This window comes from Gammaproteobacteria bacterium (assembly GCA_009838035.1).
Lineage (GTDB): Bacteria > Pseudomonadota > Gammaproteobacteria > Steroidobacterales > Foliamicaceae > Foliamicus.
The window spans coordinates 1-53,222 of record VXSK01000023.1 but is presented as its reverse complement, the minus strand read 5'-3'; the positions used below and the strand labels follow the sequence as shown (position 1 = coordinate 53,222).

The 53,222-nt window shown below is 66.2% G+C and carries 43 protein-coding genes, 1 tRNA gene and 1 pseudogene; 29 read left to right on the top strand and 16 right to left on the bottom strand.

All coding sequences use genetic code 11. The features are described 5' to 3' along the window. Nucleotides 1-18 precede the first annotated feature (18 nt). Nucleotides 19-1,449, bottom strand: a complete 1,431-nt coding sequence (locus F4Y72_09725; GenBank protein ID MXZ28567.1) for an FAD-binding oxidoreductase — start codon at nucleotides 1,447-1,449, stop codon at nucleotides 19-21. On the opposite strand from F4Y72_09725, the gene F4Y72_09720 reads away from it, so the two are divergent. Then, nucleotides 1,382-3,814 carry a TonB-dependent receptor gene (locus F4Y72_09720; protein ID MXZ28566.1) on the top strand — a complete coding sequence of 811 codons (2,433 nt, stop codon included), beginning with the start codon at nucleotides 1,382-1,384 and terminating at the stop codon, nucleotides 3,812-3,814. The genes F4Y72_09725 and F4Y72_09720 overlap by 68 nt on opposite strands. Nucleotides 3,815-3,892: 78 nt before the next feature. Here F4Y72_09720 and F4Y72_09715 read toward each other — a convergent pair whose 3' ends face one another. The 11 genes from F4Y72_09715 to F4Y72_09665 all read right to left on the bottom strand — a co-directional run bounded on the left by F4Y72_09715 (nucleotide 3,893) and on the right by F4Y72_09665 (nucleotide 17,832). Continuing rightward, entirely contained in the window at nucleotides 3,893-5,113 is a 1,221-nt protein-coding gene (locus tag F4Y72_09715) for a M20 family metallo-hydrolase (GenBank protein MXZ28565.1), read from the bottom strand. Nucleotides 5,114-5,144: 31 nt separating this feature from the next. After that, on the bottom strand, nucleotides 5,145-5,666 hold the full coding sequence (locus F4Y72_09710) for a hypothetical protein (protein ID MXZ28564.1): 522 nt from the start codon (nucleotides 5,664-5,666) through the stop codon (nucleotides 5,145-5,147). A gap of 30 nt (nucleotides 5,667-5,696) precedes the next feature. Continuing rightward, a complete protein-coding gene (locus F4Y72_09705; GenBank protein ID MXZ28563.1) occupies nucleotides 5,697-6,428 on the bottom strand; it encodes an SDR family oxidoreductase in 732 nt (243 codons plus the stop codon). A 10-nt stretch (nucleotides 6,429-6,438) separates the two neighbouring features. After that, entirely contained in the window at nucleotides 6,439-7,146 is a 708-nt protein-coding gene (locus tag F4Y72_09700) for a hypothetical protein (GenBank protein ID MXZ28562.1), read from the bottom strand. Between the two features lie 14 nt (nucleotides 7,147-7,160). Then, entirely contained in the window at nucleotides 7,161-8,000 is an 840-nt protein-coding gene (locus tag F4Y72_09695; protein MXZ28561.1) for an SDR family oxidoreductase, read from the bottom strand. Nucleotides 8,001-8,048: 48 nt separating this feature from the next. Continuing rightward, nucleotides 8,049-9,041, bottom strand: coding sequence for an oxidoreductase (locus F4Y72_09690; protein ID MXZ28560.1), 993 nt, complete (start codon nucleotides 9,039-9,041; stop codon nucleotides 8,049-8,051). 65 nt (nucleotides 9,042-9,106) lie between these two features. After that, on the bottom strand, nucleotides 9,107-9,622 hold the full coding sequence (locus F4Y72_09685) for a disulfide bond formation protein B (protein MXZ28559.1): 516 nt from the start codon (nucleotides 9,620-9,622) through the stop codon (nucleotides 9,107-9,109). A gap of 59 nt (nucleotides 9,623-9,681) precedes the next feature. Next, complete coding sequence (locus tag F4Y72_09680; protein MXZ28558.1) at nucleotides 9,682-11,205, bottom strand: indolepyruvate oxidoreductase subunit beta family protein; 1,524 nt, start codon at nucleotides 11,203-11,205, stop codon at nucleotides 9,682-9,684. Continuing rightward, a complete protein-coding gene (locus F4Y72_09675; protein MXZ28557.1) occupies nucleotides 11,199-13,325 on the bottom strand; it encodes an indolepyruvate ferredoxin oxidoreductase subunit alpha in 2,127 nt (708 codons plus the stop codon). The genes F4Y72_09680 and F4Y72_09675 overlap by 7 nt, the downstream gene beginning before the upstream one ends. 70 nt (nucleotides 13,326-13,395) lie before the next feature. Beyond that, complete coding sequence (locus F4Y72_09670; GenBank protein ID MXZ28556.1) at nucleotides 13,396-16,176, bottom strand: valine--tRNA ligase; 2,781 nt, start codon at nucleotides 16,174-16,176, stop codon at nucleotides 13,396-13,398. A gap of 171 nt (nucleotides 16,177-16,347) precedes the next feature. Continuing rightward, the gene (locus F4Y72_09665) at nucleotides 16,348-17,832 is read right to left on the bottom strand and encodes a leucyl aminopeptidase (GenBank protein MXZ28555.1); all 1,485 of its coding nucleotides are present in this window, start codon (nucleotides 17,830-17,832) and stop codon (nucleotides 16,348-16,350) included. A gap of 90 nt (nucleotides 17,833-17,922) precedes the next feature. Here F4Y72_09665 and lptF point away from each other — a divergent pair, with 90 nt between their 5' ends. From lptF to F4Y72_09650, 3 genes are read left to right on the top strand one after another with little or no spacing between them, the layout of a single operon-like run. Beyond that, nucleotides 17,923-19,026, top strand: a complete 1,104-nt coding sequence (gene lptF, locus F4Y72_09660; protein ID MXZ28554.1) for an LPS export ABC transporter permease LptF — start codon at nucleotides 17,923-17,925, stop codon at nucleotides 19,024-19,026. After that, nucleotides 19,023-20,114 (top strand): LPS export ABC transporter permease LptG, encoded by a 1,092-nt coding sequence (lptG, locus tag F4Y72_09655; protein MXZ28553.1) that lies wholly within the window; start codon nucleotides 19,023-19,025, stop codon nucleotides 20,112-20,114. Before lptF ends, lptG begins: the two co-directional genes overlap by 4 nt. Then, nucleotides 20,114-21,412 carry an MFS transporter gene (locus tag F4Y72_09650; GenBank protein ID MXZ28552.1) on the top strand — a complete coding sequence of 433 codons (1,299 nt, stop codon included), beginning with the start codon at nucleotides 20,114-20,116 and terminating at the stop codon, nucleotides 21,410-21,412. Before lptG ends, F4Y72_09650 begins: the two co-directional genes overlap by 1 nt. 6 nt (nucleotides 21,413-21,418) lie before the next feature. Here the strand turns inward: F4Y72_09650 and F4Y72_09645 are convergent. Beyond that, nucleotides 21,419-21,493: transfer RNA gene (locus tag F4Y72_09645), tRNA-Glu, on the bottom strand. 22 nt (nucleotides 21,494-21,515) lie between these two features. On the opposite strand from F4Y72_09645, the gene pcnB reads away from it, so the two are divergent. The 4 genes from pcnB to F4Y72_09625 all read left to right on the top strand — a co-directional run bounded on the left by pcnB (nucleotide 21,516) and on the right by F4Y72_09625 (nucleotide 25,257). Then, nucleotides 21,516-22,883: a polynucleotide adenylyltransferase PcnB gene (gene pcnB / locus F4Y72_09640; GenBank protein MXZ28551.1), complete on the top strand. Its 1,368-nt coding sequence runs from the start codon at nucleotides 21,516-21,518 to the stop codon at nucleotides 22,881-22,883. After that, on the top strand, nucleotides 22,864-23,520 hold the full coding sequence (locus F4Y72_09635) for a deoxynucleoside kinase (GenBank protein MXZ28550.1): 657 nt from the start codon (nucleotides 22,864-22,866) through the stop codon (nucleotides 23,518-23,520). The genes pcnB and F4Y72_09635 overlap by 20 nt, the downstream gene beginning before the upstream one ends. Before the next feature lie 63 nt (nucleotides 23,521-23,583). Continuing rightward, complete coding sequence (panB, locus tag F4Y72_09630) at nucleotides 23,584-24,387, top strand: 3-methyl-2-oxobutanoate hydroxymethyltransferase (protein ID MXZ28549.1); 804 nt, start codon at nucleotides 23,584-23,586, stop codon at nucleotides 24,385-24,387. Between the two features lie 15 nt (nucleotides 24,388-24,402). Next, entirely contained in the window at nucleotides 24,403-25,257 is an 855-nt protein-coding gene (locus F4Y72_09625; GenBank protein MXZ28548.1) for a pantoate--beta-alanine ligase, read from the top strand. Here the strand turns inward: F4Y72_09625 and queG are convergent. Further along, a pseudogene (gene queG / locus F4Y72_09620) lies at nucleotides 25,158-26,315 on the bottom strand (tRNA epoxyqueuosine(34) reductase QueG). The gene F4Y72_09625 and the pseudogene queG overlap by 100 nt on opposite strands. Here queG and F4Y72_09615 point away from each other — a divergent pair. The 4 genes from F4Y72_09615 (at nucleotide 26,314) to F4Y72_09600 (ending at nucleotide 31,170) form a co-directional block, all read left to right on the top strand. Then, nucleotides 26,314-27,864 carry an NAD(P)H-hydrate dehydratase gene (locus tag F4Y72_09615; protein ID MXZ28547.1) on the top strand — a complete coding sequence of 517 codons (1,551 nt, stop codon included), beginning with the start codon at nucleotides 26,314-26,316 and terminating at the stop codon, nucleotides 27,862-27,864. The pseudogene queG and the gene F4Y72_09615 sit on opposite strands and share 2 nt — an antisense overlap. Nucleotides 27,865-28,033: 169 nt before the next feature. After that, nucleotides 28,034-29,182: an ATP-binding protein gene (locus F4Y72_09610; protein MXZ28546.1), complete on the top strand. Its 1,149-nt coding sequence runs from the start codon at nucleotides 28,034-28,036 to the stop codon at nucleotides 29,180-29,182. 3 nt (nucleotides 29,183-29,185) lie between these two features. Then, the gene (tsaE, locus tag F4Y72_09605; GenBank protein MXZ28545.1) at nucleotides 29,186-29,746 is read left to right on the top strand and encodes a tRNA (adenosine(37)-N6)-threonylcarbamoyltransferase complex ATPase subunit type 1 TsaE; all 561 of its coding nucleotides are present in this window, start codon (nucleotides 29,186-29,188) and stop codon (nucleotides 29,744-29,746) included. Between the two features lie 155 nt (nucleotides 29,747-29,901). Beyond that, nucleotides 29,902-31,170, top strand: coding sequence for a LysM peptidoglycan-binding domain-containing protein (locus tag F4Y72_09600; protein ID MXZ28544.1), 1,269 nt, complete (start codon nucleotides 29,902-29,904; stop codon nucleotides 31,168-31,170). A gap of 87 nt (nucleotides 31,171-31,257) precedes the next feature. Here F4Y72_09600 and F4Y72_09595 read toward each other — a convergent pair whose 3' ends face one another. After that, nucleotides 31,258-32,076 (bottom strand): extradiol ring-cleavage dioxygenase, encoded by an 819-nt coding sequence (locus F4Y72_09595; GenBank protein MXZ28543.1) that lies wholly within the window; start codon nucleotides 32,074-32,076, stop codon nucleotides 31,258-31,260. Further along, a complete protein-coding gene (locus F4Y72_09590; protein MXZ28542.1) occupies nucleotides 32,073-32,375 on the bottom strand; it encodes an aromatic ring-opening dioxygenase subunit LigA in 303 nt (100 codons plus the stop codon). The genes F4Y72_09595 and F4Y72_09590 overlap by 4 nt, the downstream gene beginning before the upstream one ends. Before the next feature lie 160 nt (nucleotides 32,376-32,535). Here F4Y72_09590 and F4Y72_09585 point away from each other — a divergent pair, with 160 nt between their 5' ends. The 17 genes from F4Y72_09585 to F4Y72_09505 all read left to right on the top strand — a co-directional run bounded on the left by F4Y72_09585 (nucleotide 32,536) and on the right by F4Y72_09505 (nucleotide 53,054). Further along, nucleotides 32,536-32,964, top strand: a complete 429-nt coding sequence (locus tag F4Y72_09585) for a division/cell wall cluster transcriptional repressor MraZ (protein MXZ28541.1) — start codon at nucleotides 32,536-32,538, stop codon at nucleotides 32,962-32,964. Beyond that, nucleotides 32,961-33,896, top strand: a complete 936-nt coding sequence (gene rsmH, locus F4Y72_09580) for a 16S rRNA (cytosine(1402)-N(4))-methyltransferase RsmH (GenBank protein MXZ28540.1) — start codon at nucleotides 32,961-32,963, stop codon at nucleotides 33,894-33,896. The genes F4Y72_09585 and rsmH overlap by 4 nt, the downstream gene beginning before the upstream one ends. A gap of 8 nt (nucleotides 33,897-33,904) precedes the next feature. Next, on the top strand, nucleotides 33,905-34,228 hold the full coding sequence (ftsL, locus tag F4Y72_09575; GenBank protein ID MXZ28539.1) for a cell division protein FtsL: 324 nt from the start codon (nucleotides 33,905-33,907) through the stop codon (nucleotides 34,226-34,228). Between the two features lie 24 nt (nucleotides 34,229-34,252). Beyond that, nucleotides 34,253-35,941 (top strand): penicillin-binding protein 2, encoded by a 1,689-nt coding sequence (locus F4Y72_09570; GenBank protein ID MXZ28538.1) that lies wholly within the window; start codon nucleotides 34,253-34,255, stop codon nucleotides 35,939-35,941. Next, nucleotides 35,938-37,431 (top strand): UDP-N-acetylmuramoyl-L-alanyl-D-glutamate--2,6-diaminopimelate ligase, encoded by a 1,494-nt coding sequence (locus tag F4Y72_09565; GenBank protein MXZ28537.1) that lies wholly within the window; start codon nucleotides 35,938-35,940, stop codon nucleotides 37,429-37,431. Before F4Y72_09570 ends, F4Y72_09565 begins: the two co-directional genes overlap by 4 nt. Next, on the top strand, nucleotides 37,428-38,810 hold the full coding sequence (gene murF, locus F4Y72_09560; protein MXZ28536.1) for a UDP-N-acetylmuramoyl-tripeptide--D-alanyl-D-alanine ligase: 1,383 nt from the start codon (nucleotides 37,428-37,430) through the stop codon (nucleotides 38,808-38,810). Before F4Y72_09565 ends, murF begins: the two co-directional genes overlap by 4 nt. Continuing rightward, on the top strand, nucleotides 38,803-39,879 hold the full coding sequence (locus F4Y72_09555) for a phospho-N-acetylmuramoyl-pentapeptide-transferase (GenBank protein MXZ28535.1): 1,077 nt from the start codon (nucleotides 38,803-38,805) through the stop codon (nucleotides 39,877-39,879). The genes murF and F4Y72_09555 overlap by 8 nt, the downstream gene beginning before the upstream one ends. Before the next feature lie 17 nt (nucleotides 39,880-39,896). Continuing rightward, the gene (gene murD, locus F4Y72_09550) at nucleotides 39,897-41,219 is read left to right on the top strand and encodes a UDP-N-acetylmuramoyl-L-alanine--D-glutamate ligase (protein ID MXZ28534.1); all 1,323 of its coding nucleotides are present in this window, start codon (nucleotides 39,897-39,899) and stop codon (nucleotides 41,217-41,219) included. A gap of 4 nt (nucleotides 41,220-41,223) precedes the next feature. Further along, nucleotides 41,224-42,393 (top strand): putative lipid II flippase FtsW, encoded by a 1,170-nt coding sequence (gene ftsW, locus F4Y72_09545; GenBank protein ID MXZ28533.1) that lies wholly within the window; start codon nucleotides 41,224-41,226, stop codon nucleotides 42,391-42,393. A 38-nt stretch (nucleotides 42,394-42,431) separates the two neighbouring features. After that, complete coding sequence (gene murG, locus F4Y72_09540; protein MXZ28532.1) at nucleotides 42,432-43,493, top strand: undecaprenyldiphospho-muramoylpentapeptide beta-N-acetylglucosaminyltransferase; 1,062 nt, start codon at nucleotides 42,432-42,434, stop codon at nucleotides 43,491-43,493. Further along, the gene (locus F4Y72_09535) at nucleotides 43,490-44,929 is read left to right on the top strand and encodes a UDP-N-acetylmuramate--L-alanine ligase (protein ID MXZ28531.1); all 1,440 of its coding nucleotides are present in this window, start codon (nucleotides 43,490-43,492) and stop codon (nucleotides 44,927-44,929) included. The genes murG and F4Y72_09535 overlap by 4 nt, the downstream gene beginning before the upstream one ends. Beyond that, on the top strand, nucleotides 44,926-45,843 hold the full coding sequence (murB, locus tag F4Y72_09530) for a UDP-N-acetylmuramate dehydrogenase (protein MXZ28530.1): 918 nt from the start codon (nucleotides 44,926-44,928) through the stop codon (nucleotides 45,841-45,843). Before F4Y72_09535 ends, murB begins: the two co-directional genes overlap by 4 nt. Continuing rightward, entirely contained in the window at nucleotides 45,840-46,811 is a 972-nt protein-coding gene (locus F4Y72_09525) for a D-alanine--D-alanine ligase (protein ID MXZ28529.1), read from the top strand. The genes murB and F4Y72_09525 overlap by 4 nt, the downstream gene beginning before the upstream one ends. A 1-nt stretch (nucleotide 46,812) precedes the next feature. Continuing rightward, nucleotides 46,813-47,547 carry an FtsQ-type POTRA domain-containing protein gene (locus F4Y72_09520; protein MXZ28528.1) on the top strand — a complete coding sequence of 245 codons (735 nt, stop codon included), beginning with the start codon at nucleotides 46,813-46,815 and terminating at the stop codon, nucleotides 47,545-47,547. Beyond that, the gene (gene ftsA / locus F4Y72_09515; protein MXZ28527.1) at nucleotides 47,544-48,776 is read left to right on the top strand and encodes a cell division protein FtsA; all 1,233 of its coding nucleotides are present in this window, start codon (nucleotides 47,544-47,546) and stop codon (nucleotides 48,774-48,776) included. Before F4Y72_09520 ends, ftsA begins: the two co-directional genes overlap by 4 nt. 38 nt (nucleotides 48,777-48,814) lie before the next feature. Next, nucleotides 48,815-50,065, top strand: a complete 1,251-nt coding sequence (gene ftsZ / locus F4Y72_09510; protein ID MXZ28526.1) for a cell division protein FtsZ — start codon at nucleotides 48,815-48,817, stop codon at nucleotides 50,063-50,065. Between the two features lie 157 nt (nucleotides 50,066-50,222). Next, nucleotides 50,223-53,054: a TonB-dependent receptor gene (locus F4Y72_09505; protein MXZ28525.1), complete on the top strand. Its 2,832-nt coding sequence runs from the start codon at nucleotides 50,223-50,225 to the stop codon at nucleotides 53,052-53,054. Nucleotides 53,055-53,222 lie beyond the last annotated feature (168 nt).

Below are 53,222 nucleotides of genomic sequence, written 5' to 3'. Positions count from 1 at the left end.
TGCCGCCCAGAGTGCCGGTTAGGCGGAGATTACGCGGCCGGGGTTGAGGATGCTCTTGGGGTCGAGTGCCTGCTTCAGGCGCCGCATCAGTTCGAGTTCTTCCGGGCTCCGTGACAGGTGCAGGTAGTCGCGCTTGAGCACGCCGATGCCGTGCTCCGCCGAAACCGAGCCGCCGTGCGCGCCGGTGAGCCGGTAGCCGATATCGAAGATGGTCTCCAGATCTCCCTCGCGGCGCGTACTCACGAACAGGTGCAGGTTGTTGTCGCCGATGTGCCCGAACACGAGATTGATGGCGTCCGGCAGCGCTTCCTTGAGCTCCGTGTCGAACTCATCCAGGAATTCCGCCATCTCGGCGATATCCATGCTGACGTCCAGGCTGGCGTAAGGCAACAGGTCGGCGGTGATTTCCGCCACGCCGTCGCGGATGTTCCAGAAAGCCTGCCGGTCCTTTTCCGATTGCGCTATCGCCGCATCATCGATCAGTCCGGCCTCCAGCGCGCCGGCGAGGACTTCCTCGAATCGCCGGCTGTCCGTTTCCTGGTCCGAGCCTTCCGCTTCCACCAGCGCGTAAATCGGGTAGTCCTGGTCGAAAGGCGAGCGCAGGCTGTCGCTGTGCCTGATCACACGGTCGAAGTAAGGCGACCACATGACTTCATAGGCGCTGACCGAGCCGCCGAGTTTGCCCTGCAGCTCACGTAGCAGTCTGACGGCAGGATCGAACGAGCGCACGGCGCACAGGGCGGTGCAAGTGCTCTCCAGCTTCGGATAGAGACGCAATACCGCGCGCGTAATGACACCGAGCGTTCCCTCGGTGCCCACGAACAACTGCTTCAGGTCGTACCCGGCGTTGTTCTTGAGCATCTTGTTTAGCGAACTGATGACCGTGCCGTCCGCCAGCACCGCTTCCAGCCCCAGCACCAGGTTGCGGGTCATGCCAAATCGGATTACCTGGTTGCCGCCCGCATTGGTGGCGATCGCCCCGCCGATATGACAGGAACCGCGCGCGCCGAAATCCAGCGGCAAATGAAATCCCGCATCCCGCGCCGCTTCCTGGATGACCTGCAGCGGAGTGCCCGCCCAGGCGGTAACGGTCATGGCGGCTGTGTCCAGCTCTTCTATGCCGTTGAGCCGCTCGAGCGAAAGCGCCAACTCGCCCGCCTGCGGGGTGGCGCCGCCGGCCAGGCCCGTCATGCCGCCCTGCACGACAACCGGCTGCCCGAGTTCGTGGCAAGTGCTCAGCACGTGGGACACCTCCTCCGTGGAGCCGGGGCGCACCACCGCCGACGGCCGGAAAGCGTTTTCCGCGGTGAAGTCCACGCTGTAGCGCTCGCCCACGGAGTCGCCGGTCATCAGGGAATGACCCTGCCGGCTGAGAACTGCGATGGTGTTTTCGGTGAGAGGTTCGCTCAAGCGTGAACTCCGTCTGCGCCAGCCGCGGCGGCAGTCCATTATGGCGCAATGGGGGCGGAGACGGAATGAAGTGCGCTTGATTCAGGCCGGGAATTGTGGAGAATCACTAGAACGGTCAGTATTAGGGGACGCCAACATGCTGAAGTTTTCAAGAAACTTTGCGTGGCTTGGATCAATAGCTGCGATATCGGCATTTTCCATTTTTCTACTGCCAGCAGGGACGGCGACAGCACAGGAGGCCGCCGCCGGGGAAATCGAAGAGATTGTCGTGACCGCGCGGAAACGCGCGGAGAGCCTGCTTGAGATCCCCGAGTCCGTGTCCGTGATCACCGGTGCGGACATCGACCGGCAACAGATCAAGGGCCTGGAGGACGTGGGGTTTCAGGTGCCCAACCTGAACCTGTCGATGCGCCTGGACGGCTTTCCCAATGTTTCGGTGCGCGGCCTGGGCGCCTTTGGCAACACCCAGGGCGTGGGCTTTTATCTCGATGACGTTCAGTTGTTTTCCGACGCCTCGTCGCGTTTCGGCGACCTGGAACGGATCGAGGTGTTGAAAGGGCCGCAGGGCACCCTCTATGGCGGCAGCAACATCGGCGGCGCGGTCAAATTCGTCAGCGCGCGCCCGGACACGGAAGAAGCGTTCGGCCGGGTCAAGGGCGTGGTGGGCGACCAGGGCATCTTCGACGTGGAAGGCAGCCTCAACCTGCCGCTGGGCCAGGGCGACTGGGCCATGCGGGTGTTCGGTTTCTGGGCGACCAACGACGGCTTCCTGCACAATCCCAACCCGACGCGTCTGAACGGAATCGCCGGCGACAACGACGAGGACATCGGGGCCACGGAAGAGACCGGCGTGCGCGTTTCGCTGGCCGGGCCGCTGGGCGACAACCTTTCGGCCTATGTTTCGGTGCGCTCCAATGAATACGAGGGACCGAACAACACCTGGATACGAGAACTCGACGAGAGTGACCTTCAGCACCACAACGAGGTGCCTGCGAGTTTCAACCCGAGGCACGAGCGCAACACGACTTCGGCCATGGTGGAGCTGACTTGGGAAATGGACGGCTACGACATCACGACGGTTTCGTCGTGGACCACCACTGAGAGTTTCCGTTTCACGGACCTGGACCAGAAGGAGGAGTACCTGCTTTCGTTATTCCGGCCCGAAGACATGGATGTGCTCACCCAGGAAATCCGCTTTACGTCGACGGATGAAGGGCCGTTCCAGTGGCTGGCGGGTGTCTACTACTCGCGTTACGACGAGAAGATGGACTCCGACCTGGTCTGGTACGACACGGTCATCTATTCCGGAGGCGAGATCAGCGGACCTCTGGGCTGCGCCGCGGGCTCGATGTGCAGCGGCGTCTGGGCCGGCGAAACGGTAACCGAGGCCGAAGAGCTGGGTGACGTCGCGTTGACGCCCTTCGAGAAACGGATGCGCGACAAGAGCCATCTCGCCGGATTCATGAACGGGACCTACGACCTGGGTGACTGGGAATTGAGCCTTGGATTGAGGGGCGACCACTGGAACAACGACACCTTGCGCTTTACCGACGGCAACATGGCCGACGGTACCTCGAGCGAAACGGAGTTGCTCCCCCGGCTGTCGCTTACTCGCTGGCTGGGCGACGGCTCGATGTTGTACGGCACCTACTCGCGCGGCTATGAGCCGGGCGGCTTCAATATCATCGAGGATTTGCCCAATTTGACGTCATTTGACTCCGAGGAGGCGGTCAGCTACGAGGCCGGCTGGAAGGGCCGGATGATGGACGGCCGCGTGACGGCATCGCTGGCGGCCTTCTTCATCGACTACGACCGCCGTCAGATCGAGACCCAGGTTCCGTCCGAAGTCGGAATCGTGGAGCTGATCAACAATGTGGGCGACTCAAAGCAGTTCGGCCTGGAAGCGGATATAAGGGCGGTGCTCAGCGATCAGCTTTCGGTGGCGGTTGCCGCCGGCTGGACCGAAGCCGAATGGGACAGCGGCACCCGGGTGTTCTCCGGAGACGACTTCAAGGACATCGGCGGCGACACGCCGCCGGTTACGCCGGACTTCAACTGGAGTCTGGCCGCGGACTACGTGCAGCCGCTGGCCAACGGGATGAACTTCAACGCCAGCGCGCAGGTCAGCCACAACGGCAAGTACACCGGCTTGCGGCTGTCCGATCCGGCCGGCGTGACCGTGGTCAATCCCAGCTTTACGCTGGTTAACGCTCAAATCAGCGTTTCCAGTGAGCGCTGGGAGTTGGCGCTGAACGTGGAGAACGTCCTGGACGAGGACTACTACACCGACGTGCAGACCTTCCCGGATTTCTTCTTCCTGGACGGCGACGCGGACGAGATCATCGTGATCGGCACGCTGGGACAGCCGCAGCTCATTACCGCGAGCGTCAGCTACTCGTTCTGAACGGAAACTGAAGCCCCAACAATACGAAAGCCCGGCGACCCCGGGCTTTCGTCTATTGGGGACGCCCTCGTTGCCGGATTACGCGGAATCGATGATTCGCTCGACCGCGCGCGCCAGCACCTTCAGTCCCAGCACGATGTCTTCCTCGCGCGTATCTTCCGAGATGTCGTGGCTGCGGCCGCCGATGCTCGGCACGAACATCATCGCGGAGGGAATCAGTGGCGCCAGCATCGTGGCGTCGTGTCCGGCGCCGCTCGGCATTCGCATGCTGGATGCGCCCAGGTCGCCGGCGGCCAGCTCCAGGTGGCGCAGCAAGGATTCGTCCATAGGGTTCGGACGGATGCTCGCGCCCGCGACGACTTCCGTAGAGACTCGGTGCCGCTTCGCCAGGCGCCCCGCGCTTTCGCCGATGTATTGCCGGATGCGGTCGATTACGGAATCCGAAGGATCGCGATACTCGACGCCCAACCGGGCCTGACGGGTCACCACGTTGTAGGCGCCCGGGTCCATCGCCACGATCCCCAGGTTCCAGACGGTCCGGTCGCTTCCCTCTTCGCTGCAGAAGCGCGCGAAATCGTCGGCAAAGGCATACAGGGCAGCGGCCGCGTCCCGGCGCAGTTCCATCGGGGTGGTGCCTGCGTGATCGGCCTGGCCCGTGAAAACGACTTCACAGCGGGCCACGCCCACGATGTCGGTCACCAGTCCGATTTTCCTGCCGGCGGTCTCCAGTACGGGGCCCTGTTCGATGTGCGCCTCGAGGTAGGCTGCGTGGCGCCCCGGCTCGCAGCGCAACAGCTCGCGCCCGTCGTAGCCGGCCGCCTGCAGCGCGCTTTCCAGTTTCTCGCCCCGTTCGTCCTTGAGCTTTCCGATGTCCGACTCGTCCACTCTGCCGGTGAACGCCGCGCTGCCCAGCAAACCGGCGAAACGGCCTTCCTCGTCGATAAAGGAAATGACCTCAATGCCCAGTTCATCCGAGCGGCCGCCCCCCACGTACGCACGGGCGATCTCCAGCCCGAAGATCACTCCCATGGAGCCGTCCAGCCATCCGCCCTTGGGCACCGAATCGGTGTGCGATCCGATCAGTACGTGTTTGCGGCTGCCGGGAGTGCGCCCGGCCACGCTGCCGATTCCGTCGATCTGGGCATCCAGCCCCGCAGCCCGCATTCGTTCCAGCAGCCAGTCGCGAGCGGCCAGGTCCTCGGGCGTGAGCGAGCGCCGGTTGACGCCGGTGCCCAGCCTGCCGAACTCCGCCAGCGCGCGGAGGTCCGCGAGCATCCGCTGCGGATCGATCGGCAGCATAGGGCCACCTTCCGTTTGCGGAAGGATCAGGCTATTTCTTGCGCTTCAGCTCGATCGTGGTGTGGTTCTCTTCGCTGATCTTCCCGTCCTGCATGCTCCACCAGCGGGTCGTCAAACGATCATCGCCGTGGAAAACATATTCGGCGTGGCGCATGTGATTGGCGTCGGGCGAGGCCAGGTTCGTGACGCTCTCGAACTTGAGCTCGAGGCGGTACTCGTCATCCGTGGCTATCACTTCCATGCGGGGCTGGTTGCCGGCGGCGCAGTAGTGCGTCATCAGCACCCGGTCGCCGTCGGCGTGGTACATGTTGACCATTTCGTATCCTTCGGGACTGCCGGGCGCCATCACCTCCACCAGGGCGGAACCGGCCGCCGTGACCCGGAAGGTGGAGCCGATCATGTCGGACTCCTCACCGTTCTCGTCCAGATACACCCAGTCGCCTTCCAGCGCGGCGAGTTTCTCCATCACGCTCTTTTCGTCAGCCGCGGCGGCGCCACCTGTCAGCATCAACGCCAGCAGCGTCGCGCCCGATATCGCAGTTCTGATTTTCATAAGTGTCCTCTCTTCGGTTTTTTTGGTCAGTCAGTCCAGCAGCAGGCCGCCGGATATGTTGGTAATTGTGCCTGTCATGTGCCCGGCGGCATCCGAGCACAGGAAATCGGTCATGGCCGCGCACTCATCCGCAGTGCCGAGCCGGCCCAGCGGCGCCCGCTCGGCCAGTTCGGCGCGCCTCTCCGGGCCGAGACGGTCGAGCATGGGCGTATCGATCGGGCCGGGCGCGATCGCGTTGACCCGTATGCCGTCGGTTGCCCACTCGCGGGCGAGGTAACGGACCATGCCGATGATTCCGGCCTTGGCCGCCGTGTAGGCCGGGCCGGACAATTCGTTGCCGCCGTTGATCGCGTTGGTGGACGAATACATCAGCATCGCGCCGCGGGTCTGCTTCAGATGAGGATGCACGGCGCGAGCCAGCAGAAACGTCGAAGTGAGATTGACGTCCACGACCCGGTTCCAGTCATCCAGCGAAACGTCCACGAACGGCCCCTCTCCGGTGATACCCACGGTGTGGACCACCCAGCGGGGCGGTCCCAGTTCCTCGGCGCAATGCGCGACAGCTCTGGCCACCTGCGCTTCGTCGGTTGCTTCGGCCGGCAGCGTCAGGCCGGCGGGCGCCTCCTGCCCCGGCAATACCATCGCTCCCACCGCCAACCCACGCTCAACGAACCGCTGCACGACCGCCGATCCGATCCCGCCGGCCGCACCCGTTACCAGCGCGCACTCCGCCGTGCTCGTCAAACCGCGCTCCCCGCGGATTCAATCAAGGTCAGGCGGCCTTAGGTACCACCAGCGCGGCCTGTATGCCGTCGAGCATGCTCCAGCGCAGCGAAGCGGAAGCCCGAACCGCGGCGATGGCGCGCTCCTGGAGAGCCTCGGTGGTGGCATAGCGGTCGGTCAGCTCCAGGCCGATGTGGGCGTGTTCCTCGTCGCCCTCTATGTGCACGTGAAAGAACTCCATGTCCTCCTCGCTGAACCCCATCTTGCGCATCGCCTTGACATAGGCCGGATACAGCGTGGGCAACTGGCCTTCCAGCGCAACCATGATGCCGGCGGCCGATTCGGCCAGGTGGCGAATCGTGGACAACTCCCAGATCCAGGCGCGCATGGCCCTCGTTGTGGGAAGGATTTCGTCGCGCAGGTCCGCGTTGACGACGTCGTCCCGCGTCAGACCGCAGGCCTCGGCAAAATTGATCAGCAGGTCCGGATGCCGTTTTTCCGGCGTGTCCGGCATTTCCTCGCCCAGCAGGTTCTCCAGCAGGTGCTGACGCGCATCGAGATCCGGCAGCCGTGCGTAGAGCGCGGCGAACTGCTGCGGGATCGGGGCGATGTAGTAATAGTGCTGCACCGCGTAACGTCCCAGTTGTTCGCGGGACAGGGCGCCCTGAGCCCACATCCGGCTGAACGGGTGGCCGCCGCCGTGGCGCGGCTTGCGCGCGGCTTCCAGTGCGTCGAAAAAGTCTTGTTTGTTCAACATGAGTCAGTTTTCTCCTAGTGCATTTCCTCGCCGCCGGTCACGTTCAGCGAGTCGCCGTTGATGTAGATGGCCTGGTCGGAACACAGGAACGCAACGGCGTTGGCGGTGTCGGCGACCTTGCCCTCGCGGCGCATGGGATTGCGCGTGCGGATATTGTCGATGTATTGCTCCAGCGTCAGGCCGAAGTGATTGGAAAAATAATCGTTCTGGACGGCGCCCAGCCCGGTCGTAACGTGGTTGGGACAAACGGAGTTGACGGTGATTCCGTGCGGACCCAGCTCCAGGGCGCAGGTTCGCGTCAGCCCGACAAGGCCGTGCTTGGACGCGGTATATGCCGCCATGTGCGGGAAACTGGATTTCGCGGCCTGGCTTGCTATGTTGATGACGCGCCCGCCCTCGCCCTGACTGATCATACGGCGGGCGGCGTGCTTGGTGCACAGGAAGGGCCCCTTCAGGTTCACGTCCAGGACCGCGTCCCACTTGTCTTCCGACAGTTCCGTGCAGGCGTCGATCAGGTAGCCGATCCCGGCGTTGTTGACCAGGATGTCCAGGCGGCCGAAGCTATCCACGGCGTGCGCCACCGCGGCCTCGACCTGGGACTCGTCGCGCACGTCGAGCGGGAATGCGTCGGCGACGCCGCCCCGGTCCCGAATACCCTGCACCACGGCCCGCATGGAATCGGTAGCTCCGATGTGCTTGTCGGGCATGTGTTCGTCCGGCGACTCCCCCAGGTCCGTGATCAGTACGCTGGCCCCGCAATCGGCCAGCTTCGAGGCGATGCCTTCGCCGAGTCCGCGGGCGCGGCCGGCACCGGTAACGAGCGCGACCTTGCCGCTCAGGTCGTAATTTTTCATGGCGCGGATTTTATCCCCTGTTCGCTATATCGCTCCGCTCCCGGGCGGTCAGGCATTGACATCGATCACGACCCTCCCGCTGATCCGCCCGTCCAGGATTTCGTTCGCCAGCGCGGGGACCTCCGACATCGGCGCCATGCGGTAGATTTCGGCGAGTTTCGCCGGATCGACGAGTTCGGCAAGCGCGTCCCAGGCGCGCCGGCGCCTTTCCTGCGGAGCCATCACGGAATCGATGCCACGCAGGGTCACGCCGCGCAGGATGAACGGCATGACCGTGGTCGGAAGGCGGAAACCGCCGGCCAGCCCCACCGCCGCCACCAGGCCGCCGCGCCGCGTCTGCGCCAGTACTGTCGCCAGCGTGGTCCCGCCGACGGAATCGACCGCCGCCGCCCAGGTTTCCGACTCGAGCGGCCGCGAATCGCGCGCCAGCTCGTCGCGCGCGATGGTCCCGGAGGCGCCCAGCGACTGAAGGAAATTCGCGCCGTCCGGCTTGCCCGTTACTCCGGTGACCTCATAGCCGAGCGCGGAAAGCAGCATTACGGACACCGCGCCCACGCCGCCCGTAGCGCCGGTAACCAGGGCCGGGCCGGCATCGGGAGTGAGGCCGGCGTCCTGAATCGCAAGAACGCTCAGCATGGCCGTGTATCCGGCCGTGCCCAGCGCCATCGCCTGTTCCGGCGAAAAAGCCTCGGGAACCGGCACCAGCCAGTCGCCTTTCAGACGCTGCCGCTGCGCATAGCCGCCCCAGTATTTTTCCGAGAGCTCGTAGCCGTTGACCAGCACCCGGTCGCCGGACCGGAACCGGCCGTCACGCGAGTCACGCACGACGCCGGCCAGGTCGATGCCGCACACCATGGGAAGGCGGCGGCAGATCTTGCCCCGTCCGCTCACCGCCAGGCCGTCCTTGTAATTGAGCGTGGAGTGGCTGATCTCCACCAGCACGTCCTCGTCGGGAAGGTCGGGAGCGGTGAGTTTCTCCAGTCGACCCTGAACCTTGCCGTCGCGCTCCCGCGCCACGATGGCATTGAATGTGTCGGTCAAGTGTTCGCTCCCTGTTCAGGCCAGGGCCGCCAAGATGCCCCGAATCGGCATCCGAATCAAGCGCCTCAGCGGCGGGCGAAGGAATTGGTCCAGACGGCCCAGGCGGTGAGGCCGAGAAGCGCCAGCAGCACCCAGCCCGGCATCGAGAGTCCAAACAGCGACCAGTCGACTTCGGCGCATTCGCCGGACGCGGTGAGGGCTTCGCGGACGGCGGTGATCACGCCGAAGTTCTCCACGATGAAATCGAAACTGGCGCCGCAGGGCGGCACTGTGCCTTCGGGCTGGTTCTGAATCCAGAGGTGGCGGATAGCCACGCCGCCGCCGGCCAGTCCGACCGCGCCGCACAGCGCCGAGTAGGCATGGCGGAACCAGTTCGCCGGTCGATGCACGGCCGCGAGCAGGAAAGCCAGGCCCATCCCGACGACCGCAAATCGTTGCAGGATGCACAGGGGGCAAGGCGCGTAGCCCTGGACATGCTCGGCGAACAGAGCGTAGCCGAACAGGAGAAAACAGGCGGCCGCGCCGAGCAGGTTCAGACGGCGGGAGCCGGCATTAAGGAGACTTGCGATTGTTGCCTTCATATTGGTTGACCTTGCGCCGATCTGCTCTGTGCGGCCGGTGACGAACCCCCGCGATTCTCTCACAATCGGGCCACTGCGGCGTGAAATTTCGTGCCGTCCTCATCGGCCAGCGCCGCATCGCGCAACTCACGCACGGCGCTTGCCGGTTCCGATCTTTGTCGCAGTGCCGGCAGCGCCTCCCGGATGGCCTCGTAGCGACTCAGGCCCCGCTCATAGGTCTCGCCGTAGCCCTTGACCAGTTGCTGACAGGCCGCCATCTCCACCGCAAGCCCGTAGTCCTGCGGGGCCAGTTCCGCCAGCGTGGCCAGCCAGTCGCGAATGCGTGCGTCCTCCTCGCGGTGGCGCAGGGAGCTCGGCCGCCAGGCACGCGTGCGCGCCATCGCGCGCATAAAGAGGTATCCCCAGAGGCGGTCGGTGGAGATCTTTCTGCCGCCGGTGAAGGCCTGCAGTATCCGGCCGGTGAAGCCCCACCTCATCAGCGGCGCTCCCAGCCAGGCCGGCAGGCTGCCGCAGATCTCCTCCACCCGCGGACTCAGGTAGTCCACGATCCGCATCAGCCGGCCGCCGCCGTCGCCGACTTCCGCCTGCACGCGGGCAAAGCGGGCCGCGCGAGTCTTGAGGTCGGCGACCCGCGCCGTGTCCTCGTAGCTCATCCACAGCGCCAGGCCGCGGGCGGTTTCGAGCAGCAGGGTGTATTGGCGGGCCGCGCTGTCGAGCTCCAGGATGGAGCGCAGCCGGTCCAGGTACAGGCCGGCGTAACGGTGGTTCTGATAGTCGACCAGGCGGTGCACGCCGATTCCCAGCAGGTCCGCGCAGGTGCTTGGGAACTCATTCGAAACGCGTTCCATCAGCGCTTTCGCTTTCGGGTTGCGGGGAACCGGCACCGGTTCGTACAACGGTGCGGAATCCGGACTCGACACGGCGGCATCTCCGCCGGCCGCTGCCTCGGCGCGCGCCTTGCCTGCTTCGTACGCGGCGAGATTGCGTTCCAGCGCCCGGCCGCTCGCCCGTATCGCTTGCTCGCATGCTTCGGCCGAGAAGGGCAGGGCGCCGGAGCCCGCCAGGGCGCCCAGCACGACCGAACTGATCACGCTGCGGTGTTCCCGGGCCAGGGCCTCCATGTCCAGCGCCACCAGGCGTTTCGCGCTGGCCCGCGCCACCTGGAGGACGGAGTCGCTGTCGGCGAGCCCGTCGCCGAGCGCCGACTTCTCGCCGATCGTGAAAACGCGGTGGGTGGATGCGACCAGGGTGGTTCGCTCGCGCGTCACCAGTCCACGCTGAATGGCGCGGCCCGCTTCCATCAGCTCCGATGCGACCACGAGGTCCACGTCGCCCGGCTGCGGCATCAGCGCAAGCACCGGGTCCGCCTCCGCCGCCTCCGCGGCCGCGCGGGGGAAGAACTCGAGATAGTAGAGGGTGGCGCCGGTGCGCTGGGCGACGCCCGGCACGGAAGTCGCCTGCGCGATGAAGCCGCTGGCTTCGGCCGCGTCCAGCAGCCACTGGGTCAATACGCCGCCACCCTGGCCGCCGAGGGCGGCGATCGCCAGCTTGAAGACCCGGGGAGCCGGTTCTCCTTCTACCACGCGAGGGCCCGCTTGCGCTGGGTGCGGCGTTGCAGAAAGCCGATCAGTGCGCGGCGCAGCCCTTGCATGAACCGTTCGACTGCGCCGGGATTGTCCACCAGCTCCGCGTGATAGAACGAAGGACAGAGCACTGCCGCGTGCGCGACTTCGCCGCATACCCCGCAACCCACGCAGTCGTAGTCCACCGCCGCCACCGGCGCGCTCCGCAACGGATCGGGGTTCGGTTTGACGGTCAGGGACGGGCAGCCAGACAGCCGGATGCAGGAGTGATCGCCGGTGCAGGTTTCCGCATCCACGCCGTAATGCTTGCGCGCGACCCGCATGCCGGCCTTGCGCCGCCGGTTGAGCAGCGGCCGGATGCGCCGCTCGCGATTGAGCTGGCACTCGCCCTGGGCCACGATCACCTTGGGCCCCTTCTCGCGCGTGCTCATGGCCTCGCGCAGGATCCTGAGCGTGCCCTTCATGTCGTAGGTGTTGAGGCTGCGCACCCAGCGCACGCCCACGCCGCGCACGGCATCGGCGATCGACAGGCGGGCGGTGCGTCGCGGGGCATCGGCCTCCGACGAGGGGATCCACTGTCCGCCGGTGGCCGCGGCATAGCCGTTGTCCACGATGATCGTGACGCCGTCGTGCTCGTTGAACACCGCGTTGCCGATGCCGCTGGTCAGGCCGTTGTGCCAGAAGCCCCCGTCGCCCATGATCGACACGGGACGGCGGTCGCCTTGCGTGTGCAATGCGGAGGCCGCAGCGCTGCCCAGCCCGTAGCCGAGGATGCTGGCGCCGAGGTGGAAGGGCTCGAGGCTGGCGAAGGAATGGCAGCCGATGTCGGCGCTTACGTGCACCGGGCCGATCTCCTTTTGAAGCAGCTTGAGCGAAGAGAACAGCGGACGCTCGGGGCAGCCGGTGCAAAGGCCGGACGGCCGTTCCGGCACCCTGGCGGCCAGTTGCGAGGCGGGGAGCAGCGGCTGTTCGGTGACAGGATTGAGCAGGCGGGGGCCGTGCTCTTCGACAAAGGCGCGGATTCCTTCCTTGAGCACCGCGCCGGTGTATTCGCCCGCCATCGGCAATGGGCCCTTGCCGACGATCCGGGTTTGCAGGTCGGCGCGGCGCAGGAACTGGTGGGCGGCCTGCTCGATATGCTCGGGCTGGCCTTCCTCGACGATCAGCAGCGCGCGCTTGCCCGTCGCGAATCGCACGAATTCCTCCTCGACCAGCGGGTAGGTGGCGTTGAGCACGTAGAGAGGCAGCCGCGAGGCGCCGAAAGCGTCGGCCAGGCCCAGGTGTTCCAGGGCCCGCAGAACCCCGTTGTAAAGACCGCCCTGGAGCACGATTCCAAGATCGCTTTCCGCACCGTCGATGAACTCGTTGAGTTTGTTTTCCCGGATGAAGCGCACGGCCGCCGGCCAGCGCTGTTCGGTCTTCTCGCGTTCCTGTTCGTAGGTGTAGGGCGGCAGGATGATGCGCGACGGGTCGCGCTGCGGCGCATCGAGCGCGTCCGCGGCCGTGAACGGCGGACGGCGGTTGTCGCTGGCGATAAAGCTCCCGTACAGGTGGCAGGCGCGGATGCGCAGCATCAGCATCACGGGCGTATTGCTGGCCTCGGACAACTCGAAACCCTGCTGCACCGCGGTCACGATGCTGTCCAGCCGGGGTTTGGGATCGAGCAGCCAGAGCTGCGATTTCATCGCAAAGGCGTGGGTGCGCTCCTGCATGATGCTGGAGCCCTCGCCGTAGTCCTCGCCGAGTATGACGAGCGCGCCGCCCTTGACCCCCGCCGAAGCGAGATTGCCGAGCGCGTCGCTGGCAACGTTGGTGCCCACGGTGGACTTCCAGGTCACCGCGCCGCGCAGGGGATAGTTGATGGAAGCCGCCAGCGTGGCGGCCGCGGTGGCCTCACTGGCGCTGGACTCGAATTGCACGCCCAGCTCGTTCAGGATCTCGCCCGCGTCGGCCAGCACGTCCATCAGGTGCGAGACCGGCGCGCCCTGATAGCCTGCCACGTAAGCCACGCCGGACTGCAGCAGCGCCTTGGTGACCGCGAGTATGCCCTCGCCGCGGAATTCCTCGCCCGCGGTCAGGCGCAGCAGTTCAACTTCCTTCGCGAATGATCTTTCGGCCACCTTGCTTCTCCACCGCGGTGCGGGCGGAACCGCGTCAAGTGTACTACCCGGCGCCCCGGCCGGGTTTCATTCAGGAGCCCAGGTTTTTCAGTCTTTCCAGTTGTTCGCGCAGGCTCTGAAGATCGCGTTTCAGTTCTTCCCGGCGGTCGTGTACGCCCTGGACGACATCGGGCGGGGCCTTGTCCAGGAACTGCGGATTGGCCAGCTTTTTCTCGGCCGCCTGCAGGGCCTTTTCGGCCTGGGCGCGGAGCTTGCCGAGGCGGGTGCTTTCGGCCGCCGGGTCGATCACGCCGGCCAGGGGCGTCAGCAGCCTCAGCTCGCCGTGCAGGGCGGACGCGGCCGGCGGCGCCTCGGCATCCGCTGCGAGCAGCGTGAGTTTGTCCATGCCGGCCATCGGGTTAAGGAGCCCCGACAGCGATTCCATACGCTCGTGGTCGTCCTGGCGGCCGCCCTGGGCCAGCACTTCCAGCCTGCGGCCGGGCGGCAGGTCCAGTTCACCGCGAATCTGCCGTATTCCCAGTACGAATCCCTGGAGCCACTCGATCTCGGCTTCGGCCTCGCGGTCCTCGGGAAAAGCATCGGCTTGTGGCCAGGACGCGATCATCACGCTTTCGCCGCCGGTTCCCGCCAGCGGGGCGGTGCGCCGCCACAGCGCCTCGGTGATGAACGGCATGATCGGATGCAGCGCCCGCAGCACGGCCTCCAGCACGCGAACCAGCGTATGCCGGGCGGCGTCTGCCGCCTTTGCGTCGCCGCCGGCCAGCACGATCTTCGCCAGTTCCAGGTACCAGTCGCAATACTCGCGCCAGACGAAGTCGTACATCGCGCGGCTCGCCAGGTCGAGCCGGTAGCCGTCCAGCCCTTCCGCGGTTGCCTTGAGGGCCTTGCCCAGGCGGGAGACGATCCAGCGGTCGGCGGGTCCCAGGTGGGCGTCTTTCGCGGGCGGGACATCCTCGTTCCCGGGCTGCTGCATGAAGACGAAGCGGGCCGCATTCCACAGCTTGGTGCAGAAATTGCGGTAGCCGGCGGTGCGGTCGAGGTCGTAGCGGATGTCCTGGCCGGTGCTTGCCATGGCGGCGAAACTGAACCGCACGGCGTCGGCGCCGAATGCCGGAATGCCGTCGGGGAACTGTTTGCGCGTGGCGCGCTCGATCTCCGGCGCCAATCGCGGCTGCATCAGCCCGGCGGTTCGCTTCGCCACCAGGCCGTCCAGGTCCACGCCGTCGATCAGGTCCAGCGGGTCGATCACGTTGCCCCTGGATTTGGACATCTTCTGGCCTTCGTGGTCGCGGATCAGGCCGTGCACGTAAACCTCCCTGAACGGCACGTCGCCCATGAACTTCAGCCCCATCATGATCATCCGCGCGACCCAGAAGAACAGGATGTCGAAGCCGGTAACCAGCACCGTGCCGGGATAGAAGCGCTGCAACTCCGGCGTTTCCCCCGGCCAGCCCAGGGTGGAGAACGGCCACAGGGCCGACGAGAACCAGGTGTCCAGAACATCGTCGTCCCGCCGCAGCGGATAGTCGTCCGGCAGCTTGTGCCGCCGGCGCGCCTCGGCTTCGTTCCGGCCGACGAAGACCTCGCCGTCCTCGCCGTACCAGGCGGGTATCCGGTGCCCCCACCAGAGCTGGCGGCTGATGCACCAATCCTCAATGTTGCGCATCCACTCGAAATAGGTCGCCGCCCAGTTTTCGGGAACGAAGCGCACCCGCCCGTCCTCGACCGCGGCGATGGCGGGCTCGGCCAGGGGCGCGGCGCGCACGTACCACTGGTCGGTCAGGAAGGGTTCCAGCACGGCCTGCGAGCGGTCGCCCCGCGGTATGACGTGGCGGTGCTTCTTTACGCCCGCCAACGCGCCCATTTCTTTGAGCGCCTCCACCACCGCCTTGCGGGCATCGAAGCGGTCGAGGCCGACGAATGCCGGCGGCGCGGCGTCGTTGATGCGGGCCCGGGGGGTGAGCACGTTGATCGAGGGCAGGCCGTTGCGCCTACCGATTTCGTAGTCGGTGAAGTCGTGCGCGGGCGTGACCTTGACGCAACCGGTGCCGAACTCAGGGTCCACCGCCTCATCCGCCACGATGGGGATTTCCCGCCCGGTCAGCGGCAGGCGCACCATCCGGCCCACGAGTTGCCGGTAACGCTCGTCTTCGGGATGCACGGCCACGCCGGTATCGCCAAGCATGGTCTCGGGGCGGGTCGTGTCCACCTCCACCGCGCCATCGCCGTCCACCAGCGGGTAGCGCAGGCGCCACAGGTGGCCGTCCTCCTCGCTGGACACCACTTCCAGGTCGGACAGCGCGGTCTGCAGCACGGGGTCCCAGTTCACCAGCCTTTGCCCGCGGTAGATCAGGCCTTCTTCGTGCAGGCGCACGAAAACCTCGCGAACCGCCCGGCTGCGCGCTTCGTCCAGCGTGAAGCAGTCGCGCGAGAAATCCAGCGATGCGCCCAGCCTCCGCAGTTGGTCTCCGATACGCCCGCCGGACGACTCCTTCCAGGCCCAGACCCGCCGGACGAACTCCTCGCGCCCCAGTTCGCGGCGGCTCAGGCCCTCGGCCTCGAGCTGCCTCTCCACCACCATCTGGGTGGCGATGCCGGCATGGTCCACGCCCGGCTGCCAGAGGGTGCAATCGCCGCGCATGCGGTGGTAGCGGGTGAGCGCGTCCATCACCGTGTCCTGGAAGGCGTGCCCCATGTGCAGGCTGCCGGTCACGTTCGGCGGCGGTATCACGATGCAGAATGGCGGGCCGTCCCCGCGCGGCGCAAACCATCCCGCCCGCTCCCACCGGCGGTAAGCCTCGCCCTCAATCTCCGCCGGCCGATACCGCTCCCCCAGCACCCGCCCGTTCATATCGACCATACCAAGCTCAAGGTGCGAATGCGCGCCAACCGGAGCCTATCCTTGCTCCTCTTCTTCCGGGAGTTTGTGAGCCAGGGATGGCGGAACCAAGCTCCATGGATGGATTCATGCGTCTCCCGGAAGAAGAGGAGCAAGGATAGGCGAGATCCAAGCGCCGGCCCGCTACTGACCCAGCAGAAACTCGGTGAGCAAAGGCACGGGACGGCCCGTGCTGCCCTTGCTGCCCCCCGTCTTCCACGCCGTGCCGGCAATGTCCAGGTGCGCCCAGTGCGCATTCTTGACGAATCGCGACAGGAAGCAGGCCGCGGTCGTAGCCCCGGCGAAGCGCGAGCCGATATTGGCCATGTCGGCGAAATTGCTCTTCAGCTCCGGCATGTATTGCGGTCCCATGGGCAGCCGCCAGGCCGGATCGCTGGCCGCTTCGCCTGCCGCGCGCAGCTCTTCGGCGAGGTCGTCGTTGTTGGCGAACAGGCCGCTGTAGTGGCGGCCCAGCGCCATCAGGCAGGCGCCCGTCAGCGTGGCGACGTCCACCACCTTGGACGGCTTGTAGCGCAGCGAATAGTAGAGCGCATCCGCCAGTATCAGCCGGCCTTCGGCGTCCGTATTGAGAATCTCGATGGTCTCGCCGGACATCGCCTTGACGATGTCGCCCGGCTTCGTGGCCCGGCCGCTGGGCATGTTCTCCACGGCTGCCGCCAGGACCACCAGGTTGATCGGAAGCCTCAGTTCGATCGAGGCGTGCAGGGCCGCCAGCACCGAACCGGCCCCGCTCATGTCGAACTTCATCTCGTCCATCGCCCGGCCGGGCTTCAGCGATATTCCGCCGGTGTCGAAGGTCACGCCCTTGCCGACCAGGGCGACGGGAGGCGAGTCGTCCGGCGCGTTCCTGTAGTGGAGCACGATCAGCCGGGGCTTCAACTCACTGCCTTCGCAAACCGACAGCAGCGAATTCATACCCAGTTCCTTCATTTCGTCTTCCTGAAGAACCTCGGCGGTGACGCGGGTGCTGCGGCGCGCCAGCTTGTGGGCTTCCGACTCCAGGTAGGCCGGTGTGCAGACGTTTGCCGGCAGGTTGCCCAGCTCCCGCGCATAGTTGCGGGCCCGTCCGATGGCGCGGCCCTGCCTCAAGCCCAGTTTCGCCTGCGCCTCTTCCTCCTCGCCGTCGATCGCGACGGTAAGCCGGCGGTCCTTCGGCCGCGTGTCCTTGACCCTCTTGCGGGTCGCCGTGTAACGATAGGAGGCGTAGAGCCATTGCTCGGCGAAACTCCGCGCCTTGCGCGTTGCGTCCATGCCCGGCACGTCTTCCAGCCCCATCAGGCTGACAACCGTGGTTGCGCTCGACCGCTCGGCCCGCTTTACGGCGGCCTCCACGGCCTTGCGCCAGCCGGCGGCATCGAGCTTGTCCCTGTTGCCGAGGCCGGCGAGCAGCAAATGGCGCACTCCCAGCCGGCCCGTATGGGTAAGCAGCAGCGTTTCGCCGGACTTCCCGCGAATGTCGCCCGAAGCCATGGCATTGCCGATCAGATTGCGCAGGCCCGCGCTCAGGCCGGCGGTGGCCGTGGCCGGTTTTCCGTCCTGATAGACCGGGGCGATCGCCAGGTCAGCTTGTACACTGTTCAACTTCTGCGTGGTGATTTCGAATTGCATGTGGTCGCCTCTTGAAAACCCGTCCAACGGCGCTGCTTTAACGGAATCGGCGCAGGCCGTAACGGTGGCTCATTCTATTGCCTTTGAGGAATGATGCGCATACTGGACCGCTATCTCTTTCGCGAAGGCCTGGTGGCGTTCAGCGGCGCGCTGGCGGTGCTTCTTGTGCTGCTGGGCACCAACCAGTGCGTGCGAATACTGTCGGCTGCGGCCTCGCAGGATCTGCCCCGCGACGCCGTGCTGCCGATGATCGGCTACACCTGCCTGCAGTACCTGCCGGTGATCATGCCGGCGGCGCTGTTCTTCGGCCTGCTTCTGGCGCTCGGGCGCATGTATCGCGACTGCGAGTTGCCGGTGATCCGCGCCTGCGGCTACGGCGCCCGTTCCCAGCTCAAGCCGGTGCTGGCGCTGGCCCTGCCGGTGGCGGCGCTGGCCTGCTGGATGACCCTGGACCTTGCGCCCGGGGCGCGCCGGGCAGTGGATGAACTGGAACGGGAAGCCGCGTCCATGGGCGATCTGCGCCGGCTGGAACCGGGGCGCTTCGTTTCCATGGGCGGCCAGGGCGTGGTCTATTCCGAGGAGGCCGATGAACAGGGCCGGCTCTACCGGGTGTTCGCCCACCGGCGCGTGGACGGGCGCATGCAAATCATCGTGACCGACCGTATGGCCCTGCAGGAAACGGCGGACCCTCTGGTTCGAATGGTGACGTTCTACGACGGCGTGCTGTACGACGGATGGCCGGGCGAGGCGCAGATCCGCATCGTGCGCTTTGCCGAGCACGGCATACCGGCGAGCCTGCCGGAAACGGTTTCCGCGGCGACGAAAATGGACGCGGCGCCTAGCGCGGAACTGTGGTCGCAAGGCGATCCGGAATCGCTGCTGGAACTTCAGCGTCGCCTCTCGGCTCCGCTTGTTCTGCTGATCCTGGCCGTGATGGCGCTGCCGCTCAGCCGCCGCCTGCCGCGCCAGAGCCGCTTCGCATCGCTCCCCTGGGCATTGCTCGTGTACGTGATATACACCAACCTCGTCACCGCGGCGCTTTCCTGGGCCCAGCAGGGAATCACGCCGCTGTGGCTCGGCGTGTGGTGGGTTCACCTGTTGCTGGCCTGCGCGGCCGCGGCGTATTTCGGGCTGGGCGATTCGCACCTGCTCAAGCAATTCGGCCGGCGAATCCGCGCCATGCAGACGGTATGACGCTACTTGACCGCTACCTGCTGCGCGGTGTCGTTCCGCTTGTGCTCATGTGCCTTTGCGCGCTGATGTCGCTCTCGCTGTTCGTGGATTTCGCCCAGCAGTCCCGCATGGCGGGCCAGGGCGCCTACACGCTGCTCGACGGTCTCGCCTACTCCGCGTTGCGCATTCCGCAATTCGCGTTCGACGCGCTGCCCGCGGCCGCAATCATCGGGAGCTTCCTTGCACTGGGCAATTTTTCCGCGCACCAGGAACTGACGGTGGCGAGGGCCTCCGGTGTGTCGGTGCTCCGGCTCTCGGTTCCGGTGTGGGCTGCGGGAGCGCTTTTCTTTGTGCTGGCGGTGTTCCTCGGTGAGTCGCTGGCCCCACCGATGCACGCCCTGGGCAAGCGCATGCGGGCGGACGCCCTGAATCCGGCGCCGGCGCTGACCCAGGGAGCGAGCGTCTGGATGCGCGACGGCGACCTGATTCTGAACCTGCGCCCCGCGGGCGACGAAGAGGGCTACGCCAGCGCCTTTCTGTTCCGCCTGGCGCCGGAGGGCATTCGCAGTTTCGGCCGGGCGCGGGCCGCGAGAATCAACGAGGACGGCAAGCTGGAACTCGGCGGCTATGAAGAGACCGTAATCGGCGAGGACGGCGCGCAGGTTTCGTACAGCGATCTCCGGGTTACCGAGACCCGCCTGAGCCCGGATATCGTCGAACTGGTCGAGCTGCGCCCCGAACTGATGACAGTCGGCAGCCTGTTGCGCTACGCGCGTTACCTGGAAGCGAACCAGCTCAGCGGACAGCGATTCCGCCTGGAGATGCAATCGCGGCTTGCGACGATGGCGGCGGTGGCACTGATGTGTGTGCTTGCGTTACCGCTGGTGTTTACCAATCGAAGGACGCTGGGCGGCAGCGCCCGCGCTGCGCTGGGCCTGGGCATCGCGCTGATCTGGTTTCTGGCGAACCGTGGGGTGGCCGAAGCCGGTCAGCTCTATGGCCTGCAACCGTGGCTGGCGGGTTGGGCGCCCACCCTTGTGCTGGGTGTTGCCGTGATCCTGCTGCTTGTGCGCGCCGACCGCTTGCGCTGGCGCCGGGCTCCCGATTGATGGCTGCTGCAGGAAAATTCGCGGGCATGTCGCTCAACCGGGACGTTCGGCCGGTGAACGCGGCCGGACTGCTGCTGGGCGTGTGCTGCCTGGCGTTTTGCTTCGTCGGGCTGAACATGGTGCAGCCATGGTTGCTGGAGCATCATCTCAATCTGCCCGCCTCGGAAATGGGCGATGCAACCGGAACCCTGGGCGCGATCGGCCAGATCATCACGGTATTCCTCGCGGGAGCGACGGGCGCGCTGGCCGACCAGAAGGGACGGCGGCTGGTGCTGACGCTGGGTGTGGTGGTCATGGCGCTGGGCATTCTCGTTGCGCCGCTCGTGTCCACATTGTCCGGGCTGATCGTGTCCCGCACGATCTTCTCCATAGGACGCACGGCCGTGGCGGCGTGCTTCCTGATCGTGGTCGCCGACTACGTGCAGGAAAACAGCCGGGGCAAGTGGAACGCGTTTCAGGGCGTGACCTTCGGGGTCGGTTCGATAGTGGCCGCCGTTGTGATCGTGGGTATGCCGAAGTGGCTGCTCGAAAGAGGCTGGGACGTCATCGATGCGGGATACGCGACACACTTCCTGATGGTCGGCGCCGCGGGAGTATCGGCACTGGTCCTGGCGCTGATGCTGCGCGCGGATGGGCCTCGCGAGGGAGTCGATCATGAAGGCTTGTGGGCGCTCGTTCGTCAGGGCGTCGCACAGATCCGGCATCCCGGCGTTCGCCTAGCCTATCTTGCGGGCTTTGCGGCGGGGGCGAACATGGCCGTCATCGGCACGTATCTGAGCCTGTGGACTACGGGCCATGCGGTGGCTACCGGGGCGGGCTTCGCGCAGGGACTGGCTCTGGCCGGCGTGTTGATGGTGATTATCCAGCTGGTCTCGATGGCCGCCATGCCGGCGATCGGTATTCTCAACGATCGAGCCAGACCGCTTTTCGCGCTCCAGGTCAGTCTTGCTTTCGCAGTCGCGGGCTATGGTTCGACGTTTTTCGTGGCCGACCCGTCTTCGGTATCCGGCCAGCTGTCCGCCGGTCTGCTGTCGATTGGTCAATCCGCCGTAATCATTTCGTCGCAGGTGTTCGTTCAGGCGGAGGCGCCGCTCAAGGTGCGCGGCACGGTCATCGGCTTCTACACGGTTTGCAGCGGACTCGGAGCGGCCGTAATACTGAAGCTGAGCGGTTACATATACGATGCCTGGCTGCTGACCGGGCCATTCGTGCTGACGTCGGCCGTGAACGCCGCCGTGCTGGTATTCGCGATCCTGCCGGGAGTGTCGATGACCCGTCAGCGGACCCCGGCCGGTTAGGGTGTTTGGCGCTCCCTAGGGGAATCGAACCCCTGTTTCCAGATTGAGAGCCTGGCGTCCTGACCCCTAGACGAAGGGAGCGTTTCGTGCCTGATAAGGCGCGGTGCGATATTATAGGCAGCCGAATAAAGGCGTGCTTCACACGCGCGCCGTGCCATCCGTGGCTGGAGTTTCGACCTCGATCAAGACAACGGCGCTGAAAATCAATTCGGGCGAACCGCGCATCGCCGCGCGGCAGCTTCCGTCCAATGTCGTCAGGGTGCTACGCGGCCTGCACCGGGCAGGCTATCGTGCCTGCGTGGTCGGCGGCGGGGTGCGCGACCTGCTGCTGGACCTCCGGCCCAAGGACTTCGACATCGTGACCGACGCCAGGCCGGAACAGGTGAAGAAGCTGTTCCGCAGGGTGCTGCTGATCGGGCGCCGGTTCCGGCTCGCGCACGTGATGTTCGGCCGCGAATTCATCGAGGTCGCCACGTTCCGCGGATCCGGCAACGAGGCCGCGGGTCCGGAGGGTTCGGTTGTCCGGGGATCCAACGGGCGCATCCTGCGGGACAATCGCTTCGGCAGTCTGGAAGAGGACGTGCTGAGGCGCGATTTCACGATCAACGCGCTGTACTGGGACTTTGCCGACAAGCGCATTATTGATCACGTTGGCGGGCTCAAGGACATCGCCAGGCGCCGCCTGCGCCTGATCGGGGAACCGCGTTTGCGCTACGAGGAGGACCCGGTGCGAATGCTGCGTGCGGCGCGCTTCGCGGCCAAACTCGGCTGCGAGCTCGACAGGCGTTGCGCCAAGCCGATTCCGGCATTGGCCCGGCTGCTGCGGTCGGAGCCGCCCGCCCGCCTCCTGGAAGAGGTGCGCAAGCTGTTCCTTGGCGGTCACGCCGTTTCCAGTTTCGATGAACTGCGCCGCTTCGGCCTGCTCGATGAACTGTTCCCGTTCCTGGGCCCGTGGATGGATGACGAGCCGCGCGCCGAAGGATTCGTTCGCGATGCGCTTGCGGCCACCGACAAGAGGCTCAGCGAGGGTTCGCATGCCAGCCTGATGTTCCTGTTGTGCGTGTTCTACTGGGGGCCGATTTCCCGGGTCGTGGCGCCCGGCGGCAGTGGCATACCCCGCTATACGCAGATTACCGATGCCTTTCGGCGGATGGTTCGGGACGGAAAATACGGACTGCGCCCCACGAAAAAGATGATGGCGGACATGGAGCACGTCCTGGGGCGGCAGGCCCTTTTGCAGGCCAGGCCGCGCCGGCGCGTGAACCAGACATTGCAGCATCCCCTGTTTCGCCCGGCCTATCGCCTGTTGTGCCTGCGCCGGCGCCTGGGCGAGATCGACGAACAGTGTGTTCTCTACTGGCGGAAGAAGGCGGGGTCGGCGCCTTCCCGTTCCTGGTCGAAGCGCCGTCGCCGCGGACCGGGCCGCGCCGGAGGCCGGAGCGCCAACGGAAATGAAAAAAAGGTCCGGTAGCGGCCGCTACATCGCCGTCGAAGGCTGCATCGGCGCCGGCAAGTCCACTGTGGCGCACTTGCTGGCGGACCGGATGAACGGAGAACTGATCGTTGAGGCGCCGCACGGCAACCCCTTCCTGGAGCGTTTCTATAACGGGATCACCCAGGCCGCGCTTCCGTCGCAACTGTATTTCCTGCTGCACCGCACGCAGCTCGCCGAGCGCATCAAGAAGGACGACCTCTTTCCCACGACCCGCATCAGCGATTTTCTGCTGGAGCGCGACCGAGTCTATGCCGAGTGCACGCTGGCGTCGGACGAATTGCAGGTCTACGACATGGTGCGCGAAGCCGTAGCGATCGACCCGCCGGTACCGGACCTGGTGCTTTTCCTGCAGACCTCGGTTCGGACCCTGCTGAAGCGGATCGCCAACCGCGGCATTCCGATGGAACGGCGCATAACGGCCGAGTACCTGGAACGGCTCAACGAGGCGATGGCGCGATTTATACTGGACTACGACGAGGCGCCGGTCCTGATAGTGAACACCGAAGCCATTGACCTGGTGAACAACGATGCGCACATCGAACTGCTGCTCAACGAAATGCAACAGGCCCGGTCCGGCCGCACCTACTTCGATCCCAGCGGCCTGGTCGTCTGATCATCAAGCGGCGTGACACGACACTAGGAATCGCCCGTGTACGTCCAGTTGAAACAGCGCGACATGCGCAGACCGCCGGTGAACGTGAGCACGCTGGCGCGGATGAAAAAAGAGCGCGAGCCGATCGCCTGCCTTACAGCCTACGACGCCAGCTTTGCACATCTGGTGGACCGGTCCGGCGTGGACCTGGTGCTGGTGGGCGACTCCCTGGGCATGGTCATTCAGGGACACGACACGACCGTTCCGGTAACGGTCGAGGACATCATCTACCACAGCAGGCACGTGGCCCGGGCGCTCACCCACGCCTTTCTCGTGGCCGACATGCCGTTCATGAGCTACAGCGAACCGGAACAGGCGCTGGACAACGCCGTGCGGCTGATGCAGGAAGGCGCCGCGATGATGGTAAAGCTGGAAGGCGGCGAGGGCCAGCGCAGGATCGTGGAGCACCTGGCCCGGCACGACATCCCCGTTTGTGCGCATATCGGACTTCGCCCGCAGTCGGTCCACAAGATCGGCGGGTTCAAGGTGCACGGACGCGATCCGTCGCAGGCGGAGCGAATGGTGACCAACGCGCTACGGCTGGAGGAGGCGGGGGCCGACGTGGTCCTGCTCGAATGCGTTCCCAACGAATTGGGCAGGGCGATCGCGGAGCAGTGCCGTGTGCCCGTTATCGGGATCGGTGCGGGACCCAACGTCGACGGACAGATCCTCGTCTTGTATGACATGCTCGGCATCACGCAGGGACCGGTGCCGAAGTTCGTGCGCAATTTCATCACCGCGGCGGACGATCCGCTGGCCGCCTGCGAGGCCTACGTCCAGGCCGTCAAGACAGGCGAATACCCCGCTCCCGAGCACTGCTTTTCCTGAACCGGCGGCTGCCCCGTGCAGATAGTTACGACCAAGGCGGAAGTGCGCGCGCAGGTGCGCCGCTGGCGCGCCGCCGGCGAGAAGGTCACGCTGGTGCCCACGATGGGTGCGCTGCACAAGGCGCACATGGACCTGGCGCGCCTGGCCGGCGCCGGCGGCCGGGTAATCGTGAGCATTTTCGTCAATCCCACGCAGTTCGCGCCCGGAGAGGACTTCGAGCGCTATCCCCGCGATCTGGATGCCGATGCGGACCTGCTTCACGAGGCGGGAGTGGACCTGCTTTTCGCTCCCGGGCAGGAGGAAGTCTATCCCCGCGGGCTGGACGACCCGACCCGCGTGGAAGTGCCCGGTTTGTCGGCCGAGCTGTGCGGCGCGCACCGACCGACGCATTTTGCCGGCGTGACCTCGGTCGTGGCGCGCCTGCTGCTGCTGACCCTTCCCGACGCCGTGGTATTCGGACGCAAGGACTATCAGCAGTTGGTGATCCTGCGCCGCATGACGGAGGACCTGCATATTCCCGTCGAGGTGATCGAGGGTCCGATCACGCGCGAGAAGGACGGACTGGCCATGAGTTCGCGGAACCGCTACCTGACGGAAGCGGAACGGCGGACCGCTCCGGTCCTGCATGCCGAATTGCGGCGGTGCGCTGCGCGCATCGAGGCGGGAGAGCGCGGCTTTCCCGGGCTGGAGGAGGACGCGGCGGCCCGGCTCGCGGAAGCCGGCTTTGCGCCGGACTACGTAGCCGTGCGGCGAGCCGGCGATCTGGGGCCGCCGGCGGCTTCCGCCACGGGAGAGTGGGTCGTGCTCGCCGCCGCCTGGCTGGGTTCCGCCCGCCTCATCGACAACGTCGTCTGCGGCGCGGGTTCCTGATCGCCCGCCTGCCGCTCGAGCGCCCAGCGCACGTGTTCGCGAACGAGTTCGCTGGAGTGCGACAACCGGTTACGCAGCGACTCGATCACCTCGCCTGACCGGGCGGCGTTGCCAAGGGCGATAGCCAGGTTACGCAGCCAGCCCGTATAGCCGGCGCGGCGCAGGGCGCTTCCCCGGGTGCGTTCGCGCCATTGCTCCTCGCCCCACCCGAACAGGCGCGTCAGCCGGGCGTTGTCCAGGCCGCCGCGCGGGGCGAAGGCGGCTTCCTCGCTGGGCCGCGCATGGCGGTTCCAGGGGCAGACCAGCTGGCAATCGTCGCAGCCGAACACGCGGTTGCCGATCAGCGGCCGCAGTTCCAGGGGAATGGATCCCCGATGCTCGATGGTCAGATACGAAATGCAGCGGCGGGCGTCGAGTTGATAAGGCGCCACGATCGCCTCGGTGGGACAGATGTCCAGGCATGCCCGGCAACTGCCGCAATGGTCCGTCACGGGGTGGTCGACCGGCAGCGGGAGGTCGGTGTAGATCTCGCCGAGGAAGAACCACGAGCCTTCATGGCGGTCGATCAGGTTGGTGTGCTTGCCCATCCAGCCCAGTCCGGCCTGCGCGGCCAGGGGCTTCTCCATGACCGGGGCGCTGTCCACGAACACCCTGTAACCCATGGGTCCGGCCCTTGACGCGATGCGTTCGGCCAGCTTCCGGAGACGCCTGCGCATCAGGCGGTGGTAGTCACTGCCCAGCGCGTAACGCGAAATGTAGGCCCTGTCCGGGTCGGCCAGCACCGCGAGGGCAGGGGCGGCGTCCCGTGACCAGTAATGCATGCGGAAACAGAGCACCCTCAGCGTTCCGGGAAGCAGGCGGGCCGGCCGGGTTCTCTTGCGTCCGTGCCGCGCCATCCATCCCATCGTTCCGTGCCGCCCCAGCTCCAGCCAGCGCTCCAGGCGCTCCTCGGCCCGGGCAAGGTCAATTCCCGCCACTCCGGCCTGTTCGAAGCCGAATTCCCGCGCCAGCGCCGGCAGTTCGGCGGCGATACGCGAGTGTTCCGTGGCAGCTTGCATGGGCCGAAAGAGTATAGGTCGGGATGTATTTCGGGCAATATTCGTGCTTATGAGTCATCGGACCGCATACTGCGCCGACGCTGTGCGCGCGCTGGAAGGCGCGCTCATGGCAAGCGAGGGCATCGACAGCAACGCTCTGATGGAGCGTGCCGGCGCGGCCGCCTACGCGCGCGCCCGGCGTGCGTTCCCCGGGGCCCGCCGATGGATCGTTCTGGCCGGCGCCGGCAACAACGCGGGCGACGGCTTCGTAATGGCCCGCCTGGCGAAGCAGGAGGGCCTCGGCGTCAAGATCATGCTGCTGTCTCCCGAAAATCGCCCCCGGGGCGACGCGGCCACGCAGTTTGAGGCGGCGCGGCAATCCGCAGTGCCGGCGGGCCCGCTGGCGCACGCGGAGCTGGGTGGAGGCGACCTGATCGTGGACGCCATGCTCGGGATCGGGCTGGACCGGCCGCTGGGCGGGCTTTATCTCGAAGCGGCGCAGGCGGCCAACGAAGGCAGTGCGCCGGTCGTGGCCGTCGACATTCCCACCGGCATTCACGCCGACACCGGGGCCCTGTTGGGGGCGGCGGTCCGCTCGGCGCTGACGGTGACCTTCGTGGCCGACAAGTGCGGGTTGTTTCTGGGTGACGCGCCGGATTACGTCGGGCGGCGGGTGCTGGAGCCGCTCGGACGGATCGCGCCGGGCAGGGTGGCTGAAATCGAGACCGCGTTTAACGGCACGCCGATGCTGCGCGTTTTCACTGCGGCGACGCTGCGCGCGATGCTCCCGGCCCGACGGCGCGCCGACCACAAGGGCCGCTTCGGGCATGTCCTGGTAGTGGCCGGGGGGCCGGGAATGGGCGGCGCCGCAAGGCTGGCCGGTGAGGGCGCCTTGCGTGCCGGTGCTGGACTCGTATCGGTGGCCACGCACCCGGAACATTCGGCCGCGCTGCTGTCCGGACAGCCGGAACTCATGGTGCGCGGCGTACGCAACGCGGAAGATCTCGCGCCCTTGATTGAACGGGCCACGGTGCTGGCGGTCGGCTGCGGTCTCGGCCAGGATGCCTGGGCTCGCGAAGTGTTCGCAGCGGCTCTAGGAAGCAATTTGCCCCGCGTAGTGGATGCGGACGGGCTGGCGCAGGTCACGCCGGATCGCGCGGATGCTGCACCGTTAATTTTGACGCCGCACCCCGGAGAAGCCGGGCGATTGTTGGAGCGCTCCAGTGCCCAGGTGCAGGCGGATCGTCTGGACACCGTCACGGCCTTGCGGAAGCGCTATGGCGGCGCGGCGCTGCTCAAGGGCGCGCACACGCTGGTTTCGGGAAGCGAAAAAGCGCCCTGGGTGATCGACGCCGGCAATCCCGGCATGGCGACGGCGGGGATGGGCGACGTGCTCACCGGTCTGATGGCGGGCCTGTGGGCGCAGTTCCCCGAGGCCGAACCGGAAGACCTGGCCGCCCTGGCCGCTTTCGTGCATGCAGGGGCCGGCGATCGCGTTGCGGAGGCCGGTCAGCGCGGGATGATCGCCGGAGACGTGCTGGACGCCCTGCGTGCCGGACTGAATCCCTGATTCGGCTCCGCGAGGATCATTCCGGCGCCGAGTAGAACTGGATAATGGCGCCGCTCGCTCGGAGAACGGACCGGCATGGGCCCAGCGGACTCTTATTTGATTTGGGCAACTTGACATCTATATGGAAGAAAATTAGACTCAGGTATTCCAGATTTCTGGAATAAGCGGCATGATTGAGCGTGACGGCCATGTCAGGGCATTACGGCGGCTGTTTTCCAACAACTCCGTCATTGTCCTTCTGGGCCCGCGGGGAGCAGGCAAGACGACCCTGTCACGCGAATTTGCGCAGCGCTCGCGCTCGAATTCCTATCTCTTCGACCTGGGCTCGGCGGCGGACCGCGCCAGGCTTGAAGATCCTGAACTGGCTTTGTCCAACCTGCAGGGCCTGGTCGTGCTGGACGAAGTCCACCGCGCCCCGCACATTATCGATGTCGTGCGCCGTTTGCTTGTGAGAACCTGGAACCCGGCGCGATTCCTCATTCTGAGCAGCATCGTTCCGGATAAGCTGCGGCAGCAGTTCGAATCGCTCTCCGAATACAGCGCCAACTACGAACTTCCCGGTCTTCAGTCCGCCGAAATTCCGGTGCCCCAGGCCAATGTGCTGTGGCTGAGGGGAGGTCTGCCGGCATCGTACAGCGCCGGCAGCGACAGCGAGAGCTTCGAATGGCGGGAACGTTACGTTCGCGACTTCCTGGAGCGCGACATCCATCGCCTCACGGCCAATGCTCCGACCGCCCGAATCGAAAGGTTCCTGATCATGCTCGCGCACTGCCATGCGCAGGTGTGGAACGGGTCGGAACTGGCGCGCTCGCTGGGTGTCTCGCATCACACCGCCCGCCGCTATCTGAATATTCTTCAATCCGCCTTTATCGTGCGCACACTGAAGCCATGGCGCGCGGACCTGCCCAGACGCCAGGTCAAGTCGCCCAGGGTTTATTTTCAGGACACGGGGCTGCTGCACCATTGCCTGGGCATTTCGAGTCTGCGTGACCTGGAGCGGCATCCCAGGTCAGGCGCTTCCTGGGAAGGCTTCGTGCTGGAAAACCTGATCCGCGTCCTTGGCGGGGAGGACGTGCAGTTCTATTTCTGGGCGGCGCACACCGGGGCCAAAGTTGATCTCATCGCCAGGAGCGGCGGGCAGCTTCGCGGTTTCGAAATCCGTCGAACGTCCGATCCCCGAATTACGCGCTCGGTCAGGTCCGCGCTGGAAAACCTTTCGCTGACGCGGATGGATGTCGTTCACGCCGGGCCCGAGAGCTTTCCCCTGGGCAGGCGGACGCGCGCGATTTCGGCCGCCCGTCTGCACGAGGAACTATGAACCTTGACCGACGGCCTGCAAGATCGGGCGGCTGTCTTTTGCGCCCGTAGCGTCGACGGCCTCGAGGCGCTGGGACGGACACTCGGCGGGGCCCTGAAGGAGACAATCGCCGCCCGGCCATTCCTGCTCCTTGGCCTGGACGGGGAACTGGGAGCCGGGAAGACGACCCTTGCGGCGGCAACGCTGGCGGCGCTGGGAGTCCGGTCACGGGTGACGAGTCCCACCTACGGGTTGGTGCATGCGCATAGTTTCGGCCTCGGCGGAACGGGGCGGACGGTGGAAGTGCTGCACGTGGACCTGTACCGCCTTCGGCGTGCGGCCGAACTGGATGAATTAGGACTTGAGGACGGTGTTCAGTCCACGCCGGCCGCGGCCGGTCAGGTCTTGCTGGTGGAGTGGTTCGAGAACGCCCGGGGGCGCCTGGGGCGACCCGACCTCGCATTCCGCCTGATGCATGCGAAACGCGGCAGGCTCGTGAATCTGCGTGCCCACTCGGAACCGGGCGGTCGGATCCTGCGGTTTCTTCGAGGGGCGATTCACCACGATCTGCAATTGCTCTCTTAGTATGACGTTTCTTAAGTAGTGGGAATAGCCTACTAATATTCTTGAAATTTTCCTTGACAAGCGGTGCCTCGGAGCTATACTCGCCAACGAGGAAACCCGACTATGCAGCAGGCATGAACGCCCACCGCCTCCTCGTTGCGCTCGTTGCCGGGCTTATGGCCGGCGCCCTGCACGCCGCGCCCGCGCGCATTGAGGGCATTCGCGTGGTCGAATACGACTCGAAGACGCGGGTGGTCCTTGAACTGGATCAGGCGCGCGGCCACAAGCTAGAGGTGCTGGACAACCAGCCGCGGGTAGTCGTGGATCTCTATTCCGCGCGGATCGACGCCGCTCTTCCGCAGCGGAGCACGGGGATCGTGCGCCGGATGCGTCACGGCCGTCACCCGGGCGACATGCTGCGCCTGGTGTTCGACCTGCAGACCGCCGCAACCGCCACCAGCTTCGGCGTGGCCGCGGACAAGGACGGACGCGGTCATCGTATCGTGGTCGATATCTATCCCGGGGGCATCGGGCAGGAAGCCGTCGCGGAGGAGATCGCGGCGCCCGCGAACCGCGACGTGCTCATCGCCGTCGATGCCGGGCACGGCGGCCGGGACCCGGGCGCCATCGGCAGGGGAGGATTGCAGGAAAAAACCGTGGTCCTAGCCATCGCCCGCCGCCTCGCGCGGCAGATAGACAGGGAACCCGGAATGTCGTCCATGATGACGCGAGACGGCGATTACTACATCAAGCTCCGCGAGCGATATACGCGTGCGCAACAGCGCAACGCCGACCTGTTCGTGTCGGTGCACGCGGATGCCGTGAGAAATCGGCGGGTCCGCGGTTCCAGTGTTTACGTGCTTTCGGAAAAAGGTTCGTCCGATGAGGCCCGCCGGCTTGCCCGGCGCGAGAATGCGTCGGACATGGTTGGCGGCATCGAGATGGACGGTTTGCCGCCCACCGTTGCGACCATGATCATCGACCTGTCGCAGAACGCTTCCATCGGCGCCAGCATGGAAGTGGGCAACGACGTACTGCAGCGCCTGCACGGCGTCGGGCGCGTGCGCAAGTCGAGATTGCAATCGGCGCCGTTTGCGGTGCTCAAGGCTCATGACGTGCCTTCGATCCTGGTGGAGACCGCCTACATTTCGAATCCCCAGGACGAACGACTGCTCAACACCGGCAGCTACCAGGAAAAGCTGGCCCAGGCCATTCTGGCGGGAATCCGCACGTATTTCTACCGGAACCCGCCGCGCGGCACGCTGATCGCGCAGCGGGTCGAGGCCGGCGAAATACCCGACCAGGAATATGTTGCCATCCGCGGTGACACCCTGAGCGGAATTGCCCAGCGCTTCAATGTGCCCCTCGCGGTATTGATCCGCACCAACAATCTGCCAAACGACCGCCTGCGCGTCGGCCAGGTATTAAGAATCCCCACCAGTTAAAGCGCGGTGTTGCACCTTTCCCGGCAGGAGCGTCGCGAAGTGGCTCCAGAGGGAAAGGTGCAACACCGCGCGTAGGGTTCGCGCAAGTTAGAGCTGCACTACGCCGACGGTGCAGCCTACGGCGAAGATTGGGATCGGCTCGTAGAACAGTACTTCCCGGGGGCTTCCGGCGGTGGCGCCCGCCACGCAGACGAAGGTGCGTATCTCGAATCCTCCCTGGCCCGCGTCCCGGTACGTTTCCGAATCGCTGTAGCTGGTCATCCCTGAGTAGTCGTCGCGTACCCAGCGGTCGAGAAATTCCCGGTCCCAGGCCTCGTTGATCTTGCCGGAGTCGGGTGTGCAGGGCCAGTGCGAAAGACCGCCGGTTCCGATCAATGCGATTCGTTCGGGCTGCTCGTCGCAAGCGCGGCGAAGGCTCTCGCCGAATTGCCAGGCGCGCTTCAGCGGCGTTAGCGGCGGACCCTGGCAGTTGATGTTGGCGGGGATGACGGGCAGGTCGTAACGGGGCGTCAGGAAGTTCAGCGGCACCATCACTCCGTGATCGAATTTCCATTCCTGGGCGTAACTGACGTCCACATCTTCCAGAACCACACCGATGAGGCGCTGGGCGAGATCGGCAGCGCCGGGAATGCCGGTCTTGCGGATGCCCAGCCATTCCTCGTCCTCGACCGGGCCCTCGTAGTCGTCCGCCATCCCCAGGCAGTAGGCCGGCATGTTGTTCATGAAGAAATTGGCGAAATGCTCCGCCGCAACCACGATCAGCGCGTCGGGGCGGGCCGCTTCCAGACGCCGGCGCATGGCGTGCATTTCGGCATAGAACCCCTCGCGCTTTGCCTTGTCGGCGCGCTCGTAACGTCCGGTGATTCCGGGAGCATGGCTGCAAACGCCGGCGAATACGAGGCTCATGTTTCAGTCATCGCATACAGGCCCGACCGAACCGGTCCGTGCCGCTCAATGCCGTCGCGCATGGCCTGAAGGTATTCGTCCCACTCGTACCCGCGCAGGGCGGCGTAATGCATCAGCAGTTGGCCGTTCACGCCCATGACATAAAGCAACCCGATGTCGGGTTCGCGCAGTGCTTTCTTTTCCTCGTCGTCCAGGGGATAGTCCGCGAGCAGTTCCTCAAAATCCATCTCGTAACGCTGCCGGACATGCTCGTCGCGATTCAGTTGGTAGATCAGCTTCTGAAGGTAGTAAAGACTCATGGGGTTTCGCGGTTGCGGGAGCGCCGATTCAGGTTCCCGAATCGATATTGCATCCGCGTTGTTGCGCCGTCAATGAAAGACGGCATTCGTGTGCTTGCGATTGCACTATTTTGGGGTATAGTGGGAGTCTGTGGGAGATTGTGGGTTAAGCGGATAGGCAATGTATCAAGGCCCGGCCAATGTCACCCTGGATACCAAGGGCAGGTTCGGCGTCCCCGCGCGCTACCGGCAGGGTGTCGCCGAGGCCAGTGGCGGGCGCGTGGTTTGCACCGTTCATCCGAACCGCTGTGTGCTCATCTACGTGCCGGACGATTTTGCCAAAGTCAGGGACGAAGTGATCCGGCAAACGGGGAACCGGGACCTGGAAAGGCTGATATTGGGCTATGCCACCGACGTCTCCCTGGATGCGGCCGGGCGATTGCGCGTGCCTCCGGTACTCAGGGAGCACTGCGACCTTCAGCGCCAGGCCACGCTGCTGGCTCTGGGCCGCAGCTTTGAGTTGTGGGATGCGGCACGTTGGCGCGAAAGGGCGCTGGAAGTCGGCACAAGCGAGTCCGTGGACGCAGCCCTGAGCGCAGTACAACTTTGAATGCAAACGGAGCGGTCGAGCATGAACCCGCGCTGCTGGAGGAAACGCTTCACGGCCTGGCGCTCGATCCCAACGGCCGATATGTGGACGCGACCTACGGGCGCGGCGGGCACAGCCGGGGGGTTCTTGCGGGTCTTGGTGCGCGCGGACGACTGCATGCCATGGACTGCGACCCGCAAGCGGTGCAGTCGGCCCGGGAGCTCGAGGAGCGGGATCCGAGGTTTTCGATCGAACACGGCAATTTCCGCCGCCTGGCCCGATCGCTCGAACGCAAGGGCTGGCTGGGCAGGGTCCACGGAGTCCTTTTCGATCTCGGAGTTTCGCTGCCCCAACTCACCGATCCGGATCGAGGCTTCAGCCTGCGCTCGGACGGTCCACTGGACATGCGCATGAATCCCACCGAGGGCCAAAGCGCCGCCGACTGGCTGAACCGCGCGCCGAAAAACGAAATCGCCCGCGTGATACGAAGCTGCGGCGAAGAGCCCCACGCGCGCAGGATCGCCGACGCAATCTGCCGCAACCGTCCGGTATCCAGTTGCTCCGGCCTGGCGCGGCTGGTGGCTTCCGTAACGCGGAGCCCCAAACCCGGAATTCATCCGGCCACCCGAACGTTCATGGCGCTGCGCATTTTCGTCAACGCCGAACTTGAGTCCCTTGAAGACGCATTGCCGCAGGCGGTACGGAGCCTGCGCCCGCACGGGCGCCTCTGCGTGATCGCCTTTCACTCCCTGGAGGACCGCATCGTGAAGCGATTCATGCGCAATGCTTCGCGCTTGCCTCCTCCGCTTGCCCGGCTGCCGTCCGTCCCCTCGGCAGCCGGGCCTTTACTCAAGGTCGTGGGCAGGATGCAGCGTTGCGGCGCCGCCGAAAGCCGACGCAATCCGCGAGCCCGAAGCGCCCGCCTGCGCATTGCCGAACGATTGGCGGCCTGAAGCAAGAAATGAATCCCGGGCGCTTTTCGTCATTGCTTCTGCTCGGCCTTGCATCCGCAACGCTGGCAAGCGGCATTCTCCTCTCCTTCGCGCGCCATGAACACAGGGTGCAGTTTCGGGCCATGCAGGACCTGATCAGCGAGCGTGACCAACTGGAAGTGGAATGGGGCGCCTTGCAACTGGAGCGCGCGACCTGGGCCGGATACCGCCGCATAGACCGCGAGGCGAGCGAACGCCTGGCGATGCGGCGGCCCGACCAGCGCGACATCGTGTTCCTGCGCGTGGGGCCGGCGGGTTCCCTTTTGCCCGGCCCGGGCGCCGAGAGCAGGTAAACCGTGAGCAGGCGCGTACAGGCCATGCCGCGCGGGTTTCGGATCCGCATCGCCGTCTGCACGGCAGCCCTTGCGGTCTGCGCCCTGATCCTGGCGGGACGCGCCGTTCAGCTGCACCTGCTGGAAAACGAATTCCTGGAGTCGCGGGCCGATGCGCAACAGGTTCGCGAGGCAAAGATCGTCGCCCGGCGCGGACGCATCCTGGATCGCAACGGCCAACCATTGGCGGTCAGCGCCCCTGTGGACAGCTTCTGGGTTCATCCCGGCAGCCTGGAAAAGTTGCAGCCCTACCTGCCGCGGCTGGCGCAAACCTTCGACACCAGCGCCGAGCAACTTGAGGAAAGAGTCGAGCGCGCCCGGGGCCGTGAATTCGTCTGGCTCAAGCGAGGTCTGCCTCCCGGCCGCTCCCGCGCCGTTGTTGATCTCAATGTGCCGGGACTGCAGGTGCGCCGGGAGTACCGCCGCTACTACCCGGCTGGAGAAATCGCCGGCCACCTGGTGGGATTTGCCGGCATCGACGAGAACGGTCAGGAAGGCCTTGAACTGGCGTTCGATTCCTGGCTCAAGGGACGTGACGGACGCAAGCAGGTCATCCGCGATCGGCTCGGCCGCCATGTGCGCGACATCGCCGGTATAAGCCCGCTGGAGCGGGGGAGCGACCTTCGCCTGGGGCTGGACCTCAGAATCCAGTATCTCGCCCATGCCGAACTGAAGGACGCGGTCGAGCGCCATGGCGCACGTTCGGGCTCGGTGGTATTGCTGGACACGCTCAGCGGCGAGGTGCTGGCCATGGTCAGCCAGCCGTCCTTCAATCCCAATGACCGGCGTGGGCTTCAGCCCGCCAATTACCGCAACCGTGCGGCCCTGGACCTGTTCGAGCCGGGGTCCACCATAAAGCCCCTGGTCGTGGCGGCCGCCCTGGAAAGCGGCGCCTGGGCGCTTGACGAGCCAATCGACACGGGACCCGGCTACGTCAAGGTGGGCCCCAAGGTCATCAAGGATCGCAACCCGCTGGGAGTGATCGATATGGCCACCTTGTTGCGCCGTTCCAGCCAGGTAGGCGCGACCACCGTGGCGATGAAGCTTGCGCCGCATCGATTCTGGGAAACGCTGACCGGAGTCGGCTTCGGCCGCGCCACGGAAAGCGGTTTCCCTGGCGAGGCCGACGGATCGCTCTACGACTACAAGCACTGGAAGCCGGTGGACCAGGCGGTAATGGCGTACGGCTACGGGCTTGCCGTTACGGCCCTGCAACTGGCCCGCGCGTACGCGGTGTTCGCAACCGGCGGAAGGGCCATTCCGGTGAGCCTGGTATGGACCGACGAGCGCCCGGGCGGAGTGCGCGTGCTGTCGGCGCACACCGCGGCGATCATGTCGGAACTGCTGGAACAGCCGCTTGGCCCGGGCGGCACCGCAGCCGCAGCGCGGGTACCGGGCTACCGGGTGGCGGGCAAGACGGGAACGGTCGAAAAACTTGGCCCTGAAGGATACGACTCCGAGCGGCACACGGCCCTGTTCGTCGGATTTGCCCCGGCATCCAGGCCGCGGGTGGTGGCGGTGGTCGTGATCGACGATCCCGCCGTTAACGGTTATTTCGGCGGCCAGGTGGCCGCCCCGGTTTTTTCGCGCGTGGCAGCAGGCGCCTTGAGGCTGATCGGCGCGCCTATGGATGGCGTTCCGGAGGCGTCCGGAACCATGGTGGCGGCCCGATGAGCGACGGCGGCGCCCTTGGCGGCACGGCGGACTTGAGCCGGCTCTTCGCCGCCGTCGGCGCGGAGGCTCCGGCGATGCGCGTTCGGGGTCTGGCCATGCACAGCGACCGGGTCGTTCCCCGGGGGCTGTTCCTGGCCTGCGCCGGAGCGCGCCATGGCCTTGAGTTTTTGCCCCAGGCGCTGAGGCGCGGCGCGGTTGCCGTCGCCTGGGAGCCCGCCGACGGCGTGTCCGAACCCGCGCTGCCGGACGGTGTCGCCGGATTTTCCGTGCCGTCCTTGCGCCGCAAGGTGGGACTGATTGCCGACGCCTACTACCGCGAACCGTCCGCGAGCCTTGCCGTCACCTGCATAACCGGCACCAACGGCAAGACGACCGTGGCCTGGCTGGCCGCGCACGCAATGAATTTTTTAGGCCGACCCGCGGCCGCCATGGGCACTCTGGGTTGGGGTCCTCCTCCCAAGCTGTGGCCTTCCGCGATGACCACACCCGACCCGGATGAATTGCACCGGCGGCTGCGGGTCCTGGCCGACAACGGCGTAGAGCACGTGTTTCTGGAGGTGTCGTCCCAGGCGCTGGACCAGGACCGCATCAGCGGCTTGCGCATCGAGCTTGCGGCCTTTACCAAACTGGGACGGGACCATCTCGACTACCACGGCGATTCGGTCGCCTACGGCGGCGCCAAGCGGCGGCTGTTCGTCGAGCATCGCCCGGAAGCGGCGGTGATCAACGTCGACGATCCCTTCGGGTCCGACCTTGCGGAGAATTTTTCCGGCGCTGTCCTGCGCGTTGCCTGCGAAGGCGTCAATCCGGCCGAGCTGTCGCTGCGGCGGGTGCGCCCCAACGCCGATGGCCTGCGCCTGGAACTTGCCGAGGGCGCGACCCGATTCAGGGTCGCCAGCCGGCTTTACGGCTGCTTCAATGGCGCCAACCTGGCCCTTGCCTGCGGACTGCTGCGGGCCCTGGGCATCGATAAAGGGGATGCCGCAAAGGCCCTGTCGAACTGTCCCGCGCCGCCGGGACGCATGCAGCATTTTGGAGGCGGCGCGCTGCCGGACGCTTTCGTGGATTACGCCCACACGCCGGACGCGCTGGGAGCGGTCCTCGGCGAGCTGCGGGCCCGCAAGCCCCACCGCCTCTGGTGCGTGATGGGATGCGGCGGCGAGCGCGATGCGGGCAAGCGGGCGGAAATGGGGCGTGTCGCCGGCGCCCTGGCCAACGAGTTGTTCATCACCTCCGACAATCCGCGGGGCGAGAACCCGCGCGAGATTGCCGAGCAGATTCTGGCCGGCGCCTCCGGGCGGGCGGTGTTGGAGCTGGATCGGAGCAGGGCTATACGCGCGGCCCTTCACGCGGCCCGGCCGGGCGACATCGTGCTGGTTGCCGGCAAGGGGCACGAAGCCTTTCAGATCAGCGGCGGCAGGGTACTGCCGTTTTCGGATGCCTCGGTAGTCCGCGAGGCGCTGGCGAGTTATCCGGGGGCGGCCCGATGATCAGCGGCAGCCTGTCGGAATGGGCGACCGCCATGGACGGCGAATTGCTGGGCCCCGATGGCCACTTTGCGGGCGTCAGCACCGACAGCCGTTCGCAGGCGCGTGGCGCGCTTTTCTTCGCATTGCGCGGCGAGCGTTTCGACGGCGCGGACTTTCTTTCCGCCGCCGTTTCCGGCGGCGCCACCGGCGCTGTCCTGAGCCGGCCGCTTCCCGAGGACGTCCCGCAGATCATCGTCAGGGATACTCGCGGCGCCCTGGCCGACTGTGCGCGGACCTGGCGCGGGCGGTTCGACATACCCGTCATCGGAGTGACCGGGAGCAACGGCAAGACCACGGTCAAGGAACTGACCGCCTCGATTCTGCGCGCCGAGTGGGGCGGGCAGTCGGTGCTGGCCTCGCGCCGCAGTTTCAATAACGAAATCGGCCTGCCCCTGACGCTTCTGGATCTTTCCGGCACGCACAATGCCGCCGTGCTTGAATTCGGCGCCAGCCGGCCCGGCGATATCGCAAGCCTGTCGGAAATCGCGCGGCCGACGATCGGCGCGGTGCTGAACGCATCGCCCGCGCACCTTCAGGGGCTGGGCGACGTGGAAAACGTCGCCCGCGAGAAGGGAGTCCTGATGTCCTCCCTGGCGCCCGACGGAACGGGCGTGATTCCCGCCGGCACGCCGTTTTCCGATTACTGGCAGGGCCTGCTGGGCGAGCGGACCGTCCTGCGCTTCGGCGGCGACGGCGACTTCAGCGCCCGGAATGCAAAGGGAATCAACAGCGGGCTCGGCTTCGAACTTCATTGCCCGGCCGGCGTGGCCCCCGTCGAGACCGGACTGATCGGGGCCCACAATCTGCGCAACGCGCTGGCGGCCTGCGCGCTGGCCGCCGCTGCCGGCGCCGGCCTGGACGCAATGGCCGCCGGCCTGCGGGGGCGCGAAGGGGTTTCCGGCCGCCTGCAGGTGCATGAGCCGGGTGCGGGAGTGCGCCTGATAGACGACTCCTACAACGCCAATCCGGCTTCCATGTCGGCGGCCATCGGCGTGCTCGCGGGGCAGGAGGGCGAACGCTGGCTGGTGGCAGGCGATATGGCCGAACTGGGACAGGATTCGGCGCAATGGCATCGCCGCGTCGGCGAAGAGGCGGCGCGCGCCGGAGTCGAGCGGCTGTACTGCGCGGGCGAACACAGCCGGCAGGCAGCCGAGGCCTTCGGCGCCGGTGCGCGGTGGAGATCAGGCGTTGGCGATCTGTGCCGGCTGCTGACGGACGAACTACAGGCCGGTGTCACGATACTGGTGAAGGGATCGCGCTTCATGGGCATGGAGCGCGCCGTGGCCGCACTCCTGGAGGCGGCCGGAGACTTGAACGGGGAGATCGACGAGCATGGTTGAGTACCTGGCGCAGCAACTGACGGGCTGGTATTCCGGACTGAGCGTGTTCGGCTACATCACATTGCGCTCGGTCCTGGCGGCGCTCACCGGCCTGGTGCTGTCCCTCGTGCTGGGGCCCCTGGTGATACGCCGTCTCAGGCTCAGCAGCATGGCGCAGCCGGTACGCAACGACGGTCCGCGCTCGCATTTTTCGAAGATCGGTACCCCGACACTGGGCGGAGTGCCGATCCTTCTGGCGCTGCTGGTTTCGACGCTTTTGTGGGCAGATCTTGCCAACGCTTATGTGTGGGTCGTCATGGGGACCACGGTCTGCTTCGGCCTGATCGGCTTCGCGGACGACTACCGCAAGCTCGCCATGCGTACCTCCGCGGGCCTTCCGTCCTGGCTCAAATTCGTGCTGCAGTCGATTGCGGCAGTACTGGTCCTGGCGGTGTTGAGCCAGGTCGGCGAGCCGCGCGATTCGGTCCTGATTCCCTATTTCAAGGACCTGTACCTGCCGCTCGGCATTCTGTTTCCGGCATTTGCCTATATCGTAATCGTGGGCAGCAGCAACGCGGTCAATCTCACCGACGGACTGGACGGATTGGCGATCATGCCGATCGCGATCGCGGCCGCGGCTCTGGGGCTGTTTTCCTGGATCGCCGGCAACGCCATCTTTTCCGACTATCTCGGCGTTCCCTACGTGGCCGGGGCCGGAGAACTGATGGTCATCTGCGCCGCCATGGGGGGCGCGGGGCTGGGCTTTCTGTGGTTCAACAGTTACCCGGCCCAGGTCTTCATGGGCGACGTCGGGGCGCTGGCCCTCGGCGCCGCGCTCGGCACGGTCGCGGTAATCGTCCGCCAGGAACTGGCCTGGGCCATCATCGGCGGAATATTCGTCATGGAAGCCGTATCGGTGATGGTCCAGGTGGGCTCGTTCCGGCTCACCGGCAAGCGGGTCTTCCGCATGGCGCCCATGCATCATCATTTCGAACTCAAGGGCTGGCCGGAACCGAAGATCATTGTTCGGTTCTGGATCATTTCGGTCATCCTCGCGCTGGTGGCCGTGGCCAGCCTCAAGATCCGTTAGGGTCCGAGCGCCGATTCGTGGGCGAAACGCTAGTATTCGGCATGGGCGCCACGGGCGCTTCCTGCGCCCGCTACTTCGCGCGCACCGGCCGGCCGGCGGCTTTCTGCGATACGCGGGCCCGGCCGCCGGCGGAATCCGAGATAAGCGGGGCCATGCCGGAAGCGGCCCGCCACGCAAACGATGGTTTGCGCGAGTTGCCCGAGGAGGTGGACCGGCTGCTGCTGTCGCCCGGGGCGCCTCTCGACCACCGCCTGGTTCGCCAGGCGCGCGAGCGGGGAATGCCGGTCGTCAGCGATCTGGATGTCTTTGCCGGCGTCAATCGCGCCCGCCTCGCCGGAATCACGGGATCCAACGGCAAGAGCACCGTCGCCACCCTGCTGCTGAACATGCTGCGCGAGGCGGGACTGAAGGCGGGCGCCGGCGCCAACCTGGGAACGCCGGCCCTGGACCTGCTCACGGAGCGCCATGAAGTCTGCGTGCTCGAGCTGTCAAGCTTCCAACTCGAACGCTCCGCGCCGATCGCGCTGGAAGCCGCGGTGATCCTGAACATTACGCCGGACCACCTGGACGCGCACGCCAGCCTTGAAGAATACGCCGCGGCCAAGGCGCGCATCTATCTGTCCTGCAAGCACGCGGTCGCGCCCGCGGATGAACCTTCGGTGCAGGCGCTTGCGCCGCCGCCGCATACCTGTCCAAGGCTGGATTACGGCCTCGGCAGGCCCGCGGCAGCGCGGCTCGGGATCATTGGTCGCGGCCCGCAGGCCGAAATATGCCACGCGAAAACGCCCCTGATGCGGGTCGGCGACAGCGCCATGCAGCGCGGCTTCCAGTTGAGCAATCTCCTGGCCGCCCTGGCCGTGGGCAGGGTGTTGGGGGTGAATCCGGCGGCCATGCGTCGCGCCGCGGCCAACTACCAGGGCCTGCCGCACCGGATGCAGCCGCTGGGCGAGTGGGCGGGACTGCGCTGGATCAACGACTCCAAGGCCACCAACGCGGCTGCCGCGGCCGCCGCCGTGCGCACCGTTCCCGATCCCCTGGTGCTGATCGCGGGAGGCGCCGGCAAGGGATTGTCGTACGGAGCTTTGCGCGATGCGCTCAAGGGACGCGACGCCCGGGTGATCGCATTCGGCCAGGAGGCCGACCGCATCGTCCGGGCGGTCGGCGCGGATTGCACGGTCTCACGGAGCGATACACTGGACGAGGCGGTTACGGCTGCGCGGGAACTTGCGCGCCCCGGTTCAACCGTATTGCTGGCGCCGGCCTGCGCCAGCTTCGACATGTTCAGCAACTACCGGGAACGGGGCCGTGCATTCGAACGCGCGGTCAGGTCGATTCAATAGCGCCATGGGCAATACGGATTCGCGATCGCCGGAGGCCGTCAACTTTCGGATGGACGGATGGCTGCTGCTCTCCGCCGGAACCTTGCTGACGGCGGGCTTCATCGCCCTGGCCAGCGCCTCGCTGGAACTGGGCGAGCGCGATTACGGCAATGCGTTCTTCTTCCTGACGCGGCAGGCTGTGGCGGCGCTGATCGGCGTGTCCGGCGCCGTGCTTGCCTACCGGGTACCCTCCCGTGTCTGGGCGCGCCTGGGACTTCTGCCGATGCTCCTGGCGATTGCGCTGCTGGTCCTGGTGCTGGTGCCCGGCATGGGCCGCGAAGTTAACGGCAGTACCCGCTGGCTGACCCTGGGAACCCCGATTTCGGTGCAGGTCAGCGAGCCGGTTCGCCTGATGGTGCTGATGTTCGTGGCCGGTTACGCCCAACGACACGAAGCGGCTCTGCAACGGGGCATGGGCGCCCTCTTGAAGCCGGTCATCCTGGTCGCTATCGTGGCAGCGCTGCTTCTCGGGCAACCCGACTTCGGCTATGCGGCGCTGATCATGGCCATGACCGTGGGCGTTCTTTTTGTCGCGGGAGCACGCTTCCGCGATGTGAGTGCGCTGGCGCTCGCCTGCGGGGCCGCGTTCGCCGTGCTCGCCTGGACCGCGCCGTACCGGCTCGCCCGCGTGAACACCTTCCTGGACCCGTGGTCCGATCCGCTGCACAGCGGCTGGCAACTGACCCAGTCGCTGATGGCCATCGGCACCGGGCACCTGTCCGGGGCGGGGCTGGGAGCGGGCGTGCAAAAACTGTTCTATCTGCCCGAAGCCCACACCGATTTCATCTTCGCCGTGATCGCCGAGGAAGCCGGGCTGCTGGGAAGCCTGGCGCTGCTTGCGGTTTTCGCCCTGCTGGTGGCCCGGGTACTCGCCATAGCGCGGGCCTCCGCCCGGCGCAAGCGCATGTTTCAGGCCTATTTTGCGCTCGGCCTGGCCCTGTGCATCGGACTGCAGGTGCTGGTCAACCTGGGCGTGAACATGGGCGTGCTGCCCACCAAGGGCCTGGCGCTGCCTCTGGTCAGCTACGGCCGGTCCAATCTTGTTTTCACCCTGGTATCGCTGGGCATCCTCTTGCGCATCGACCGGGAAAACGCCGCGCTGGAGCCGGGCAGGCCGTCGAGGAGCCGTCGATGAACGCAGCGGGGCTTCCGCCAGGGGCTGCTGGTCCGGTGATGATCATGGCCGGCGGAACCGGCGGGCACGTCTTCCCGGCGCTGGCGGTTGCCCGGGCCCTGTGCGATCGCGGGGTGGGCGTGGTTTGGTTGGGCAGCCGCCGCGGACTCGAATCGCGCATCAAACCGCCGGCCGGCGTCGTGATGGAGTGGTTGACGATATCCGGCCTGCGCGGGCGCGGATTCCTGGTCTGGCTGCTGGCGCCCTTCACCGTGGGCCGTGCGGTGCTGCAGGCCTTGTTCATCTTCCGGCGCGTCAGGCCCGGCGTGGCGCTCGGCATGGGCGGCTTCGTTTCGGCCCCGGGCGGCCTGGCGGCCTGGCTTGCCCGCGTGCCGTTGCTGATTCATGAACAGAATACGGTGGCCGGTTACGCCAACCGCCTGCTGGCGCGTTTTGCCCGCCGCATCCTGTTGGCCTTTCCCGGAGCTTTGCCTGCCCGCAGGACCTGCATCGAGACCGGCAATCCGGTTCGCCGGGAATTGCTCCGCCTCGATCCGCCCAGGACCCGGTTCGCCGAACGCACCGGGCCGTTGCGCATCCTGGTTCTCGGCGGAAGCCAGGGAGCGCGGGTCCTGAATCGGAAAGTCCCCGAAGGTCTGGCGCGGCTGGAGGCCGAATGCACGGTGCTGCACCAGGCCGGCCGCTCGGACGCCCGCGAAGTCGAATCCGCCTACCGGCGCCTGGGAGTGAAGTCGAACGTGCGCGACTTCATCGTCGACATGGCGCAGGTATATGGCTGGGCGGATATCGCGGTATGCCGCGCCGGCGCCCTGACGCTGGCGGAACTCAGCGTGGTCGGACTGGGCGCCATCCTGGTGCCGTTCGCCCTGGCCGCCGACGATCACCAGACCCGGAATGCCCAGTTCCTGGTAGGCCGCGGCGCCGCTTCGCTGATCGCGGAGCGGGACCTGTCCGCCGACGCACTGGCGCAGGCCGTCGAAGAATTCGCCGCCAACCGCGCCAGCGCCCTGGCGCGCGCCTTGCGCGCCCATGAACTGGCTCGCCCGGACGCGACCGACGACGTCGTGAAAGCCTGTCTGAAGGCGAGGGCCGGGGCATGAGGAAACTGCTGACCGAGCGGGTGCGGTGCATCCATTTCGTGGGCATAGGCGGCGCCGGCATGAGCGGATTGGCCGAGGTGGTGGCCAACCTGGGATACGAGGTGCAGGGCTCGGACCGGTTCTCGGGCCGGGCCACGCGGCACCTGGAGAGCCTGGGAGTCAAGGTGTTTTACGGTCACCGCGCGTCCCAGGTGGGCAACGCGGACCTGGTCGTGCGTTCTTCCGCCATCCCGCCCGACAATGTCGAAATCAAGGCAGCCGCAGCGGCCCGATTGCCGGTGGTGGCGCGGGCAGACGTCCTCGCGGAGCTGATGCGCCGGCGCGACGGCATTGCGGTCTCCGGAACGCACGGCAAGACGACCACGGCCCACCTGATCGTGGAAATGCTGGATTGCGCGGGCGAGGATCCCACCTACGTGGTCGGCGGACAGGTGCGCAACGCCATGCGCAGCAAGCTTGGCGCGGGCTCCTGCCTGGTTGCCGAGGCCGATGAGAGCGATGCTTCCTTCCTGCACCTGCAGCCGGTCGTGGCGGTCGTCACCAACATCGATAACGACCACCTGGCCGCCTATGGCGGGAACCTGGAACGCCTCAGGCAGGCCTTCGTGGAATTCGCCCACAACCTGCCTTTCTATGGCCTGTTCCTGGCCTGCGCCGACGACCCAGGCGTGGCCGAGATCCTGCCGCGGGTTCAGCGTCGGATCCGCACGTACGGCTTTTCGCCGGAAGCGGATTACCGGGGCGTGAAGCTGCGCGGGGAGGGCCTCTGGTCGAGCATGGAAGTCGTGCTGCCCGGCGGGGAGCGCTCGGTGGTGACCGTCAATCTCCCCGGCCGGCACAACGCCCTGAACGCGCTGGCGGTCGTGGCCCTGGGCGACGAACTCGGAATCGACATGAAGTTCGTCCGCCAGGCGCTGGCGGAATGCCGTCCCTTGAGGCGCCGCTTTGAATTGCTGGGCGATGTCCCGATGGGCCACGGACAGGTGACCCTGGTGGACGATTACGCTCACCACCCCCGCGAGGTCGCGGCCACCCTGCAGGCGGCCAGGGAGGCCTGGCCCGCACGCCGCCTGGTGGCGGCCTTTCAACCGCATCGCTATACCCGCACGCGCGATTTGCTGGACGACCTCGCCGCGGTCCTGTCCGGCGCCGACCGGGTCCTGGTAACGGAAGTGTATGCAGCCGGAGAATCGCCCATTTCCGGCGCCGACGGCCGGGCGATCTGTCGCGCGATGCGCGCCCGGGGAAACGCCGAGCCGGTATTCGTACCCGACGTAAGGGGCCTGGCGGCAGCCCTTCGAAATATCGTGGCCGATGGCGACGTGGTGCTTACCATGGGCGCCGGCGACATCGGCGCCGAGGCCGCCAGGCTGCCTGCGCGGCTGCGCGGGCCGACGATCGCCGTGCGGAAGGGCCGCCGGGAAGGAGCCCGATGAGCGCCGCGCCCGCCCGTTCTCAAGGCCCGGACTTTCAGGCCCTGCGCGGTCGCCTGTCTCATGACGAACCCATGGCGCGGCACACCCACTGGCGGGTCGGCGGTCCCGCCCGGCTGTTTTTCGTGCCCGCGGACCGGTCGGACCTGGCGGAATTTCTGCGCGCCCTGGATCCGACGCTGCCGGTCCATTTTGTCGGCATGGGCAGCAATCTCCTGGTGCGCGATGCGGGAATCCAGGGGGCCGTAGTGTCCCTGGGGCGGGCATTTCGAGACCTGCGACGATCAGGTTCGAGCGTCGAGGCCGGCGCGGGTCTGCCTTGCACGGCGCTGGCGAAGGCCTGCTCGTCATGGGGCCTGGGTCCGGCCGATTTCTTTGCCGGAATACCGGGCACGGTGGGTGGCGCACTGGCGATGAACGCCGGCGCCTTCGGCGGAGAAACCTGGGACAGCGTGCGGTCGGTGGAAACGCTGGATCGCGGCGGCAATGAACACAGCCGCCCGCGCGGGCAGTATCGTCCCGGATACCGGCAGCTTGACGGTCCGGCCGACGAGTGTTTCCTGATCGCGCACTTCGAGTTCGAGGCCGCCCGGCAGACGGGCCGGATCCGTTCGTTGATGGCCGAACGCCGCCGCCGTCAGCCGCTTAACCTGCCCAGCTGCGGCTCGGTCTTCCGCAATCCTCCCGGCGGTTTCGCCGGTGAGCTGATCGAACGGGCCGGACTGAAGGGAACGCGCCAGGGCGCGGCCGAAGTCTCCACCAAGCACGCCAATTTCATCGTCAATCATGGCGGCGCCACGGCCGCCGATATCGAGCGCCTGATTCTCAGGATTCAGGCCACTGTCCGGGAATCGTCGGGCGTGTCGCTGGAACCGGAGGTCCGGATCCTGGGCGCCGGGCCGGAGCCGGCGGCATGAGCGCACCACTGCGTCATGAGATTGCCGGCGCGGCCGAATTCGGCCGGGTGGCATTGCTGCTGGGCGGGGATTCCGCCGAACGCGAGATTTCGATCCTCACCGGCGAGGCGGTGCTTGGAGCGCTGCGCGCCCGGGGAGTGGATGCCGAGCCGGTGGACGCTTCCGGCGCGGCGCTCGTGGCGGCGCTGCAGGGCGGCGGCTACGACCGTGTGTTCAACGCCCTGCATGGACCGGGAGGCGAAGACGGCGTGGTGGCCGGACTGCTCGAACTCCTGGGACTGCCCTACACCGGCAGCGGCCAGTCGGCGCTGGCGGTTTCCATGGACAAGCACGTGAGCAAACGGGTATTCGCCCATGCCGGACTGCCCACGCCCGACTGGCGCATGGTCCGCGACCTGCCCGATGCGGAAAGGTCGGCGAATGAACTGGGCTATCCGGTCGGATTCAAACCGAACAATCAGGGATCCAGCTTTGGCGTTTCCCGGGTGGACGAGGCCTCGGGAGTGGCCGCGGCCTTCGCCGGCGCAGCCCGCTACGGCGAAGACGTAATGGTCGAAGCCTGGATCGAAGGCGCCGAATACACCGCGAGCATGCTGCAGGGGGAGATGCTGCCCGTGATCCGCATCGTCCCGCCCGATGAGAGGTTCTACGACTTCCACACCAAGTACGAGAGCGAGGAAACGCGCTACGTCTGCCCCAGCGGACTGGATCGGAAACAGGAAGTCGAGGTCAATCGGATGGCCGAACTGGCCATCCGGGAATTGAACGTCAGCGGCTGGGCCCGCGTGGACCTGATGCGCGACCGCAGCCAGGCCTTCTCGGTGCTGGAAGTAAACACGGTTCCGGGCATGACTTCGCACAGCCTGGTGCCGATGGCCGCGGCGCAGGCGGACATTTCCTTCGACGAGTTGTGCTGGCGGATTCTCGAGACCAGCTTCGAACGGGGCGGCCCCGCAGGCGGGCACTGAGATGAGAAGGACCCGAAAACGCCGCAGGAGGATTGCGTCCCCGATCCTGGCCGGACTGCTTCTTTGCGCGGTGGCCGCGTTCAGCCTGCCCGGACTGAACCGGGTGCCCATACGCACGGTGGCGATTCATGGCGAACTTCATCATGTGACCCAGGAGGAACTGGAGGCGCTGATCGTGCCCTTCACGTCCTGGGGGTGGCTGCGCTTGCCGGCGGACCGGCTCAGCCTGCGGCTGGAGGAACTCAACTGGGTCGCTACCGCAAGGGTGCGCCGGGAATGGCCCCTGGACGTTAGCATCACGATTACCGAGCGCCGGCCCGTCGCCCGCTGGGGGCTGGACGCGCTGCTTGACGAGTCCGGCGAGGCCTTCGATCCCGGCGGCCCGATCAACCGGACCCTGCCGCTTCTCGAGGGACCCGAGGGAACCGAAAGAGTGATGCTGGATCGCTACCGGGCGTTCTCCGCGCGGCTCGGCGCCCGCTCGCTGGCGCTGGACGAACTGAACCTGGATCCGCGTGGCGCCTGGCGGCTTGGCTTGCGGGACGGACCGCAACTCCGGCTGGGCGCCGAATCCATCGACCTCAGGCTTGAGCGGGCTCTGGTGGCCCTGGATGAACTGGCCGGGGAACAGGGAGTGGAGATCGCCTATCTGGACTTGCGCTACCCGAACGGATTCGCCGTGGCCTGGCGCAACGTAAACACTGCCGCGCGCAGGCAGGGGGGAAGATCGCCATGACACGAAGACGCGACCAGGAAATCGTGACCGCGCTCGATATCGGCACCTCCAAGGTGGCCGCCATCGTGGCCGCGGTCGATGAGGAATCCAGGGAACTGGAGATTCTGGGTTTCGGCTCAAGCCCGTCGCAGGGGATGAAGCGCGGCTCGGTCGTGAACATCGAAGCCACGGTGCGCTCGATCGACCAGGCCGTCGGTGAGGCGGAACTGATGTCCGGAGTACAGATCGGCGAAGTGATCGTGGGCATTTCCGGAGACCACGTTCAAAGCCTTACGTCCCACGGCATCGTCGCGGTGCGCGGCGACGAAGTCTCGGAATCCGACGTCGCGCGCGTCATCGAGGCGGCCCGCGCGGTGGTCGTGCCCTCGGACAAACGCGTGCTGCACGTCCTGCCGAGGGATTACGTGGTCGACGATCAGGACGGAATTCTTGATCCCACCGCCATGTCGGGCGTGCGCCTCGAGGCGCATGTCCACATCATCACCGTCGGGGAGAGCGCCGCGCAGAACATCGAGAAGTGCGTTCGCCGCTGCGATCTGCGGTCCGAGCGCATCGTGCTCGAACATCTCGCCTCGGGCACCGCCATTCTTACCGAAGACGAGATGCAGCTCGGCTGCTGCGTGCTCGACATCGGCGCGGGAACGACCGACATCGCCGTTTTCGAAGGCGGCTCGATTCGCTTCACCCACGTCATTCCCATCGCCGGCGACCAGGTGACCTACGACATCGCTCAATCCCTCAGGACGCCGACCCCGGCCGCCGAACAGCTGAAGATCCGCTATGCCTGCGCCCTGGCCCAGATGGTCGAGGAAGACGAGGAAATCGAAGTAGTCAGCGTAGGTGACCGGCCGCCCCGCAAGCTGTCCAGGCAGGCCCTGGCGCGGGTGGTGGAGCCCCGCTACGAGGAGCTGTTCCAGTTGGTTCACAACGTGCTGCATCGTGGCGGCTACCTCGAAAGCGCGGCGGCGGGCGTGGTGCTCACGGGGGGCACTTCGGCAATGCCGGGCGCCGTGGAACTGGCCGAGGAAGTATTGAACGTGCCGGTCCGCCTGGGTTACGCGCAGCGGGCCGGAGGAATGAAGGAAGTCGTAAGCAATCCGGCCCACGCCACCGGCGTCGGCCTGTTGCTGTACACGCTCAAGCCGCGCGACGAAGGCGCGGCCGGTGGGTCCAGGTCCCGAAAGGGTGGCCTGCGCTCGGCATTCAAGTGGATCAAGGGTCAATTCTGACCATCCGTCATCGCTCGCAATTGCGAAGGAGCAACGTAATGGAGGCAAAAGACATGAACATAAGGCTGGTGAAGTCCGAACCCGGATCGACGCCGCGATTGAAGGTCGTGGGCGTGGGCGGTGCCGGCGGCAACGCGGTCAACGAGATGGTCAAGTCCAACGTCCGCAACGTGCAGTTTGTCGCGATCAACACCGACGAACAGGCCATGTCCAACTCGGGCGCGGACGTCAAGCTCACGATTGGACGCGCGGTGACCCAGGGGATGGGCGCGGGCTCGGATCCCGGCAAGGGCCGGGAGGCCGCCCTGGAGGACGAGGACCGGCTGAAGGCGGTCATGGATGGCGCCGACATGATTTTCGTGGCCGCGGGAATGGGCGGCGGGACCGGAACCGGCGCCGCCCCGGAGGTAGCGCGCCTGGGCCGGGAATGCAACCTCCTGGTCGTCGGGGTGGTGACGACGCCGTTCGAATTCGAGGGGCCCGCCAGGGCGCAGATTGCCGGCGAAGGGATAGGCGCGCTGCAGGAACACGCCCATTCGCTGATTACCGTCCCGAACGAAAAGCTGTTCGAATATTTCTGCGATCAGGGCGAAGGCGACGTGACCATGGAAGAGGCGTTCAGCGAATCCAACAAGGTATTGCGCAACGCCGTGCGCGGCATCGCCGAGCTGCTGACCTGCCCGGGCCGGATCAACGTGGATCTCGCCGACGTTCGCAAGGTGATGCGGGAACCCGGCCGGGTAGTGATCGGGGCCGGCGAGGCCTCGGGACAGGACCGGGCGCGTGAGGCGCTCGAGCACGCAATGCAAAGCCCGTTGCTCCAGGGCGTGGACGTGCGCGACGCCCGCGGGCTGCTGGTCAACATCACCCACGGAAACGATCTGGGCATGCGCGAGTTCAAGTCCCTGGGCGACTCGCTGCAGAACATGCTGGCCCGCGAGGGCATGGTCAAGTTCGGCGAGGTGGTCAATGAGTCGATGAAGGGCGCGGTGCGGGTTACGCTGGTGGCCACCGGCCTGAGTGCGCCGGAGACCGCGAGCAAGGAAGCGGCGCAGGCCGGCGGGACGGTTCGCCGGCCCGAGCCGCGCGGCAACAGGGATTTCGGGTCCGCAAAGGACGGCCCGGGGACCGGCACGAAGAAGCGAAGCATACTGGGCCTCTCCCAGCAACCCAGCTACGAAGGCCTGGAACGCCCGGCCGTCATGCGGGTTCGCGCCGGCGGCGGCGGCGCCCGCGGCCGCGAAGTATTCAATCCGGTGCCCACGCACCTGCGGAAACAGGTGGACTAGCGGGAACGGGGGTCATTGCGCCCGCCCTCCGGGTGAACACCTGTTGACTCAGCGCGTCCGCGCGGCATCTGCTTTGGTCGCGTACGCGGAGCCGGTGTAAGATGGCTTCAAGTACCGATTAGCATTTCGCCACGCGCGTGGGCGAATAGGGGGGGTTATGCGCGCTCACTACTTACTGTTTTCCCTGTTGATTTCGGTTCCGCTGGCGGCGCAGCAGGAAGACGCTCAGTCCGACGGCGCCTACGGCCTGGTTCTCGAGGAAATCATCGTGACGGCCACGCGCCGCGAGCGGTCCATCATGGAGGTTCCGCTCGCTGTTTCCGCCTACGGCGCGGAGCAACTCGAACTGAGCGGCGTGACGGACATCCGTGAACTGATGCGCATTGCGCCGAGCCTGACCCTGAACACCGGCCAGGGAGAAACGGTCGGCGCGACGGCGAGAATCCGGGGCATCGGCACCAACAGCGACAATCCGGGCTTCGAGCCGGCTGTGGGTCTGTACGTGGACGGCGTTTACCGCAATCGGGCCGGCGTCGGATACAACGAGTTGGGCGCCATTGAACGGGTCGAGATCCTGCGGGGCCCGCAGGGCACCCTGTTCGGACGAAACGCATCGGCCGGCGTGGTCAGCATCATAACGGCCGGTCCCGAGACCGAACCCTCGGGATACGGCGATATCAGCGTCGGTTCCTATGATTCGACCCGGATCGAGGCCGGCGCCAGCGGGGGGGATGCCGCCAGCGGGATTTCGCTGCGGCTTGACAGCGTCTGGCACAAGCGCGACGGATTCCTGGAAGACCCCAATTTCGACCGGACCTTCAACGATCGCGACCGCCTGTTCGTGCGCGGGCAATTGATGTACGAGCCCAATCCGGACACGACCATCCGGTTGATTGCGGATTACACCAGCCGCGACGAGCAGTGCTGCGCGGCGGTGGGCCTCGTGCGGGGCCCAACCGCGGACATCATTCAGGGCATCTCGTTGCTGCAGACCCGCAATCCCGGCATCGTCGGCATCGCATTCGATCCGTATGACCGCAAGACCACGGTCAGCGCCGGTTCCGGCTACTACCAGGGCATGGACGAAACGGGCGTTTCGGTGGAGATCAACACAACCACCGGCCTGGGACGGTTGACCAGTATCACGGCGATCCGGGACTGGCAGACGGAGCGTGGAATGGACATCGATTTCTCCGTCGTCGATATCGGCGAGCGTCCCCACGGGGAATCCGCCACAGGCTTCGAGACCTTCACGCAGGAGATTCGCATCAACGGCGAGACCGGTCCGGTGGACTGGCTGGTGGGCGCCTTCTATGCCGACGAGAGTCTGGACTATACCGACGTCCTGGAGTTCGGCGTCGGCTATTCGCCCTACGCCAATGCGATCGGCGGCGCGACCGCGGCCGGAGTGGGCGGCGCCCTGGCGCCATTGGGTGCGGGGGCGGCCGCATTGGAAGGGGGCGCCCGGCAACTCGCCCTTGGCGCCGCGGGCTTTGCCGCAGGCCTTGCGCCCTTCCTTCCGCCGGGTTTTGCGGTCCCGCAGCTGACCGCCGCCCTGCCGTCATTCCCGGCCTTTCCGTTTCATCCCTGGGCCGGCTATGAGCAATACTCCCGGGGCGCCTTTTACGGCAACGGCTCCCGCGACGATTTCGAGCAGAATTCCGAAAGCTGGGCGCTGTTTACGCACAACAGCATTGCCATGGCCAACGACTTCGAGTTGACCGTGGGCCTACGCTACACCTCGGAGAGCAAGTCGATCGACGCCGACCTGAAGTCGAGCGACCAGGTTTGCCAACCCTTCGCCGGGCAGGTGCTCGGATATCTCGGGTCCATGCAGGCCTACCTCGGAGGTCTGCAGGCCTACGCCGGCGGCGTAAACCAGTACGTGCAGCAGCTCGACGGCTTCGTCCAGCAGGCGACGCAGGCGATTCCGAACCCGGTGCTGCAGGCGCAGATCACCCAGGGGGCGGCACAGGTCAAGGCCGGCGCTCAGGTCGCCATTGCCGGCGCCGCGCAAACGGCTCAGGGGGGCCAGGCGGCATTGACCGACCCGGTCCTGGCTAGCGCTATCGGAACGATGACGGCCTTCGCCTGCATCCCGTTCGTGGATCCGAGCCTCGACGGACGCTATTCCGGTTCCCAGGACGAGAACGAAATCTCGGGCACGTTGCGGCTGTCCCGCCAGGTGGGCGATTATCTGGTATACGGCGGCTACGCCCGGGGCTACAAGGCCGGCGGCTTCAATATGGACCGCACCGGCCTGATCAGCCCGATCCTGACTCTGCTGACGACCGGGACGGCCAACGTGCCGGGCGTGCACGAGTGGGCTTTCCAGCCGGAGACCGTCGACGCCTTCGACCTCGGCGCCAAGTTCGAGTTCGAGAACCGGCGCGCCATGATGGACGTCAACCTCTTCTACGAGAAATTCGACGGTTTCCAGCTGACGACGTTTACCGGCCTGGCCTTTGAGGCGCTGAACATTCCGGAAGTGACGAGCCAGGGTATCGAGGTCGAGGCGCGCGGCGTCGTTATTGGTGGCGTTGAAATTTTCGGCGGCGTCACCTACGCCGACGTGAAGTATGGCGAGGGACCGGAATACGGGGTGCGTTCCGGACAACGGATGACGCACGCGCCGGAGTGGACCGGTGTGGCCGGCGCCACCATGCGCTTTCCGATAGGCACGCTCGAGGGCGCCTTCCACGTGGATGCCCGCTATACCAGCGAGCACAACACGGGCTCCGATCTGGACATCGAAAAGCAGCAGGATGCATTCACTGTGGTCAACGCGAGGCTGATGCTGACCCGCCCGGGTTCGCCGCGCTGGACCGTCGACCTGTGGGCGCGGAATCTGCTGGACGAGGAGTATTTCATTACGGCGTTCGACGCACCGTTGCAGGGTAGCGGCACGGGGCCGGGATCGACGCAGACCTTTAACGCGTTCCTCGGCAGTCCGCGTGAATACGGAGTGAGCGTCCGCTACGAGTTCTGATCCGGGACTGGTGCTTCCCGCCCTTCGTTCGTTCCCCTGCTCGCGGGAGGCGCCATCCTGGCTCGGTTCTCGTTGTCCTGCTTCCTCGCCCTTCGTTCGTCCCCCTCCTCGTTGGAGGCGCCATCCTGGCTCGATTCTCGCTGTCCCTGCTTGTCTGTTTGAATAGGG

What these genes read in the sequence shown, in the direction of transcription:
- F4Y72_09720 (MXZ28566.1), top strand. Translation starts at nt 1,382, where the DNA reads ATGGTGTTTTCGGTGAGAGGTTCGCTCAAGCGTGAACTCCGTCTGCGC.
- F4Y72_09725 (MXZ28567.1), bottom strand. Translation starts at nt 1,449, where the DNA reads ATGGACTGCCGCCGCGGCTGGCGCAGACGGAGTTCACGCTTGAGCGAA.
- F4Y72_09715 (MXZ28565.1), bottom strand. Translation starts at nt 5,113, where the DNA reads ATGCTGCCGATCGATCCGCAGCGGATGCTCGCGGACCTCCGCGCGCTG.
- F4Y72_09710 (MXZ28564.1), bottom strand. Translation starts at nt 5,666, where the DNA reads ATGAAAATCAGAACTGCGATATCGGGCGCGACGCTGCTGGCGTTGATG.
- F4Y72_09700 (MXZ28562.1), bottom strand. Translation starts at nt 7,146, where the DNA reads ATGTTGAACAAACAAGACTTTTTCGACGCACTGGAAGCCGCGCGCAAG.
- F4Y72_09695 (MXZ28561.1), bottom strand. Translation starts at nt 8,000, where the DNA reads ATGAAAAATTACGACCTGAGCGGCAAGGTCGCGCTCGTTACCGGTGCC.
- F4Y72_09685 (MXZ28559.1), bottom strand. Translation starts at nt 9,622, where the DNA reads ATGAAGGCAACAATCGCAAGTCTCCTTAATGCCGGCTCCCGCCGTCTG.
- F4Y72_09670 (MXZ28556.1), bottom strand. Translation starts at nt 16,176, where the DNA reads ATGAACGGGCGGGTGCTGGGGGAGCGGTATCGGCCGGCGGAGATTGAG.
- F4Y72_09665 (MXZ28555.1), bottom strand. Translation starts at nt 17,832, where the DNA reads ATGCAATTCGAAATCACCACGCAGAAGTTGAACAGTGTACAAGCTGAC.
- lptF (MXZ28554.1), top strand. Translation starts at nt 17,923, where the DNA reads ATGATGCGCATACTGGACCGCTATCTCTTTCGCGAAGGCCTGGTGGCG.
- lptG (MXZ28553.1), top strand. Translation starts at nt 19,023, where the DNA reads ATGACGCTACTTGACCGCTACCTGCTGCGCGGTGTCGTTCCGCTTGTG.
- F4Y72_09650 (MXZ28552.1), top strand. Translation starts at nt 20,114, where the DNA reads ATGGCTGCTGCAGGAAAATTCGCGGGCATGTCGCTCAACCGGGACGTT.
- F4Y72_09635 (MXZ28550.1), top strand. Translation starts at nt 22,864, where the DNA reads ATGAAAAAAAGGTCCGGTAGCGGCCGCTACATCGCCGTCGAAGGCTGC.
- panB (MXZ28549.1), top strand. Translation starts at nt 23,584, where the DNA reads ATGCGCAGACCGCCGGTGAACGTGAGCACGCTGGCGCGGATGAAAAAA.
- F4Y72_09615 (MXZ28547.1), top strand. Translation starts at nt 26,314, where the DNA reads ATGGGCCGAAAGAGTATAGGTCGGGATGTATTTCGGGCAATATTCGTG.
- F4Y72_09610 (MXZ28546.1), top strand. Translation starts at nt 28,034, where the DNA reads ATGATTGAGCGTGACGGCCATGTCAGGGCATTACGGCGGCTGTTTTCC.
- F4Y72_09600 (MXZ28544.1), top strand. Translation starts at nt 29,902, where the DNA reads ATGGCCGGCGCCCTGCACGCCGCGCCCGCGCGCATTGAGGGCATTCGC.
- F4Y72_09595 (MXZ28543.1), bottom strand. Translation starts at nt 32,076, where the DNA reads ATGAGCCTCGTATTCGCCGGCGTTTGCAGCCATGCTCCCGGAATCACC.
- F4Y72_09590 (MXZ28542.1), bottom strand. Translation starts at nt 32,375, where the DNA reads ATGAGTCTTTACTACCTTCAGAAGCTGATCTACCAACTGAATCGCGAC.
- F4Y72_09585 (MXZ28541.1), top strand. Translation starts at nt 32,536, where the DNA reads ATGTATCAAGGCCCGGCCAATGTCACCCTGGATACCAAGGGCAGGTTC.
- ftsL (MXZ28539.1), top strand. Translation starts at nt 33,905, where the DNA reads ATGAATCCCGGGCGCTTTTCGTCATTGCTTCTGCTCGGCCTTGCATCC.
- F4Y72_09570 (MXZ28538.1), top strand. Translation starts at nt 34,253, where the DNA reads ATGCCGCGCGGGTTTCGGATCCGCATCGCCGTCTGCACGGCAGCCCTT.
- F4Y72_09565 (MXZ28537.1), top strand. Translation starts at nt 35,938, where the DNA reads ATGAGCGACGGCGGCGCCCTTGGCGGCACGGCGGACTTGAGCCGGCTC.
- murF (MXZ28536.1), top strand. Translation starts at nt 37,428, where the DNA reads ATGATCAGCGGCAGCCTGTCGGAATGGGCGACCGCCATGGACGGCGAA.
- F4Y72_09555 (MXZ28535.1), top strand. Translation starts at nt 38,803, where the DNA reads ATGGTTGAGTACCTGGCGCAGCAACTGACGGGCTGGTATTCCGGACTG.
- ftsW (MXZ28533.1), top strand. Translation starts at nt 41,224, where the DNA reads ATGGGCAATACGGATTCGCGATCGCCGGAGGCCGTCAACTTTCGGATG.
- murG (MXZ28532.1), top strand. Translation starts at nt 42,432, where the DNA reads ATGATCATGGCCGGCGGAACCGGCGGGCACGTCTTCCCGGCGCTGGCG.
- F4Y72_09535 (MXZ28531.1), top strand. Translation starts at nt 43,490, where the DNA reads ATGAGGAAACTGCTGACCGAGCGGGTGCGGTGCATCCATTTCGTGGGC.
- murB (MXZ28530.1), top strand. Translation starts at nt 44,926, where the DNA reads ATGAGCGCCGCGCCCGCCCGTTCTCAAGGCCCGGACTTTCAGGCCCTG.
- F4Y72_09525 (MXZ28529.1), top strand. Translation starts at nt 45,840, where the DNA reads ATGAGCGCACCACTGCGTCATGAGATTGCCGGCGCGGCCGAATTCGGC.
- F4Y72_09520 (MXZ28528.1), top strand. Translation starts at nt 46,813, where the DNA reads ATGAGAAGGACCCGAAAACGCCGCAGGAGGATTGCGTCCCCGATCCTG.
- ftsA (MXZ28527.1), top strand. Translation starts at nt 47,544, where the DNA reads ATGACACGAAGACGCGACCAGGAAATCGTGACCGCGCTCGATATCGGC.
- ftsZ (MXZ28526.1), top strand. Translation starts at nt 48,815, where the DNA reads ATGGAGGCAAAAGACATGAACATAAGGCTGGTGAAGTCCGAACCCGGA.
- F4Y72_09505 (MXZ28525.1), top strand. Translation starts at nt 50,223, where the DNA reads ATGCGCGCTCACTACTTACTGTTTTCCCTGTTGATTTCGGTTCCGCTG.